Here is a 57,671-nt window from a genome sequence, read left to right as displayed (position 1 = left end):
CCTCATTAATAGCAGACCCGTTCAACAAAAAATATTTATTATTTGCCGTATCTGATAATTTATTTGTTAAAATCAGAGGTGACTCATTAACAAAAACTTTATACATTTGCGTCATGGTTTTAGACAAAGACACTGCCAAAAAAACTGCAGAGCTTCTGCTGCAAATTAATGCAATTAAGTTGAAACCTGAAAATCCTTTTACATGGGCTTCAGGTTGGAAATCTCCAATTTATTGCGATAATAGGATAATCCTCTCGTACCCAAGCATTAGAAATTATGTTCGGGAACAAATGGGAAAGCAAGTAGAAAGCCTGTACGGGAAGCCGGATGTGATAGCCGGAGTGGCCACAGGGGCCATAGGTATAGGGATGCTGGTAGCCGAGTATTTGGGACTTCCTTTTATTTATGTACGGCCCGAAGCCAAATCCCACGGTCGCCAAAACCAAATAGAAGGTCGTTTGGAGGCCAATCAGAGTGTAGTTGTTATTGAAGACCTTATAAGCACCGGAAAAAGCAGCCTAAATGCAGTGGACGCTTTAAAAAGCAATGGCGCAAATGTAAAGGGAATGCTGGCCATTTTTACCTATGGATTTGATGTAGCCAATGAAAACTTTAAGAAATACGGCTTGGATCTACATACTTTGAGCAATTACGATTATTTAATTCAACAGGCCTCGGATACCAATTATATAAAAGAAAATCAATTAAAAACTTTACTAGAGTGGAAAAGCAGCCCCTCTACCTGGCAATCTTAGATTATGTATTTAGAAACACCCAAGAAAAAAGTAAATAAAAGCAGTAAGGAAGTTTTTGATTTTCTGAACGATGTGAAGAATTTTCAGACCTTAATGCCCGAAAATATTAGTAAGTTCGAGCTTATAAATGAAAATAGATTTTTATTTGCTCTTAAAGGAATGCCGGAAATTGTATTGCAAAAAAAACAGCAAACACCTCATTCACAAGTGATTTTTGGTGCAGCTAGTGACAAATTGCCCTTTACCCTGACTGCCGATATTGCAACACTAAATGAGAATGAAAGTGAGGTAACCCTAAGTTTTGAAGGGGAATTCAATGCTATGATGGCCATGATGATAAAATCACCTATCAATAATTTTATAGGGACACTATCCGAGAACCTTTCCAAAATATAAGTTCAGGTACTTATTTTAGGACATAAGGCTCAATACAGTAGCTTCACCTCTTTTAGGTTGAATTCTTTCAGTATGTTGTCCTCCATTAAAATCTTTAGTTTTCCCGCATCGGAAACGCCCTTTATAAAACCCATAAACATTTCGTCGTCCTGATTTTTAAAGGTTGACGGCTTATCTTTTCTAAAAAGTGTAGTCTCGTAACGCTCAAAAAGATTTCCCCTATCCATTTTTCCGTACTGCGCAATCAACTTTTTTAAATTTTCAACAATATTCAACAATAGCTCATCAAGATCCAATGATCTTCCCAAAAGTAGCTTTAAGGAGGACACATTGGGCAGGCTATTGAAGCTTAATTGATTTACATTTAATCCAATTCCGACAATGGAGGCTTGAATATGTTGTCCGGATAAAATATTTTCAATAAGAATTCCACAAATTTTGGAATGTCCTGACATAATGTCGTTAGGCCATTTAATCTTTAAATCCGGTACTTGAAGTTGGGTTAGAGTGTCATAAATTGCCAAAGAAACATAAATATTCAAAAGAAACTGTTCGGAGACAGGACTGTTTAAAGACCTCACTAAAACACTAAAGGTCAGGTTTTTACCAGGTTCCGAGAGCCAACTTGTCCCCATTTGCCCACGTCCCTTCAATTGGGTATGGGCCATTACCACCGTAAAATCCTCTATCTTATTATGGAACAACAAATCCTTTAAATAGGCGTTTGTGGAGTCCGTGGCACTAAGTTTGATTAATTGCATTTACAATCTTATGATTATTATATAATGTATTGTTAAAAACAATAGTTAAAAAAACAAAAAAATAATAACTTTGTAAAAATTTAAAATTTTTGAATGCAGAAAAGGAAAAGTAGCGCAGATGAGTTAATTGCCTTAATTTTAAGTGGAATAGAAGAGGTTAAAGGACATGATATAAATTTACTTGATCTTAGAGATATTGAGAATACTGTTTGTGACTACTTTATTATTTGTAATGGTACTTCCAACACACATGTAAATGCCATAGTAGGCTCCATCCAAAAAACTGTCAGTAAAGCAATTCAAGACAAACCTTGGCATGTAGAAGGTTCAGACAATGCGGAATGGGTTTTAATGGACTACGTAAACGTAGTAGTACATGTATTTCAAAAACAAGTTAGAGAATATTATGATATAGAAGGACTTTGGGGAGACGCCAAAGTAACCTCAGTTGAAAGTAGCTTCAATCAGTAAAAAAAAATAATGGCAAAAGAAAATAATACAGGTCCCAAAAAACCCAAATTCAATACTTGGTGGATATATGGCGTAATAGCAATATTATTAATTGGTTTTCAATTTTTCGGCAGCGGAAACTTCGCGAACACAAAAAAAGCAAGTACCTCCGAACTTCAGGAGTATCTTAGAAATGGGGATATCAGAAAAATATTGGTTATTACCAATACTAGACAAGCTAAAATCTTCCTTACGGAAGAGGCCTTAAAAAAGGAGGTTCACAAGGATGTATCCGATCAGCCCTTTTCCTTGACAGCCACTGCTACGCCCCAGTATGTAGTAAACTATGGGGATCAGCAGAACTTTGAAAATGAGATCAATGACATTAAAAAGGAAAACAATTTAGAAACGGAGCTTACATACGACCAAGAATCGAATGTACTTACCGAACTCCTTTTAACCTTGCTGCCATTTGTGCTGATCATAGGTATTTGGATCTATTTAATGCGCCGTATGTCAGGTGGAGCCGGTGGTGGAGCTGGAGGTCAGATTTTCAACATTGGAAAATCCAAGGCCAAATTGTTCGACGAAAAAACAGATACAAGAACCTCGTTCAAGGACGTTGCGGGATTGGAAGGCGCCAAGGAAGAAGTAGAGGAGATTGTGGAATTCTTAAGAAATCCGGACAAATATACCTCTTTAGGGGGTAAAATTCCCAAAGGAGCCCTATTGGTAGGACCTCCAGGAACAGGTAAAACCTTATTGGCCAAAGCTGTTGCAGGAGAAGCCAAAGTTCCTTTCTTTTCGCTTTCAGGTTCAGATTTCGTAGAGATGTTCGTAGGGGTGGGTGCCTCTAGGGTAAGAGACTTGTTTAAACAAGCCAAGGATAAATCACCTGCCATTATTTTTATTGATGAGATCGATGCCATTGGTAGGGCCAGAGGCAAGAATAATTTCACAGGTTCCAATGACGAAAGGGAAAATACCTTGAACCAGTTATTGACCGAAATGGATGGTTTTGGTACCAACACCAACGTTATTGTTTTGGCAGCGACCAACCGTGCAGATGTTTTGGACAAGGCATTAATGAGAGCGGGCCGATTTGATAGACAGATATACGTAGACCTTCCGGACATTAGGGAGAGGAAAGAAATTTTCGAAGTACACTTAAGACCTATAAAAACGGCCGAAACATTGGATTTGGATTTTCTGGCCAAACAAACTCCTGGTTTTTCCGGTGCCGATATTGCCAATGTATGTAACGAAGCGGCATTGATCGCAGCACGTAAAGAGAAAAAAGCTGTCACCAAACAGGACTTCTTGGATGCTGTAGACAGAATTGTTGGGGGTCTGGAGAAAAAAAACAAAATAATTACTCCTGGGGAAAAGGAAACTATTGCGTATCACGAAGCCGGACATGCCACAGTAAGTTGGATGTTGGAACACGCAGCACCCTTGGTAAAAGTAACTATAGTGCCCAGAGGACAATCTTTAGGTGCAGCTTGGTATTTACCGGAAGAACGCTTAATTGTTCGCCCGGAACAAATGAAAGATGAAATGTGTGCTACCTTGGGTGGTAGGGCTGCCGAAAAAGTAATCTTCAACAAGATCTCAACGGGTGCACTTAGCGATTTGGAGAAGGTGACAAAACAGGCCAGGGCCATGGTAACCATTTATGGATTAAACGAAGAGATCGGCAATATTACCTATTACGACTCATCTGGCCAAAATGAATATGGTTTCTCCAAACCCTATAGCGAACAGACTGCATTGACCATAGACAAGGAGATTTCCAAGCTTATTGAGGAGCAGTATAAAAGAGCTGTTGAATTATTGTCCAACAACAAAGATAAACTTACCGAATTAGCGCAACGTTTATTGGAAAAAGAAGTTATATTTAAGGACGATTTGGAAAAGATTTTTGGTAAGCGCCCTTTTGAAAAAGATATAAGACTGGAAGCTGAGGAAGCAGCAGAAAAAGAAGAAAAAGCCAATAAGGATCTTCCAAAATCGGAAACAGAAAAATAAAACAATAAATAATTCGTTGTTCCTAAACAACTAGGGGGCTTAAAGCACCATTTAGATATTAATGGGATTATTTGATAAACTTTTCGGGGGAGGAAAAAGAAAGGTTTCCAAGGAAACTGTGGAAACGAGAGGGCAACATATGCCCGACTTAAACATTCCTGTCGACGAAAAGTTTACCATTAACTTTAAACATAACGGAGGTAAGTTCCTGTATTGTGATTCCATTAATGAGGTGTTCAGCAATTTGGACAACATTATCATTGAAAATAAATGGCAGGATCAAACCTTTTTTTCAATGGACAAAAGATTGGAGGAAAAGTTTTCCAAACAGGAAATAAATTTCACCAACCTCCCCAATAATAGCGAAATATTTTTCACTACCTGTGAGCATTTAATTGCCCAAAATGGTTCCATTTTGGTTTGCTCCAATCAGTTGAAGGAAAGAAAACTTCACGAATTACCATCAAATGTTATTGTTTTTGCCACTACTAGCCAAATGGTCGAATCTATTGGAGAGGGATTAAAGACCATTAAAAAGAAGTATAAAAATGTAATTCCGGCCAATATTACCACCATTAAACATTTCCAACCTACGGCTGAAAATTCAGACGATTTCTTAACTTACGGAAGTAGTTCTAAAAATCTTTATCTTTTACTTCTGGAAGACTTATAACATGAAAGAAATTTTAAGGCGCTTACTTACAGGTGCGGTCTATGTAATTCTGCTACTTTCCGCCGTATTTTTAAGCTCCGATGCATTCGATTTTTTATTTATGACCTTTGGACTCGCATGTCTTTACGAGTACAAACGCATGATAAAACTTCCAGGTTACCATATCTTTATAGCCTATTTGGCACTTTGGTGGGCATTTATTTATCTTATTGACGATAAGATTCTTGTCAATATTTTGATGTTCATTACTATATCGATTAATTTTATATTGTTGTACTACCTCTTTTCAGGAAAAGAAAAACTGTTCAACAATTTACAGAAGTTCATTATAGGCCTATTTTATATAGGAGGAGGCTGTATTTTCCTTACTATGATACCTTATAAGGACAATGAATTTGCCAAATTTCTGATCATGGGGGTATTTATCCTTATATGGGTAAATGATACCTTTGCCTATTTGGTAGGAAAAAGTATTGGACGTACTAAATTATTCCCATCTATTTCCCCCAAAAAAACAATAGAGGGAGCAATTGGAGGTTTTGTTTTTGCCTTGGCTGCATCATATTTTTTATCGAAATATGAGACCAACATTTCATTGGGGCAATGGTTGATCCTAGCAACTGTAATAGTAGTTACGGGAAGTTTGGGAGATCTTATAGAATCTAAATTTAAAAGGGCCGCTGGGGTCAAGGATAGTGGAGCCATTTTACCGGGACATGGTGGCATGTTGGACAGATTGGACAGTTTGGTTTTTTCAGCACCTTTCGCATATTTAACTTTAATTATTTTTTCACATGTTTCATAAAGAAGGACAAAAAATTATTACAACAACCTTTATTATAGTTTGTTCCATTATAGTATTGGCCAATTATTTTATAGATATAACTTGGCTAAAATTTGGACTTCAAATAATTTCCTTGGTTATCCTTGTTTTAATTCTACAGTTCTTTAGAAATCCCAAAAGGAACGTTTCCAAGAGTTTTGATGAAATATTGGCACCGGTAGATGGTAAGGTAGTTGTCATTGAAGAAGTGGAGGAAACGGAATATTTTAAGGCAAAGCGGATCCAAGTATCCATTTTTATGTCGCCAATAAATGTTCACGTAACCAGATACCCTGCAAGTGGACTTATTAAATTTTCAAAATATCATGCCGGTAAATATCTTGTGGCATGGCATCCCAAATCCAGCGAAGAGAATGAAAGAACCACTATAGTGATTAATACTCCCAAATTTGGGGATATCCTCTACCGCCAAATTGCCGGTGCCTTGGCACGTCGTATCGTTAATTACGCGGAAGTGGGAGAAAGCGTTCAACAAGGAGAGGATGCAGGATTTATTAAATTTGGCTCTAGAGTAGATTTGTTCTTACCTTTGGATAGTGCAATTACCGTAAAATTGCACCAAAAGGTGACCGGGGCAAAAACATGTATTGCAACTACAAGGGTTAAAAAAGAAAATGAAGACTGATAAACTAAATAAAGATTTTATAGCAGCGGTCGATTTCGTTAATGATTATACAGACCCCTTGCCTGCCGATCTTTTATTAAAACTATATGCCTATTTTAAAATTGCCAACCGCAATTTTAGCCATCCTGGCAGCAGGACGCCCCTAATAAATGCGTTTAAGGCCAACGCCCTGATCCAAGCAAAAAATGTAAGTATAGAACAAGCTATGGAGCGCTATATAGAATTGGTGGACAAAGAAATCAGGAATACCAAAAAATAGATAAAATACTAACCTTCCGTTTTCAACAAATACAAGTTCTGTCTAAGTTGACTTGAACAATGTTCTTAAGCAGCCATTCCCAATTCGGTTTCCTTATTTTCAAAATAGCTGAAATATATACCTGCAAAAATAGTGAGCAGAAAATAGGCCCCTATCCACATATTGGCCATAGGAAGGTAAGAATTTAGGCCAAACCAATCGCCAAAATAAACTATCCATAAAATACCGGCCACCCCCCTAACAATTTCAATCCCAACAGCATATTTTTTTCTATCCATCAGAGTAGTATATCCATATATCCCGATAAAAATGAAGCCGCTAAATATAAGTAGCCCCTCAAAACCAATTTCAGTGTAATTGTAGAACATAAACATCATTAGACCCAAACTTACCAACATTTGAAAAATGGCATATAGTTTCAGCCCATTGGTGGCCCCAGGTGCATATCTTTTAAAATTGTAAACATCCCCTATGATAGCAATGGGATACTTTTCCATAACATCATCGGGTCTCCAGCCGGTAGGCATAAACCAAATCCGCAATTTGTCCCGTAAACTCCTGGTTCGCCATGCATCTTGCAAAATCCTCCACAAATGCTGAAAATTGATAATTATAGGGTTCCAGGTCCCAGCAGGTTTCAATACACCAAATTGCGGAGGGACCTCATCCAGCTCCTCCTGAAACGTACCAAACATACGGTCCCAAACACACAAAATCTGTCCTAAGTTCTTATCAATGTATTCCGGGTTAATGGCATGGTGCACCCTATGTTGTGAAGGGGTGACCAAGACATATTCCAACCATCCCATTTTACCGATATGTCTGGTATGGTACCAGAATTGCGCAAACAAATGTATGGGAGCCAAAATGGCTATCACCATATGGGGAACGCCCAAAACCGCTGCTGGGATAAGGAACAGGGAAAAATACCCCACTAGGTTACTGATCGGCTGCCTAAGGGCACAGGCAAGATTAAACTCCTCACTACTATGATGAATTACATGCTGATTCCAAAAAATATTAATTTTATGGCTTAGCCTATGGTTCCAATAACCGGCAAAGTCCAGAACAACAAAAGCAATGGTCCATACCAACCAAGTGGCCTTAATTTCGGTTATGGCCAAATGCTCCAACAAAAAAGGATAGGAAACTACAATCAATGCCAGCCCTAAGGTATCCTTGATGATATTGGTCAACCCTGAACTTATACTGGAAACAGTATCCATTACCTTATGCATTTGTTTTTTTACAAAATAGCCGTAAGTTATCTCTATCGTTAAAAGGATTACAAAAAATGGGATGGCATATAAAAGCGCCGTTGCGTAGGTCTCCATAAAGCAAGGTAAATTCTGAAGTCTCTAACAAATATAGTGAAAATCGTTATTTTTTTTATAATATTTTACAAAAGGGCAAACAGAAATAAGTACCGGAAGTCCCCAAAATGGGGATACCGCCTACGCCGATTATCTAACAAATTATGCAGTGTCCTACCACTTCGCGGAAAGCAATACAATGGATATAAACCTTATTTGAGGGATAGCTTTAATTAAATACCGGATTACCAGTCTATGGGACGATAATCCTTTAGAAACTTACCGCACCAATGTTTACCAGTATTAATACCGTCTATCAACGGATCCAAGACCCTAGCGGCACCATCAACTATATCCAATGGAGGTTGAAAGTCATGGACTTCCTCCTTTCTTTTGGACAACTCTATAGGATCCTCGTCCGTTACCCAGCCAGTATCTACAGCGTTCATAAAAACACCATCTTTGGCAAAGTCCAGTGCGGAAGTATGTGTCATCATATTAAGCGCAGCCTTGGCCATATTGGTATGGGGGTGACGATCCTCCTTGTAAAACCTATGGAATTTCCCTTCCATGGCAGATACGTTGATAATATGTTTTTTACCTGTATTCTCCTGCCGCATAAGTTTTGACAATCGGTTACAGAGCACAAAGGGGGCAATAGCGTTCACCAATTGAACCTCTATCATTTCCGGGGTCTCTATCTCTCCCAACTTAAGTCGCCAACTATTGGTTTTCCTTAGATCTACTTGCTGCAGATCGGCATCCAATTCGCCTTCGGGAAAAACCTCTTTGGCAGAAAGGGAACTATCAAAACTGTATGGAATCTGGGATAGTTTTGCAGATGCCCTAATGCCAATACCAGGTTCCGGTGCATGCCAATTAACGGGTAATGCATTATTTTGATTACTCGCCGTGCCCTTGGTAAGGCTATTTAGTTCCTGCAGGCAAAAATCGTGGTCGGACAGTACTTCTTGCGCCCTTGGGGGCAAATCGCGAAAGCCTACCTCCTCATTTTTCATAAGGTGTTGGTAAAAGCCCGCTGGTCTTCTTACCGTTTGAGCGGCATTATTGATCAGGATATCCAATCGGTCGTATTGTTGTTCTATAAAATTGCAAAAGATTTCCACGCTCGGGATATGTCTTAAGTCCAGGCCATGTATTTTTAATCTGTGCCCCCATTCGTGAAAATCCTCCTCTTTGGAGAAACGCAATGCGGAATCCACTGGAAACCTTGTAGTGGCAACCACAGTTGCTCCAGCCCTTAACAATATTAAAGTGATATGATAGCCTATTTTTAATCTAGACCCGGTAACTATGGCAACCTGCCCACTTAGGTCGGCCGTCTGAAAGCGTTTTGCATAGTTAAAGTCGCCACATTCAGGACACATTGTATCATAAAAATGATGTAGCTTGGTATATACCGTTTTACAGACATAGCAATTCCTCGGGGATTCCAATTCCAGCTCTTCCAAAGTTTCCCTGACGGGAGCGGCCAACAATTTGGGAGCTACAAATACGGTAGCTTCCCTGGCACTTCTAATACCTGTTTCCTTACGCGCGTGCTTATCGCGCTCTATCATCTTGCGTTTGGCAGCCTTGGCCGCGTCTTTTTTGCGCTGTTTAAATTCATTCTTGGCTGGTCTAGACAACTGGCCCGCGGCCTTTAGCAAGGCCACTCTTTTGTCTTCTGGAAGTTCAAAAACCCTATGCCCATTACCTACCAACTTATTGAGTAGAAAAATACACTGATCTATCTCTTCCGAACTTATTGTCTCCGCTACATTCTCCTGCCTGTCCACCAGATTGTTACTGCCCATTTTTCAAATATTTTCTGAAAATTAAAAACGTGCAAATGTAAGGTTTAAATTAGATTGCACAAACAGAACCATTTAGCTAAAAACAAGACTAGTTCAAGATTGTTCTGAGTTGAAAAACCTAGTACAAACACATAGGGTTAATGGTAGTTTTATTAGACTACATTAAAAAAATATATCAGAAACAAGAGCATAGACCTGAAATGTTTTGAAAGAAGTACAACTTTAATCAAAAGGCCCAACCATAATATGCGCCCTATGCGTACCGGGATCCATTAACCAAGGCATTCCCGGAGCGTGAGGCTTGTCGGGCAAACCCGTAGATTCCGTGGTTGCAAAAGGTGTGTAAATAACGTATCTAAATTTTCCATTTTGTAACTCTCCAGTGGTAACATCATAATCCGCGGATTTTCCATAATATACGTACATCATACTAGGTTCCTTGGGCATTTTTAATTTTCCTGATGCTACTTCCTTGGCCCGGATTTTTTCCCGCTCTTCCCCAGAAAGATCCTGCGCTGAAAGTTCCCTGCCACGGGCCATAAAGGGTTCAAGTTTTTTGGAATAACACGCCACATTGATTCCGTCCTTATTCGGGTTATCACCTATGCAGACCAAATTATTGGTTCCCTTTCTCAGAACTACCAATTCTCCCGAGTTATCATAGCCATAAACCATAGCACCATCCTTATTTTCATCAGGAGCGGGCAAAACAGCAGTTTTAATTTGAATTTCCTTGGATGGAACTTCCTTTTTAATGTCCTGCGCCATGAAAGGATAAAATGACAATAGCAACATCCCTAAAATTAGTTTTTTCATGTGTAAATATTTTATATCTAGATTAATTATTAAAAATGAGCCCTTACTACAATTTCGGAATAACCAAATTGGATTTTATTCAATTTCCCTAAAGATAAAAAATATAGGCCTAACCTATTTGAGAAATGATGGAATAATTAACTTCCCATATCCTACTTAATTCTTGATGGGATAATCTAAATTTACGTACTGAACTAAAATCCCACTCAACTATGACAGTTTACGAATTTCTCGACAAACTTAGAAAGACTCCAGAAGAAATAACCTTTGGGGACACCATAGGTATTATTGACACTTATTATAATTTTTCACCATCAAAATTTACCAATGGGGAAGTGATAAATGAGGCTGGCCAAAATTCAGGTTCCTGTAAAGTATTTTCTTTTGCACAACATAACAAGTTGAGCAAGGAGGAAACTTTGGCCTGCTTTGGTTCCTATTACAGAAAAGATGTCCTAGAAAATCCAACGGGCACAGACCATCAAAACATTCGGAATTTTATGATCAGCGGTTGGGAAGGTATTTCATTCGACAATGAGGCCCTTAGCATAAAATAAGCAAGAGCAAAACCTTGATCGGTCCCTTATAACTGCGTGTTTTAGGGTATTGATCCATGACTAATTACTTGATCATGGATGCCGATCCTTTATCCAAAAACAGGACTGTTTCCGGATGGGTCCTAAGTATAGAGGCTGGACAGCTGGTACTGATATCCCCGTACAGGCTATTATAAACAGCCTGGGCCTTCCTTTCGTCGGGAACCACACAACTAATAGCCTTACAATTCATTATGGCGGTAATGGTCAGCGTAACGGCTTCCTTGGGCACATCGGCAAAAGTTGGAAACCAGCCCTCACCAAGTTGTTGATTTCTACAGGCCTCATCCAACTCCACCACCTTCACCAATTTTGGATCCTTAAAATCGGCAACTGCAGGATCATTAAAGGCTATATGTCCATTTTCTCCTATTCCTATGCAAGCAATGTCTATTGGATGCAATTGCAATGCCTCTTCATATTTATTGATTTCCAATTGCAAATTTTCGGCATCGCCATTAAGAAAATATATCTTTTTAGGTGCTACCCTATTTAAAATACGCTCTTTGAGATACTTTCTAAAACTAGCGGGATGGGATTCCGATAGCCCCTTATATTCATCCAAATGAAAAACGGTAATTTTTTTCCAGTCAATTTCCCTGGTCTGCAGCGCCTCTAAAAACGAAAACTGTGATGCACCAGTAGCCAATATGAGGTTGGCAGCACCTTTCTCGCTTATGGCAGTCTGTAATTTCCCGGCCACATAATCGGCCGCCGCTTCTCCCATGGCCTTTGTCTCCCCATAGGTTTTTACTGCCAAATTTTCGATTTGAAATGATTTTTCCATTGTTTCTTTTTTATATAAATTCTGCAATTGCAAACCATGTGGTAAGCAGTGAAAATAGAATTACGGCCACTAGGCCAAAATTAAGCTTAGCTCCAGCCTTATTATTCCCCATCAATTGTTTTCTGTTGATCAAAATAAACATAGGTACCGCTACGGCTGGCAGGATACAGGCCTGAAAAGCCTGGGAAAACACCATAAGTGCAGGAGGTCTTTCCTCCAAAAAAACGGTCCCGAAAGCAAATAACAAAGCTCCGAATATCAGAACTCTGGAAGTGGTGGAATGTATATTTCTTGGAGTCCCCCTATAATCGGCAAGTAACCAGGGAGCTATTAGCACAATTGGAAATATAGTGGAGAGTCCAGCCCCTGTAATCCCTATAATAAGTACAAAAGCAGCCAATTTACCACCCAAAGGCTCAAATAAGGATATCATCTCTACCGTATTGTCCAGTTTCATCCCTGAAATATGTAAGGTTCCTGCGGCAACGGCCATGATAACACCACTTAATAAAAGCATCATAAAGGCGGACACAAAGGCATCTGTCTTTTCTTTTTTTAAATCGTTGATGCCCCATCCCTTTTCCGCCACCACCGTACTTCTCATAACAAAAACAGCAGCCGAACAGGTGGTTCCAGTAATGGCCGCAATAAGCCCCAAGGCACCTGGTGTGTCCGGTATACTAGGAACCATACCGGACATGATATCCGCCATATCGGGACGGACCATAATAAAAACAACTACAAAGGAAAGCCCCATTAGGATAACCAAAACCGTCAATACTTTTTCAAAGGCCTTATAACGGCCAAACCACAAAAAGAATGCAAGTATTACAACAAAAAACAGGATGATCCACGCCCTTTGGACCACTACTCCATTATACGCCAAGCGTACCCCTTCCTGCACCAAATCGGCCACTATTCCCATTACGCCCATAAGCGCCAATAATTCTCCTATTATGAGCACTAGTATAATATAAAGGGAAAGTATCCAGCCCCATTTAAATTCCTGCTTAAAATTAAACAGGGCAGTCCTTCCTGTTACCAAGGTTACCTTGCCATAGGCTACCATTAAAATATAGGTAAAAACACAGGAAAGTACCAATGCCCAAAAAAGACTCATACCGTATTCCGCGCCTGTCTTGGCCATTGTGGTAACACTACCCGTTCCTATATTGTAGCCAATAAGAAAAAGCCCCGGACCTACCGCGCTTAGTCCCAATAGTATTTTTTTGATTATTGATTTATTGCCCATACCCCGTTTAAAACCTATTAATTTTTAACCCTATGCTTATTTTTCCCTTATTTAAGTTCTGAAGAAGCAGAAGCTACTCTTTAGAATATACCAATTGTCCGGACACAAATGTCTTGTGGATTATCACCTGATTATCTTCCAACTTAAAGAGAATTAGGTCGGCCCGTTTCCCCTGTCCTATTTCACCTAGTTCATTCAGGGAAAACATCTTTGCAGGATTGGTGCTTGCCATTTGTATGGCATCATTAAGTGTACATTGGGTATAATCCATAATTACCCCTACACAAGCACTTATTGGTGAAGCTGCTCCGGCCAGAACATTTTCCTTTGGTAATTTTACCACGTTGGGAGTCAGCAATAAGGTACGTTCCCCACGGGTATATTCTCCCGGTGGCAAGCCTGCCAAATCCAAGGCATCTGACACCAAAATAGTTTTATCCGGGCCTTTTACTTTATAAAAACTTCGGACCTCTTCCTTGGTCAAATGAAATCCGTCTGCGATTAGACTGGGAGTAATGCGATCATCGGCCAATTGTGGCCAGATAGGGTTATGGTGCCTATTTATCTCGTTAGCACAACCATTGCCCAAGTGGGTAGCCATTTTTGCACCTGCATCTATAGCACGTTCTATATCTTCTGCGCTACCATTGTGATGACCAAGTGCCACTATAATACCATTGGCCACACAATTACGGATAAAGGGGATGGCACCGTCCAATTCGGGAGCCACGGTAATTAATTTTATGCCATTGTTGGCTGCCCTCTGCAACTCCTGAAATTCCTCCCAGTCCGGATTTTTAATATATTTCTCCAAATGCGCACCCCTAAAGCCTGGTAACGGGGATATATAAGGACCTTCCAAATGGAATCCGGGAATGGATTTTCCAATTTCCGGATCTTTTTGTGCCTGAGCCAGAATAGCGAAATTCTTTTTCAATCTATTGAAATCGCTGGTAATAATGGTGGGGAAATAAGTAGTTACCCCTGCCTTCCACAAGGCTTTTGTAGCTTTCCTTATCCCTTCCACCGTAAGATCGGGACCTGAAAAATCGACCCCCATATAGCCGTTGATCTGGACGTCTATCAAGCCTGGAGCTACATATGTTTTCGAAACGTTATTCCCCGTGGCAAGGCGGTTTATTCCTGAAATTTTTCCGTTTGTGGTGGAAAGGGAGACCCGTCCCTCATCGGAATACAAAATACCCTCTATTCCGTCAGTATTATTGGACTGTGATGTTGCCATATTACAAAAAAAGAATAGTGCTATAATTGATGTACATTTTAATATCATAACGATTTATTGATTTTACATTTAGCTGACCAGAATCAATTTAATCAAAAAACTAATCACCCAATTTAATTCTACGAATCTTAATATTCCTAAACCAGGCATCATCCTTATGGTTTTGCAGAACTATATGGCCATTTCTCTTTTCTAAAAATCCTGGAATATCCACATATTTGCTCTTTTTAAACAGGGAATCCAAATGCTGGGAACCAAATTCGTACGTAACTACCTTTTTGCCGTTAAGCCAATGCTCCACGTGTTTATCATTTATCAAAATGCGACTTGAGTTAAACATCCCAATTGGCCTAACGGTTGCATTTTCAGCCGCAATCATGTCATAAAGACTCCCGGTATACTGGGATGGTTTTAATTTGCCCGCATAAAGGGTATCGGAATCATCCAACAACTGGTATTCAAATCCCAATGCCGAATATTTTGATCCGAACTTTTGGGAGATTTCCTCGGACACATTGTACTTCAACCCTGTATTGCCCGCCTTTAATATTTTCCATTCAAAATACAATTCATAATTATCAAAAGTATCTATGGTGATTAAATCGCCACCCTCCATGGGTTGCCCATCGGGCATGGATGGCACCTCGCCACTATTCAGTTTCCGTATGTTTCCGTCCTCAATTTTCCACAGTTCGTTTTGAACATCTGTTCTGCCCAAACCTCGCCATCCCTTGAAGGACACTCCGTCAAAAAGTAGTTCCCAACCTTGCTCCTTCTCCAGATCGGTCAGACTATTATTCAATTCTAACGTGGCCTTCAATTCTTGCACTTTCTTTTCCTCTATATTCTTGCACCCATGAGATACCAGAACAATCATAAAGGCAATGGCCCAAAACCAAGGATTCAGCTTCTTATTACACTTCAAGATCATGATACAACATATTCCCAATTACCTGAAATTATCGATTTTTGAATTGCTTCCAAGACGGCAATACCATGAATGATGCTCTCATGGCTGCGGGGTTCCTTTCCGGTACTGAACATCGTTACCATATCCACATAATTTTTATCAGGACCTACCGTTTCCACTCTGGACTTTAATTCAACTACTCCTTCGTCCGTTTCAACAAAGGTCTGCCACCCGTACTTTTTAGTGGTTATAACCAAGGTAGCCATCCTGCCGTTTTCAAATATTAAACTGGCAGTACTGTTTAGGTTTTCCTTTTCATTCTTGTTGAACCTCGCAGAAATAATTTTCTCCTTAAAAAGATAAATAAGGGGTTCTACCATATGCACCCCATAAAAGAAAAAGCCTCCATAAATAGAATTGATATCGGCCTTGCCGTAACAGGTAACTTGATTTATTTCCTTCATTTCCGCCAATTGCTCCCTCATATCTTCGGTGGCATTGCTATGGGCAATGGAGCTGTAGGAAGTAACTGGAGTACCGACCGCTCTTGCCATTTCCAGAAATATTTTTGCCGCCTGACTACTATAACAAAATGGTTTGTCCACAAAGGTGGGTATACCCGCCTTTACAAACGGTAATGCGGCATCCAAATGAAGGTCTCCATGCCTATGATCAACGATCAATGCATCAATCTTGCCCATCATTTCCAAAGGATCTTTTACAATAACGGGTATGCCGCCTTCGTCCTTCGCCAATTGGGCAAACTCTTCTTTTTCGCCCCAAATGTATTTAACTTCCCAACCTGGAAACTTCTTATCTATATTGAACATTTTCCCAAAACCTCTGCTGTGGGAGTTTTCAGCACCAATAATTCCAATGATTTTTGTTTTCTTTTTCGGATTTTCTCCAGATTTTGGTTGTGAAAACACAGTGGATGGTAAGGACAGTGCCAATGTTGAAAAGGCAGCCCCTTTGCCTAGCTTTTCCAAGAACGATCTTCTATTTGCCATATTTTTATATTATAATTTCATTTCCCATCCTTTTTCATAAGAACGGCTCCATAATTTTTGAGCTTCATTATCCCCTATAATATGTCCGTTTTGGGGGTCAATATTCAATGACCTACCGCTGCGCTGTGCAATATTCCCCAGTTGCACCAACAAGGTACTTTTATGTCCCGAGTCTATGTCTGCATTTAGGGCTGTGCCGTTTAAAATGGCATCGAACATATTCTGTATATGTAAGGCGTCCAGAAGTTCGGCCGGATTGGATTTATTTCTGGGGTCTATTTCTTGGGTGTTTTTCACCTCCTTCACAATTTTACCCTCCAAATCGAAGATGGTATAGCTATTTCCACTAGGTATAAGCATACTGCCGCTTTCCCCATAGAACATTACACCTACAGCACTCCCCTCAATGGGCTTGCCATTACAGCTCCTTCCTTCCCACGACATGGACAATCCTTCAGCAAAATCCAAATTGATCACCTGGGTATCCGGCGTCTCCCAATCGTCCTGATATCTGTATCTGCCACCGTTTGAGCTCACCTTTACAGGATAGTCCACCTGCATACCCCAGCGCAGTAAATCGATCATATGGGTGCCGTTATTTAAGGCTTCTCCTGTACCCCAATGCCATAACCAGTGCCAATTATAGTGTACAATATTGTCCTTATAATTTTTTCTTGGTGCCGGACCTTGCCATAGGTCCCAATCCAACCACTTAGGAACCTCGACTTCCTTACCTATTCCAATAGATTGCCGATTGTTGGTATACCATCCCTTACCAAAATATACCCGTCCAATGGCACCAGACTTCAAAGCTTTTATACCTTCAACTACATTGGGCCATGAGCGGCGCTGGTTCCCCATTTGTATTACCTTTCCATATTTTTTAGCAGCCTGCACCAAAATTTCTCCCTCATTCGGGTTGTGACTACAAGGTTTTTCCACATATACATGTTTTCCGGCTTCCATGGCCAGGAGCGATGCCGGAGCATGCCAATGATCTGGCGCTGCTATCACCATTGCATCCACATCCTTGCTTTCCAAAGACTTGCGGAAATCGGTATAAGATTTTGGCACCCTGCCTTGACGCTCTTTTACGACAGACAGACAATTCGCTATTGCCCTACTATCCACATCACAGACATGGATTACCTCAGAGTTCTTCTGGCTTGCAAAATTTTGGGCCAAGGCCTTTCCCCTACTATTTACCCCCATCATAGATACATTAATTCGGTCGTTGGCACCTAGAATTCGTGCATAACTTTTGGCACTAAATTGGGGGAGGATTCCAGCGGTAGCTATAAAGGCCGAACTAGCCGCAGTTTTTTTAATAAAACTTCTTCTTGAACTTGAATTTGATTTCATGATATCCAGGTTTGATCGTTAATAACTTTGTTTATCTTGTATGTCATTGAAATTGGGCTAGTAAAGTCCAGAAAACTCCAGTCCCAAGGCATTGATCTCCTCATCGGAGATTTCTCCCGAGCATATTAGGGTACGAAAAGCAAAACGAACCGAATCTCCCTTTTTTAAGCTCAAGTTCATTGATTCCTTTCCTTCCGAAAATACATTCTGTCCTAATGGATTTACTGCAAAAAGGCCATAGCCCCTAGCGTGCCAATAAGCCGGATATCCCGGATTCTTCTTATGATCAAGAATCACTACCGCTACATTCCCTTCCTTGTATTTTCCGAAAAGTTTCATCCATTTGGCTCGGGTACCCCAAACATCCTCACCTGTAATCCCTTCACTGCTCAAGTAATCTCCTGAAACCACGTCATTATTAATTACTTTTATCGTTTCAGGATTTCCGTGTGCATCCGTTAGTGTTAGTGGATCATCTGATGGTAATTCCAGTTCTCGACTCACCCTAATGGCAAACATACCTTCCTTGGTATCCTTGAATAGAATATCCTCTTGGGCCGTTAAAGTACTTATCCAATCTATGATCCTTACCTTCCCCTTGTCCATAAAATGAAGTTCAATTTCTTCCTTTATCTGGGTACGGCCCTGAGCTTCCCAATTGGTTCGCACCCGAATCGTTCCTTGGGAATTATCCGCATCTGCCTCGACAACCTCTTGATGCCTGATAACACCACTAAATGGTTTACGATCTTCGGGAGTAGCCTCTGAATGCCCCCAATAGTCAATACCGTTAACATCGCCATAATTCATCCACATTCCTATATGGTGCGGATGATCTGCACGCTCACCGGCCACAGCCTTCAATGGGTATTTACGTGTAATCTCCGTGCCTTCAGCTGTCACTATAGGCCATAAACAGGGCTTCATAATATTATCCGGGTAGATATATGACGTGAATAATTCATCCCCGAAGTAGACATCCACTTTTTGTTCAGACACTTTATTTTCCACCCTAATACCAGGCTTTACCATTTCATCCGAAGGATTTACATCGTTCTTTTTTGACTTGCTTTCACCACAAGAACTAAGAATTAGTAGCAAAAGAGTGCAAACCGGTAATCCTAAATTAATTCCTTTTTTCATTTATTACGCTTATTGAAAATTAATATAATAATCTACGTTTTCCTTAATGATTATATCCAATGGCACATACTGCACTATGGCCGGCGATTTTTTATAAACAAAAAAGTCGAACAAAGTCTTTACCGCAGTAACTCCTTGAAAAACCGGTCTTTGGGAAATAATATAATCGATATTACCATTCTTCAATTCAGCCACATTTCCGGGAACAATATCGAACCCCACCACCTTAATGTCCAGTTCGTGCAAGGCGTGATACCTAGAAATTAAATGTGCCCTGGAATTAGTGACAAACACCCCTTTTGTACCCGGATTTTTAATATAGTATTTGGTCAGCTCCCTGCTTACCTCTGTCTCGAGGGTAGAGGGTATGGTAATGGAATCTATTTTCCTATTTGACAATGCTGCGTTGCTTTTAAAAAATTCCCTAAATCCCTTTTCCACAACGGCTGTATGGGCGCTATTCTCAAATCCTTTTACCATGTTTACAATAAGAATGTCATCTGAAGGCTCCAAGACCGAATTCAACAATTTCCCGGCTATATAACCACTACCTTTTAAGTCAGGCCCAATATAACTGAGATTTTCCTTGTTCTTGATATTGGCATCTATAAAGACATAAGGAATACTCCTTTCTTGCAGCTTCGTAATGAATTCTAGACTTTCCTTTTCAAATAGGGGCGCCAAGATTACGCCACTTGGATTCTTACCGAGGATGGCATCGGCATTTTTAATAAAACTGGATTCATCAAACAAACTGTACTCATAGGCATGGAGATCCATACCAAAATCCCTATAAACCTCCACTCCCTGATCCACCCCTATTTTCGGTAAAGCCCAATAACTTTGAGAGGTGGTAGCTTCCGGAAACAGGCTACAAACCGTGAACTGTCTTCCCAAGGCCAATGTTCTTGCCAGGAGATTGGGGTTAAAATCCAATTTCTCTATGGCCTCTTCCACCTTTTTCCTTTTGGCTGGAGACACCTTCCCCCTATTGTGCAAAACTCTATCAATGGTCCCTATGGAAACATTGGCATAGTTTGCCAAATCTTGAATGGTGGTCTTTTTATTCTTTGCCATCGAAAATCAACTTATATAATTATATGACCTTTAATGAATTAAAAAAGTGTGTAGGTACACAAATATAAAAATTATCAGGACATACGCGGCATATTTTGGAAATATTACAGTACATATTACGTATGGATCAACAAAAATGTGTAAGCACACACTGATTTTCCAAAACCCTCAATACCCTATTGGAATGCCTAAATCAACAACTTTGACCTCATAGATAATATGATAAAGAAAAACCAGAATGTATGTTGCCCTACAATGATTTTCTTATAGCGATAAACAAAAAAATGAATACAGAGTAGATCATAAAAAAAGGAATTATGTAGTCTGCCCATTCCAAAACCAGCATCACACTTATTATCAAGAGCTGAAACCCAAGACCAAAGGTAGATACGGCCGTCATAAGCCAATTGGGAAGATGCCTGCCGTTGGCAGCCCCTCCATCCAACTTATAAATAATTTGGTCAAAACTGCCATAAAGAGTCCTATACCACCAAAAAAGCACATTCACATTACGCTGATGCTCCCCAACCATTGCCACCGGAGTCCCAGATTCAAAAATTCGGCTTGTAACATCTCCATTAAACTTATTCCTCAATATTACATAATAATAGTTGTAAAGGGTACCCTGAAGTTGAAGTCCTAAAAACGCCAGTACCGTTAAACCAAAATCAGCTGTAGTTATCTGCCAGAGGACTAAAAATATAAGGATATTCAATACAAAATCCGAAAGGGAATCAAAATACCTGCCAGTGTAGGAGGGCGTATCCTTGATCCGAGCCAATTCACCATCGGCGGCATCCAAGATAGATTTTAAAATAAAAAAAAAGGCAGCGTACCAATTATAGCCATAATACATGCAAGCCACTGCTATAACACCCGAACAAAGGAATCCAAACGTAACTTGAATAGGTGTAATAGTGGTTTTCTTTAATCCGTTCGCGATAACCCTAGCTATTGGCCTCCCGTAGTCCGATAGGTCCAAAAACTTATGGTCGTCCGGTAATTTAGACATTTTCAGCTTTTTTACGGAGCATTTTTAATGACTTAGCTACCTAAATTTTAAAACAGCACACTTATTTATCCATTCTAAATATACGACTAAATAAAACGGGAATTAATTAGGCCTCCAAAAAACAAAGGGATGGTCTTAAAGATTTTGGGAGAAAATAGGAAGGTTCGCAAAAAAAGGCAACAACCAAAAAGGAAACTTACGCTATCTACCCTTCTAAAATCTCAATTTGCCTTATGATATCTTTTTCGGAAATAGGATATGATATTCCATCCGCAAGGGACTTATAAACATCTTCAAATAAATTAAGATAGGAGGATTTTACCGATTCTATTTCTTCCGTATGCCTTTCACCATCCTCTGCAATCGTAGTGAGCACACCAAATTTATCGGATTCCTCGATTCCAAACAAAGGATTTCCAGGACTCATTCCGGCCAACAATTGCTGCTCCTGAATATCCGTTCGCTGTTTCACAAAGGTACCCTTGGTACCATTAAGAACAAATGAAGCTTGGGGTTGCACCACCAACATACTCATAGTTATAAACACCTGCACCCCCATGGGATACAACAAATGTATATGCGCGTAGTCGTCCACTTGGGTTTTTGGTCTAAATTGACCCGTATGCTTACTCCATTCCAATGGATATCCAAAAAGCGCTATGGCCGCGTCCAATAAATGGGGCCCAAGATCATACAAGAGGCCGCTACCAGGCACTGGGGTTTCCTTGGCAATCTTAGGACCTATATGATGTCGGTACCGATCGTACCGCATATGGGCCTCTACCAAGGATCCAAGCTTACCGGACTCCAATACACTTTTAACGGAAAGAAAATCACTGTCATACCTTCTATTCTGATATGGCAGAATACTACGATCAACCTTTTTTGCCACTGCAAAAAGTTCCTTTGCCTCAGAGCTGGTAACGCAAAATGGTTTTTCTACCAAAACATGCTTTTTTGCTTTGAGCGCCTTAAGGGCAAATTCGAAATGCGTAAGATTAGGCGTATTTACCACCACCAGATCTATGTCCTTATCCGCTATAAGCTGGTCAATGGTATCGTAACTTTTGATATTGGGATAACTCTTGTGAGCTAATTTTTTACTTCTCTCAACAACTGACGTTAACTGGAATCCAGGATGCTCATTTAAAAAAGGGGCATGAAATAATGTGCCCGACATTCCAAAAGAAAGAATCCCCGTTTTTATTATCTTTTTCACCATAATCAAGATGCTTTCATTAAATCATGCGTATTTTCCTTAAACTGGGTGCATCTTAATTACAGGGATTGCAAACAGTTACCCCAAACTAGCCAAGCTTTTCTCCAATGTATCTATCTTGGCAAGCGCATCTGCTTCCTTTTGCCTTTCCAAGGCAATTACTTGCGCAGGCGCATTGCTCACAAAACGTTCGTTGGAAAGCTTCTTTCTTACCGAAACCAAAAAGCCCTTGGTATATTCCAATTCTTCCTCCAATTTTTTAATTTCCGCCTCAATGTCAATAGCGCCGATCATTGGTACAAAATATTCGTTGGACTTTACCCTAAACGTCAAAGCCCCATCCACTGCGCTATCAACATAATCAATGGCCGATAAATTGGTGAGCTTGGCAATAACCACATCCCAATCCTTGGAAATATCCCCATCATTTAAAACCGCCAATTGTAGCGCATCTTTCATAGGAATATTTTTTTCTTTTCTAATGGTACGTATTCCAGCAATAATATCCGCAGCAAAATTAAAACCTTCTATTAGGTCCTCGTTTATAGCCTGTGGGCTTGGCCATTTAGCAATTACCAATGCCTGTTCCGGGGTACGTTCGGCAATGTGCTGCCAGACTTCCTCCGTAAGAAAGGGCATAAACGGATGCAATAATTTTAAGTTTTCCTCAAAAATATGGATTACGACATCAAATGTAATCCGATCTATAGGCTGCTGGTAGGCGGGTTTAATGATTTCCAACAACCAGGAACTATAATCGTCCCAAACCAATTTATAAATGGCCATCAAAGCATCCGAGATACGATACTTACTGAAATGATCCTCTATCTCTTCAAGGGTTTTGTTGAATTTTGCGGTATACCACTCAATTCCCAACTTGGAAGCCTCTGGCTGTGGCAGGTCGGCAACCTCCCATCCTTTAATCAAACGGAATCCGTTCCAGATTTTATTGGCAAAGTTTTTCCCTTGTTGGCACAAAGCCTCATCGAACATTAAATCATTACCTGCTGCAGAACTCAATAAAAGCCCTACACGAACACCGTCGGCCCCGTAATCTTCAATCAATTTCAGCGCATCCGGTGAATTTCCGAGCGACTTGGACATTTTTCGTCTTTGCTTATCGCGCACCAATCCGGTAAGATATACGTTCTCAAAAGGTCTTTCATTGCGGTATTCATATCCTGAAACAATCATTCTGGCGACCCAAAAGAATAAGATATCCGGCCCGGTCACCAAATCATTGGTAGGATAATAGTACTCTATTTCCTTATTATCGGGCTCCAAAATCCCGTTAAAAACACTTATAGGCCATAACCAGGAAGAAAACCATGTATCCAAGGCATCTGCATCTTGCTTTAGGTCCTTCAATGTTAAATTGGAATTCCCAGATTTTTTCCTGGCCAGATCCAAAGCCTCTTCCTTGCTTTCGGCCACTACAAAATCGTCCTGCCCATCTCCAAAATAATAGGCTGGAATTTGTTGTCCCCACCACAATTGTCGGGAAATATTCCAATCGCGGATATTTTCCATCCAATGGCGATAGGTATTTTCGAATTTTTTAGGGAACAACTTAATATCGTCATCCTCCAAAACCGCCTTTATAGCCGGTTTGGCCAGTTCTTCCATACTTAAGAACCACTGATCGGACAATCTTGGCTCAATAACCGCTTTTGTTCTTTCCGAAGTACCAATTTTATTAATATGCTGCTCCGTCTTTACCAAAAAGCCTTTTTCCTCCAATTCCTTGGAAATGGCCTTCCTGACCTCAAAACGGTCCTTACCTTCATAATGCAGTCCAAAACTATTTAAACTGGCATCCTCATTAAAGATATCAATGGTCTCCAGATTGTGTTTCTCCCCCAGAGCCTTGTCATTAATGTCGTGTGCCGGGGTCACTTTTAGACAACCCGTTCCAAATTCAACATCTACATATTCGTCCTCAATTATAGGGATTACCCTATTGCATATTGGTACAATTGCATTTTTACCCCTCAAATGGGCATAACGTTCATCATTGGGATTAATACAGATTGCAGTATCCCCTAGAATAGTCTCAGGTCTGGTGGTAGCAATAGTTACGGTTTCGTCAGAACCTTCTATTTTGTAGGCTAAATAATATAGAAGACCTTGTCTTTCCTCATAAATTACTTCTTCATCGGACAAGGTAGTCTTTGCCTCGGGATCCCAATTCACCATACGGTAACCCCTATATATCAATCCTTTATTGAACAGATCAACAAAGACCTTGATAACAGAGGCGGACATATTGTCATCCATGGTAAACTTAGTGCGCTCCCAATCGCAGGAACAGCCCAATTTCTTTAACTGTTCCAAGATAACCCCACCATATTCATGGGTCCAATCCCAAGCATGCTTCAAAAATTCTTCACGGGTGATATCCTTTTTATCTATACCCTGCTCCTTTAGTTTGGCAACCACTTTGGCCTCCGTAGCTATTGAAGCGTGGTCGGTTCCTGGTACCCAGCAGGCATTTTTCCCCATTAAACGAGCCCTACGGATCAAAACATCCTGCAGGGTATTGTTCAACATATGCCCCATATGCAATACACCAGTAACATTGGGTGGTGGTATTACTATGGTATAAGGCTCCCTATCATCTGGTGTGGAATGAAAATAATTATGTTTGGTCCAATAGTCGTACCATTGGCCCTCTACCCTGTGAGGTTCATATTTTGAAGGAATTTCCATTATTTGGAACAGTTTTTGATAACCCTATACGGGCGATTACTAAATGAGTGCAATATTAAGGTTAAACTTGAAGTAATTCTAAGGTTTTTGTCCATTTTGAAATACGAAACAAAAATAAGTAACGTTATTACATAACAAAAGAATTTTGGAGGTTCATTAAAAACATTTACTTTTGAAATTCACCAAAAACTAAAAATAATGAAAAAAATAGTACTAATTCTATTTGTTGGTCTCTTAGGTTTTGGCCTAACCGCTCAAGAAAATGTAGCGAAAATTAAATTCAAAACAGAAACCGTTGATTATGGTGAAATCGCTAAAGGGAGTGATGGTGTAAGGATATTTGAGTTTACAAATACAGGGGATGCTCCACTTGTTATAAGCAAAGTTAGCTCTAGCTGTGGATGTACCATTCCAAAAAAACCGGAAGGTCCAGTTTTACCAGGTAAAACCGGCCAGATACAAGTAAAATATGACACTAACAGAGTTGGACCTATTGCAAAGGCGATTACTGTAATTTCCAATGCTGACACCCCAACGAAGGTGTTAAAAATTAAAGGAAAGGTATTGCCGGCAGAAGGCAAATAAATTCCATTCATAATTACAAAAGCTTGTTAAGTACCGAATTAGGTATTTAACAAGCTTTTTTTATTCATGAGACCCGTATAAAAAGGCACAGTTACATTATAAGCTAAGACCCCGGCCCAAGGATAGGTTCCTTAAAGTGGCCACCATCAACCTTGGGGATCAATGTCAGTTATTTGAACATGTCTTTAAGCACATAGGTTATAAGCATATCCTTTTGATATCGTTCTATTAGAACCTTTACCCTCTTTCCTTCCTTTTCATTGAGCATATGCAGGATTTGTTGAAGTTTGTAGTGGTGCACCTTTTTCCCATTTACTGCCAGAATAACATCGCCTTCCCGTAAACCGGCCTTATGTCCAGGACTTCCTGCACGTATACCGGACACTATAATTTCCGGGACCATACTTAGCCTGGTCATATTCTCGAAGAGAATTTGCACATCCCCGAACGATTTGCCACTATCCACCAACACCAACCCACTTGCATCGGCTATACTTTCGGAAATATAACGCATCCCGTTATGCTGGATATCTATCCCGCTCAAATTAAAATCAAAAGGGTGATTAAAAAGAGCATTTTTGCGCAAACTCAAGGTACGAGCACCATAGTTGAACACCAGGGTAAATCTTTTTAGGACCTCTCCGCCCAAACTGCCGTTTCTATTCCCCAAAGAGGTGATGGAATTAAAATATTGCAGATCAGGAAATGCAGTTTTGGCATCCCTTAATTGAAAGCCACCCAAGCTGATTCCATCTATTTTGGTCCTTTTCCCATAAATGCCCCCACTTAGCCCTTGACCCAGAAAATCCACATAATTCTTCTCAGGAACCCCCAATCCCTTATCCAGGTCTTCAAAAAGCCATACCGCATCGGAACTACCCGAATCTATTAAAAGTTCCACAGGAATACTGCTTTTATTTTCCATAAACACATGACCTTGAACATAAGCTTTGTTCTGAACAATGCGCAAAGGAATTGTACGGATCTTGGAGCTTTTTTTGTGCCTGTACAGGTCAGGGTCATGAAGCTTTAAATATTTTGATGAATAATTTACCTCCACAACAAAATCCCTAAAGAGGTCATAACCAATGATTCCATGAACCGGCAGACCAAGCCTGGGGGAAAGGTTCAGCTCCTTGTCCATGACCACATAAAGCAATTGATCATTATTGACAACTTTTCCAATTTTAAAAATATTGGAATCGGAACTCAAGGCCTCAATTGGCTCTCCTTCACCAAGGCCTTTAATAACAATTTCCGATACATTGTTTATCTGAATGGAATCCTTATCCGATAAATTAAAAAGAATAGGCTTATTTACCCCAGAATCCAAAATAAATGAAAGTTCCGCCCCGTTTACCTCTATTGGAATTACAATGAGATTGTTTACCAATTCAAACTTCACCTTTTGAAACTTTTCTCCAACAGGCAATTTGAAATTTTGCGATAACAACAAAACGGGCCAGCACCAAATAAGGAAAACCATATGTCTTAAGAAAGCCATCCTATTCCCATTTTTAAGTAACCTAACCCTCTAATTTACACACAAATCCCTTGACAATAGAATCATTTAACATATTAATATGGAATCAAATAAGGTTGTTTTATTGTTTTGTCCGTATTGATTTCTCATTTTTGCTTAAAATTAAAATCCATATGCCATCAATTTCACGGAGAGGCGAAACAATGCCGGAATCTCCAATAAGAAAACTAGTACCTTTTGCTGAAGCTGCCATAAAAAGAGGAATCAAGATTATCCACCTAAATATTGGTCAGCCCGACATAAAAACGCCTAAAGTTGCCTTGGATGCCGTTAAAAACAATACTTTGGAGGTCTTGGCCTACAGTAGAACAGAAGGCTCCGAATCCTATAGGGAAAAGATTGCCGGATATTACGCCAAGAATGACATTCATGTTGGTGCGGACAATATTATAGTGACTACAGGTGGTTCTGAAGCATTGTCCTTTGCATTGGGAAGTATAGCGGATAATGACGACGAAATTATTATCCCCGAGCCCTTTTATGCCAATTACAACGGATTTGCCAACGCCAGTGGAATAAAGGTAGTACCGGTTGTTTCCAACATTGAAAATAATTTTGCACTGCCGCCCATTGATGAATTTGAAAAACTAATTACACCCAAGACAAAGGCCATCCTTATTTGCAATCCAGGGAACCCAACAGGCTATTTATATACAAGGGAAGAAATAAAAAAACTTGCCTCTATAGTAAAAAAACACAACTTGTTCCTGGTGGCCGATGAGGTATACCGCGAATTTATCTATGATGGCAGGGAGCATTATTCCATTCTTCAGGAAATAGGCCTGGAAGATCATGCCATTATAATAGACTCGGTTTCCAAAAGGTATAGTATGTGCGGGGCACGAATTGGATATTTGGTCTCCAAAAATAAGGAAGTGATCCGGACCGCCCTTAAATTTGCCCAGGCCCGTCTTTCCCCTCCTACCTATGCTCAGATTGCAAGTGAAGCTGCCTTGGAAACTCCACAGTCTTATTTTGATGATGTAAAAAAGGAGTACGAGGAGCGTAGAAACATACTTATAACCGAATTAAACAAACTTGAAGGTGTGGTAGTGGCCCAACCACAGGGAGCATTCTACTGTATTGCCCAACTGCCTATTGACAATGCCGACACTTTTGCCCAATGGTTACTGGAGGATTTCAATTTGAACGGGGAAACCGTAATGGTAGCACCCGCAGCAGGGTTCTATGCTACTGAAGGTTTGGGAACAAACCAGATCAGAATTGCCTATGTACTGGAAAAGGAAGACCTAAAAAGAGCGGTTCACATTTTAAAGGAAGCCTTAAAGGTATATGCACATTAATGGATATACAAAAAGACATATCCCTTAAAAAGTACAATACTTTTGGAATTGACGCCAAGGCCCAATTCTTTTGCGAAATAAATTCGATCGCCGAACTAAAACAAGCACTAGAACTGAAGGGATATCCCAATTTATTTGTTCTTGGGGGCGGTAGCAATATGCTCATCACAAAAGATTTGGAAAACCTGGTACTGCACATTAACCTAAAGGGAATTGAGGTAGTATCCGAAAATAATGATGAGGCTATAATAAAGGTCAATGCCGGTGAGAATTGGCACAATATGGTATTGTGGACCTTGGACCACGATTATGGTGGATTGGAGAATTTATCCCTCATTCCAGGAAATACCGGTACCGCGCCAATTCAGAACATAGGGGCCTATGGTGTTGAACTTAAGGACACCTTTGTAAGTTGCGAAGCCATGGAAATCACCACCAGGGAACTTAAAACCTTTACCAAGGACGAGTGTCAGTTTGGCTATCGCGATTCCTATTTTAAAAATGAAGGGCTTGGAAAATACATAATTACTTCGGTAAGTTTTAAATTGACCAAAAGAAATCACAAACTCAATGTAGACTACGGGGCCATTATTTCCGAATTACAGAATAGCGGTATTACCGATCCCAACATTAGGGATGTCTCCAATGCGGTAATTTCCATTAGACAAAGTAAGTTGCCAGACCCAAAGGAATTGGGCAATAGTGGAAGTTTCTTTAAAAACCCGGTCATAGATAGGCAGCAATTCGACAAGTTCTCCAATTTAAACCCCTCTGCACCTTTTTATAAGGTTTCCGAAAATGAATTCAAGATTCCAGCAGGTTGGCTAATTGAACAATGTGGATATAAAGGAAAGCGATTTGGAGATGCCGGAGTACACAAAAACCAAGCCTTGGTGTTGGTGAATTACGGTGATGCCTCGGGAGCGGATATTATTGAACTGGCCCAAAATATAATTGAAAGTGTATTGCAAAGGTTCGGAATTATGATTAGTCCGGAAGTCAATATCATAAAATAACCCCTGACAAAGAATGCCAGGGGCTATACCAAACCAAACTAACCAAAAATTAAATGCACAGTTACCAGCTGTCCATTTATCCAATTAAAACGCTAAGCATAACAATCAATTTTATAATTTAGCGTTTGTGTATATACGAGGAAAACTAAGGTATTGGATGATTGCCTAGCAACTTTTTTTTGAGAACACACTAATTATATGAGCATATTACTGGAAAATCATATTGTTGAGCTTCTTCAAGAGCGAAATGACAAGGCCATTTCCCTTCTTTATGAACACTACGGCGATACCTTATATGGGGTTGCCTATAAGGTAGTGCGCGATGAGGAATTGGCTCAGGATGTTGTACAGGAAAGCTTTATCAAAATCTGGAAGAAATCGGATTCTTACGACCCCACAAAAGCCAAATTGTTTACATGGCTCTTTAGGATTACACGCAATACGGCCATAGACAAATTAAGAAGTGTAAACAACAAATCCGACAAGGAAATCCAAATGGACGTTTCGGACGTATATAAACTAGGAACTGAAGGTATAATCCCTGACTTGATGGACGTTCAGGATAATTTGGATAAAATAGATTCAAAATATCAAATTGTATTGGACGCCTTATTTTTTCAAGGAATGACCCAACAGGAGGCAAGTGACGAATTGGACATACCACTAGGTACCATTAAATCTAGATTAAAAATTGGACTTAGGGAGCTAAAGAAGATTTATGGTTCAACAATGGTATTTGCCTGTTTACTAAGTTTATTTATGAATTAAAGCACAACCTTGACAAGACTAGGACCTAACTATTAAGCTGACGTTACAGCATAGCCGACCAAATTGTGCTAGAAATAATAAAGCCATGAAAGAAAAGATCAGAATATTTTTAGAAACAGACCTACTAGAGAAATATCTATTAGGCACAACTTCCCAAGAGGAAGCATTACAAGTGGAAAGATATATTGCCATGTATCCCGAAGTTAGGAACACCTACATTGAGCTTCAGGAAAATCTTGAAATATTTGCCAAGTTACATGCCATAAAAACTCCGGAAGGCCTCAAAGAAAGAATTCAAACTAGGATCAAAAAGGAAAATTCCGTACGATCAAAATTCTATAGGTACGCCATTGCAGCCAGTTTTGCTGCCCTGCTCTTTGCAGGTGCCTCCTATTTCTTTTGGAACCAAAACCAAAACTTACAAGAGGAAAATGTTATTGTCAACAATAAGATCCAGAACCTGGAAGAGAATATGCGCCTACAATTAGAGGATGTTAGAAATCAATTTATTGTACTTAACAATCCCAAAACGAAGCGACTTACGGTAAAAGGCAATAACAAGGCGAAGGAACTTAAGGCTGTGGCCTATGTTAATCCTGTAAAAAAGCTTTCCTATATCAATGTAAGCAAATTACCTAACCTACCGGAAAACCAATGCTACCAAATGTGGGCAGAGGTCAACGGACAAATGCTCAACCTAGGAGTAATACAGGAGGCCAGCAATAGTGAAAAACTAATGGCCCTGCCCTATGGTGAAAATGCCGTTGGTTATATCACCATTGAGCCAACAGGAGGTAATTCCAAGCCTACCATAGAGAATATAGTGGCCAATATTTCCTATTAAATAAAGGACTTAAAGTAATCTTAATCCTTCTTGGGAAGGTTATAAATTTCATATCTTTGCATTAAATAATGCAGGGATATGAAATTATTATTTTTAACAATAGGTCTACTAGCACTTGCTTTTGCTGGTATTGCAATAAAAATATGGTCTAAAAAGGATGGTAAATTTGCGGGAACATGCGCCAGTCAGAGCCCGTTTTTAAATAAGGACGGTGAAGCATGTGGATACTGCGGAAAACTCCCTACCGAGCAGGACTGCAGAAAAGATTCCGTTACACAATAGAAATCTGCCTATTATCACCCTTTACATTTTCTTATCTTGGACAAAACCGAAGAACCTCTTCCCAATCTTATTGAAAAAGCCAAATTAGGCAATCAAATAGCCTTCAGTGCATTATTAAATAATTTCTGGAACGACGTCTACGGCTTTCAATTGGTCAGGACCAGAAATGAGAACGATGCCGAAGACATTACTATCCAGACATTTTCGAAGGCCTTTGACAAGATACATACCTTTAACGAGGACTATGAGTTTAAGACATGGCTGATCGCCATTTCCAAAAATTTGCACATCGACCTCATCCGCAAAAGCAAAAGAAATGTTCTACAAGGTAACCCAGAAAGTAGCAGCGAAGCCATTAAGAAGGTTTTGGATGACGCCCCTTCCCCCGAAGACAGTTTAATTACAGAACAAAATTTAGCTGCTTTATTGGAGTACATAAAAAGGCTAAAACCGCATTACCAAGAAGTAATAAACCTAAGGTATTTTCAGGAACTGCCCTATGCTGAAATTGCCGAAAAACTTGGGGAACCTATCAATAATGTAAAAGTTAAACTACTAAGGGCAAAAAGGCTTCTTGCTGAAATTATTAAAAATAATAATTAGTACTGCTAGGTCACTCTTGTTTTGGCAGAAGCAAAGTTCAATTGAACAAAGGTGCCAGGACGTTGGAAGATGAAAAGAATAAACCTTCAATTCCCAACTAATACAGCTAACCTTCTTCAGGCAGACTTCCGCCCCTTATATATTGTCCCGTGTACCAGGTCCAATATCTTTTACTGCCTTCCCTGCCCCTTATAAAAAACCCATTAAATTTACGCTGACACCAGATAGACTTTGGCATTCCCATACTTTGCCGTCATTTGGTATTTTAACTATAACCCATTTCGTATATTTGCACAAAATCATAGTATGAGTATCGAAACTATAGACAGTGTCATCCCCCCAAAAGGCAAACCCAAATGGTTACGGGTAAAACTTCCAACAGGCAAAAAATACACCCAGTTAAGGGGCTTGGTGGACAAGTATAACCTTCATACCATATGTACCTCGGGCAGTTGTCCAAATATGGGCGAATGTTGGGGAGAAGGTACCGCCACTTTTATGATTTTAGGAAATGTTTGCACCCGTTCCTGTGGATTTTGCGGTGTAAAAACAGGGCGACCTGAAGATGTAGATTGGGCAGAGCCGGAAAAAGTGGCCAGATCCATTAAAATAATGGACATAAAACATGCCGTTATCACTTCTGTGGATCGTGACGACCTAAAGGATATGGGTTCCATTATATGGGCCGAAACAGTGAAAGCCATACGAAGAATGAACCCCAATACTACATTGGAGACATTGATTCCAGATTTTCAAGGTATCCATACCCATTTAGATCGAATCCTTGCTGTTGGGCCCGAAGTAATCTCCCACAATATGGAAACCGTAAAACGATTAACAAGGGAGGTCCGCATACAGGCAAAATATGAAAGAAGTCTTGGCGTCCTTTCCTATTTAAAAGAGCACGGTGCCAACCGCACCAAGTCGGGAATAATGTTGGGACTTGGCGAATTGGAGGAAGAAGTAATCCAAACCATGGAGGACCTTAGGGCGGCCAATGTAGATGTGGTCACTATAGGCCAATATCTGCAGCCTTCCAAAAAACATTTACCGGTAAAGGAGTTTATTTTACCGGACCAGTTCAAGAAATATGAAGAAATAGGTCTAAAATTAGGCTTTAGGCATGTAGAAAGCGGGGCTTTGGTCCGTTCATCGTACAAGGCACACAAACATATAAAGTAAGTACCCCTTACACCCCATATCTAGAATATCAATCCGTAATTATGCGGATAAATTGGCTTGACCCTTTTTATGAAACAAATTAATATTGGTATTAACGGCTTCGGTAGAATTGGCCGTACCCTATTTAGACTTCTTAGCGAGCAAGCTCATTTAAGAGTGGTGGCCATAAACGATTTGGCAGATGCACCTACACTATCCCATTTACTAAAATACGATAGCATCCACGGGGTATTTCAAAAAGAAGTATCCCACAGGGGCGAAAACATAATCGTAGAAAATAAAAAGGTCGCCCTATTAAATCACAGTTCACCCAAAGACATTCCTTGGTCCGATCATAAAGTTGATATTGTTGTTGAGGCCACTGGGAAGTTCAAGGATAGGGCTATCTTGGAATATCACATAAAAAATGGGGCGAAAAAGGTTATTCTTAGTGTACCTCCAAACGAAGATGACATAAAGATGGTGGTATTTGGAATAAACCATAAAACCCTGGTCCAATCAGATGACATTATTTCCAACGCCTCCTGTACCACAAACAATGCCGCGCCAATGATCAAGGTAATTCAAGATCTTTGCGGAATAGAGCAGGCCTATATAACCACTATCCATTCTTACACCACGGACCAAAGTCTGCACGACCAACCGCATAAGGATTTAAGAAGGGCCAGGGCAGCTGCACAATCCATTGTCCCTACCACAACCGGAGCGGCCAAAGCCTTAACCAGAATATTTCCGGAACTATCCGATGTTATTGGAGGTTGTGGCATAAGGGTTCCAGTACCCAATGGCTCTTTGACCGACATCACTTTTAATGTTAAAAGGCAGACCACCATAGAAGAAATTAATGATGCTTTTCTGAAAATATCGCAAAAAGAACTTAAAAACATTCTATATTACACAAAAGACCCCATAGTTTCTATTGATATAAACAATACTTACTACTCTTGTACGTTTGATTCTCTGATGACTTCTGTAATCGGCAAAATGGTTAAAATCATTGGATGGTATGATAACGAAACCGGGTACAGTAGCAGAATTGTAGATTTAATTAACTATATTATAAGTAAACGATACGTTTGAGACCTATATTCTTACATATAAATTTAGGTAGAAAATTGTGGCTCCTAACGGTTCTATTGTTTTTTTACTTTAGCCATTCCTATACCCAGGAAAACAAAGCTGCGGGGAAGGATATAGAATATCATTTTGATAAAGCGAGGGAATTGGGCAATAAGAATAAAATAGAACCTGCCCTTGAGGAGCTGAATACCGCAATGGAAATTGCCTTTAAGAACAATGACCAAAAGGCCCTGATAGACACCTATCACAAATTCGCCATTTTATATTTACGCCTGCAGAAGGATGATAGTGCGGAATATTATGCGGACAGATCAAAATCACTTTTAAAAGATATTTCCTATCCTTATGGGGAGGCCACCCATAAATACATAGATGCCATTATTTCCTATAGGGACGGTAAAAATTTCTTGGCCATCTCTATGCTGAACGAAGCAAAACAGATCAACAACGACAGAAATTTACTGAACAATATTCTTTTTGTAGAGGGAATTATTTTTTTAAACCTGGAAAAATACGAAAGTGCCACAAAGAATTTCAATGCCCTGGCCGTAAATACGGACATCTACGAGAAGGACTACCTGGCCGCCAAGGCACATATAAAATTGGCAGAGATCCACAACAGAACGGAAAATTACGAGGAGAGCATTAAAAATGCCCAAGACGCTTTAAAATTGGCCAAGGCGAACAATTTTTATCTAGAAGTACTGGAGGCCAATAGGCTACTAACAGAGACCAATGAAAAACTTGGGCTTTTTGAATCCGCCCTGTCCTACAACAGAAATATAGTGAACATCAAGGACTCTATATTTACCCTAGAGAAAAGTTTAGCGGAAACCAAAACGGCAGATAACATCCAAACAAAATTTATGAAGGATGAAATTGGTCGACAGGAAGCCAAGATAGAAGAACTTAACCAATCCAAAAATAGAACGGAAATAACGGCAATCTTAACTGCTGCCTTTTTAATAGTAATTTCCATACTGGCCATTTCGCTTTACCGGAACAACCAGATCAAGTTAAAGACAAACGATCTATTACACACCAAGAACAATGAACTTCAGGCTGCAAGGGATGCTGCGGTAATGGCTATGGAGGCCAAAACCAATTTCCTTTCCACGGTAAGCCACGAATTGCGAACACCACTTTATGCGGTCACCGGTCTAACACATTTATTACTGGAAGAAAACCCTAGTGAAAATCAAAAAGAACATCTAAAATCGTTGAAGTTTTCTGGGGACTACCTATTAAATTTCATTAATGACATTCTTCAGATCAACAAAATTGACGCTGACAAGTTGGAAGCCCTTCAAATAGATTTCAATCTTAAAAAGGTACTTTCGGAAGTCATAAATTCCTTGCATCAAAGTGCCAAGGCCAACAAAACAAAAATTGTACTGGAATTTGACGAGGATATTCCGTCCCACCTTTTGGGCGACCCCCTTAAACTTTCCCAAATTTTTATAAACCTTATCGGCAACGGTATAAAATTCACCAAGGGAGGTGAAGTTACGGTCATAGCCAAGCTTGCCAAAAAAGTAGAAGAAAATCTGACCATTTATTTTGAAGTAAAGGATAATGGTATTGGTATTGATAAAGAAAGACAGCTTACCATTTTTGACAGTTTTGAACAGGGCTCTATCCAAATTAACAGGGAATACGGAGGTACCGGTCTAGGTTTGACCATTGTAAAAAGCTTGTTGGGCCTATTTGGTAGTAAAATTGGGCTTAAGAGTGAAATAGGCAAAGGGAGTTCCTTTTTCTTTGAGCTGGATCTAAAAAGCAAGGATGATCTTATTGATGATATCCCCTTCGAAATAACTGAGGTGGAATACGATTTTACAGGGCTCCATATATTGATTGTGGAGGATAACAAAATCAACCAGGTGATTACGAAGAAAATGCTGAACAAGAAGGAAATAACCTGTGATATTGCCAACAACGGACTGGAAGCCGTGGCCATGGTGAGAAAAACGGATTACGACTGTATCCTTATGGATATCCATATGCCCGGAATTAGTGGTGAAGAGGCTACTATTGAAATTAGAAAGTTCAATAGATTGGTACCTATTATAGCCCTTACGGCAATTTCCTTGGATGACAGTTTGGAAAGTTTTTATGCTGCAGGTTGTAACGACGTAGTTACTAAACCCTTTAAACCAGAGGTATTCTATTCAAAAATTGGAGAGAACATCTTTGATGTGAAAAAAAAAATTGAAGCCTAAGGAGCCTTAATGCTTTCACCCATCAAATTCAACAGTACCTTTTCGCCCCCATTCATGAATTTGTGCCGTATCCCTATATAGTGTAGGTCTTTTATTTTGCCTTCCAACCGTACATAATCCTTTTCCGTGGTAAGTACCATTTCCTTGGTATTGAACAAAGCTATTTCCTTTTCCGTAAAAAAATGGTGGTCAGGGTAGGCCAAATGCTCAAACTCAATTTCTTGACTACTTAGGAAGCTTAGCAACTGTTTTGGATTTGCTATCCCTGTCACCAAAGTCACTTTTCTATTTTTAAGTTCGGCCAAGTCTATTTCCCCTGAGCTACCTTTTAATGTTGTTTCATACTCCAAAAAGCTAAAAACTACCCTCTGACTTGGGCCGGGATTTAATTTTTTCCGGATTCTCTGTTGCTCGGATTCGCTCAAATTTGATGGGCACTTGGTAACAACAATTATATTGGCTCTCTTTGCTTCCCGTTTGCTATCCCTCAAATTCCCGCTAGGTAAATACCAATCATCTACATATAAATTGGAATAGGAAGTTAATAGCACATATTGGTTACACCTTACTTTTCTATGTTGAAAGGCATCATCCAACAAAATTATATCGGGCCCTACGGTTTCCTCCAATATGGAAATACCATTCTGCCTGTCCGCATCTACCGCTACAAAGGCTTTGGGGAATTTCTTATAGATCTGAAAGGGTTCGTCCCCTAAATCCTCTACCCCTATACCAGGTTTGGCCAACAAATAGCCTTTGGATTTTCGACCATAACCCCTACTTAAAACCGCTATTCTACCCTGCTCTTTAGCATTGGCAACAAAAAACTCTATCATTGGGGTTTTACCGGTACCCCCTACACTCAGGTTCCCGACACAAATGGTCTTGGTCCCAAAGGCTTTGGAAGGCAATAGCCCTAGGTCATAAAGATAATTGCGCAGATATACCACCAGGGCGTATATCAATGAAATGGGAAAGCCTAATTTTCTTAGTAGCTGCATTAGAACGAAAATATAATATTTTATCTTTGGAAGACCATAAATTTTAAAAATGATCATAAAACAAGTTATAGATACCCTAGAGGAGTTGGCGCCACTGAATTATGCCGAAGATTTTGACAATGTAGGACTTTTGGTGGGGAGTGCCAAGAACGAGCTAAGCGGTATCCTTGTAACACTGGACACTTTAGAAAATGTAGTGGAGGAAGCTATTGCAAAAAAATGCAATCTAATAGTTAGTTTCCACCCTATTATTTTTGGAGGGTTAAAAAAAATAACCGGCTCCAACTACGTACAAAGGGTAGTAATAAAGGCTATTAAACACGACATAGCCATATACAGTATGCACACTGCCCTGGACAACAGCAATAAAGGAGTTAACGCCAAAATCTGCGAGGTTTTGGGACTACAGGATACAAGCATTCTAATCCCACAGAAGGGCACCATTAGAAAATTGACCACCTATGTTCCCAAAGTGAATGCCGACGCCCTTAAAACCGCTCTATTCCAAGCTGAAGCAGGTAATATTGGGAATTATAGCAATTGCAGTTTTACGGTAGATGGCATTGGGAGCTACCAGGCCAATGCGGGAGCCAATCCCTATTTGGGAAAAATTGGGGAAACCCATTATGAGGACGAATCCCAGATAAGCATTACTTATGGCAGGGCAAATGAACAGAAAATTTTGAAAGCCCTTTTTAACAACCATCCCTATGAAGAGGTTGCCTACGAGATACAAACTTTGGAAAATAAAAACCAAAATATTGGCATGGGCATGGTAGGAAATCTGGAAAAATCGATGGGCGAAGAGGAATTTTTTGAATTTTTGAAGAAAAAAATGAATGTTTCCTGCATAAGACACTCAGATTTTCTAGGAAAAAAAATAAAGAAAGTTGCACTTTTGGGAGGAAGCGGATCCTTTGCCATATCTGCCGCAATAGCCGCCAATGCTGATATTTTTGTGACATCGGACTTAAAATATCATCAATTCTACGAAGCAGAAGGCAAAATACTTTTAGCAGATATTGGGCACTATGAAACAGAGCAGTTTACAAAAAATCTCTTAGTTGATTATCTTACGAAAAAAATTCCTAATTTTGCAGTCTCTTTATCGGAGAGCAAAACAAATCCCATCAAGTATTTTTAAATATGGCAACAAAGACAGAAACAACAGTAGAAGAAAAGTTAAGAGCACTATATGATTTGCAATTAATTGATTCTAGAGTTGATGAGATAAGAAATGTTAGAGGAGAACTTCCTCTAGAAGTAGAAGATTTGGAAGACGAGGTACTTGGCCTTAAAACAAGAATGGATAAGCTTAAAACCGATGTTGAAACTATTAACTACGAGATAGGCGCCAAGAAAAATCTTATTGATGAAGCCAAAGTCTTGATCAAAAAATATGCGGAACAACAAAAGAACGTCCGCAATAGCAGGGAATTTAATTCTTTGACCAAAGAAGTAGAATTTCAGGAACTTGAAATTCAATTGGCCGATAAGAATATTAAAGAATTTAAAGCCCAAATAGAGCAGAAAAAAGAGGTTATAGCCACTACCAAAGAACGATTAACCGAAAGGGAATTGCACCTTAAGCACAAAAAAAGTGAATTGAACGCTATTTTGGCAGAAACCGAAAAGGAAGAAAAAGCCCTTTTGAAAAAATCGGAAGAGTACCAATCCCAAATTGAGGAGCGCTTGGTAAAGGCTTACAATAGAATCCGAAATAACGTAAAAAACGGTTTGGCAGTAGTTCCTATTGAAAGAGGTGCTTCAGGAGGATCTTTCTTTACCATTCCACCGCAGGTTCAGGTTGAGATTGCATCACGCAAAAAAATCATTAGCGACGAACACAGTGGAAGAATTTTGGTAGACCCAGTTTTGGCTGAAGAGGAACAAGAAAAAATGCAAAAGCTTTTTTCTAAATTATAGAAAAAACGACCAATAAAAAACAAAAGCCATCTTAAAAAGATGGCTTTTGTTTTTCCTATACTTCGTACTTTTCTTTCTCGCTCAATAGACTTAGAATCTTTTGGTCTATCTCCTCACTTTCCCAAATCTCTTCTATATTGGGAATTTGCATTATTTGCTTCATTATTTCTTCCTGTGCATCCCCATTGGCCAAAGCTTCCACATAGGGCTTATTTGAAAAGGTAACCCTCGAATAGGCTGGAACCCATTTGTCCGGATATTTTTTGGCAAAACGCTTTTCAATCTTCTTCTGCAATATAAAATTGGGGTCGGCAGTCATACTGCTCATTTCTACAAAATTCCGATAACTAAGCTCTGCTATTGCGTCGGCATTGGGCTTACGTTCTGTTTGATAGGTACTAAAAATTTGTTCCCAATCGTCTCCATATTTGGCAATAATCTTGTTAAGGGCATATATATCCTCAAAACCGGCATTCATGCCCTGCCCATAAAATGGCACAATAGCATGGGCGGAATCGCCAACCAAAGCCACTTTGTCCCAATACGTCCAAGGATAGCATTTAATCGTCACCAAAGCGCTGGTGGGGTTATTGAAAAAATCTGTGGTCAGGTCTTCAATAACCGGGGTAACATCTGGAAAATAGGTGTTAAAGAAGCGTTTGGCCTCTTCCTTGGTGTTTATCTTCTCAAAAGAAACCTCCCCTTCAAAGGGCAGGAACAGGGTACATGTAAAACTACCATCCATGTTGGGCATGGCTATAAACATGAACTTCCCTCTTGGCCAAATATGAAAAGAATGTTTGTCCAATTTATGGGTGCCATCCTCATTGGCCGGTATGGTGAGCTCTTTGTAGCCAACATCTATAAACTCCTGAAAGTAATTAAATCTACTTCTACGTTGCATTTTGTGCCTAACTCGGGAAAATGCCCCATCACAGCCAAAAACAATATCGTAAAGATATTCCTTCCACTTCCCTTTCTCCGTTGCGCCGGTATATATTTTTCCTTCGGGAAGGTTTACATCCCACACCTTTTCCTCAAAACGAAAAACGACCCCTGCCTCTTCGGCCAGATCGATCATTCTCCGATTCAATATGCCCCGAGAAATAGACCAGATGGCCTCTCCTTCCTTTCCATATTTTTGGTAATACTCTGGTTGGCCCTCAACATGAATGGCGCGTTTATCCAATGGAATGGCAATTTCCTTTACTTCATTTTCAATACCCACCTCCCTCAAAGCCGTCCAACCCCTATTGCTCATCGCTAAATTGATAGATCTTCCGGAAAACTCAACATTTCGGATATCTGGTCTCCGATCGTAAACCGTTATCTGGTGGCCTAACTTCCGAAGGTAAATTGCCAATAGGGATCCTACCAATCCTGAACCGATAATAGCAATCTTTTTAGGAGTTTGTGTCATACTGATGTATATAGGGAAAAGTAAATGTTAAAGTAATAAATGTAATAAAATAAAGTAACTTCTATAAAAAAGGGGCAATAACATCACAAAATGCCATTAATGCCTACATATAGGTAAAGAACCGAACCTTGGATCTACAAAACATCTCTTTTTTTAAAAAAATTTCTTTCCTGAACATCCAAACACTAGGTTCCTCTCGTATATAAAACACATACCGCTTAGGCGTCCATATATAAAAAAGTCCTTCACATTAAGTTTGCGAAGGACTTTTCCTTTTCTGTATAATTCGTACTAAAATATAATTTAAACAAACTAAGAGCGGTTATTCCAATATTCCGTCTACAATTCCATAGGCAATGGACTCTTCAGCGTTCATCCAATAATCCCTGTCAAAATCCTTCATTACCTTTTCAAAATCCTGACCGCAATTCTCTGCCAATATTTTAGCACTGAGTTCACGTGTCTTAATTATCTCCTTTGCCTGAATCTCTATATTGGAAGCCTGTCCCCTGGCACCACCGCTTGGTTGATGTATCATCACTTGCGCATGTGGCTGTATAAATCGTCTACCCTTCTCCCCTACCGATAATAAAATGGACCCCATAGAGGCTGCCAAACCGGAGCAAATGGTAGATACCGGACTCTTTAACGCTTTAATGGTATCGTACATGGCAAAACCAGAAGTAACATAACCTCCAGGACTATTTATGTACAATTGAATTTCTTTGTTGTTTTGCATATCCAAATACAACAAACGATCGATTACATGCTTAGCGGTATCATCATCTACCATTCCCCATAGAAATACTTTTCTTTCGCCAAGCAATTTTTCGTCTATTGCCTCTTGTATCTTTCCTTTTTTTGAACTCATTTTTTGATTTCTTATTAAGTTTCAAAAATAATGAATTTATTGGGAATTATGGCAGCTAAATTATTTGATAGGTCTTTCAATTCAATTGGCACAAAAACAACACCCCTCATATTTCCAAATTACAATTTTAAAGCACCCAATGATCGCTAATGGGCGAACCTGTTATAATTGGTAAAACAAAACCATAAGCACCCTTATTTCAAGTTGTACCCATAATGTATTTGGGCAAGAATAAGAATTTTGCCAAAAACCTATTATCTTTGATAAAAACCAAACATGAAAAAATCAGTACTAGCCGTTTTTTGCTTCTCGCTAATCCTAACTGGTTGTAAAACGGATAAAAAAACAGAAGTAGCCGCTCCAAAAATGGAACTTTCCATTTTGGACAAGGTAGCCAATGCACATGGATTCGATCAATTCCGAAATGTAAAGGAAATTGCTTTTACATTCAATGTGGATCGTCCTGACAGCCATTCCGAGCGCAGCTGGGTGTGGAATACCATGACCAACGATATTGTATCCATCAACAAAGGAGATACCATTTCTTATAATCGTAAAACAATGGACAGTACGGCCACAAAAATAAACGGTGGATTTATTAACGACAAATATTGGTTGATGGCTCCATTTAATCTGGCTTGGGACAAAAACAATATCACCTACGACCACAAAAGTGACGTGCCTGCCCCTATCAGCAAAAACCCAATGCAAAAACTGACCATTGTTTATGGAAACGAAGGAGGCTATACTCCGGGTGATGCCTATGATTTTTATTTTGGCAACGATTATATGATAAAGGAATGGGTATTTAGAAGATCAAATCAACCAGAGCCTTCCCTAATCACCACTTGGGAAAATTATGCGGATATCAACGGCCTAAAAATTGCCGAGATGCACCAAAATGAAGACGGCAGTTTTAAGTTATATTTTACCAACATTAAAGTCACTTCAAAAACCCCATAAGATTTGGTCCGGCAATTATCTGCCCCTCCTATGCAACCCTAAAGTGGCTGCAAGCACTATAATAGTACATACCATTAGAATTACAAAGGTGTACTTGAGGGAATAACTTTCAGCTACAAATCCCAGCACTACCGGACCAATTAAGAAACCGGAATAGCCCGTACCGGCTATAAAGGACACCCCTTGGGAAGAATCCACACCCTTGACCGTTCCCCCTATCCTAAAGAGCTCCGGAACAATTACCGAAAAGCCAAGTCCTATAAATGCAAATCCTACAATGGCCATATAGGTATAAGTGGTAAGAACAAAGACAAAACCTACAATGGCTATAGATGCTCCCAAGGCCACTATTTTAATAGGACCTATGGCAGCACTAATACTGTCTCCCAAGAACCTTCCCAAGGTCATCATTACGGAAAATGCCAAAAAACCGGTACCTATCAATGTTTCAGGGGCCATACTTATTTCCTGCAGAAACAATCCGCTCCAATCCACAATAGCCCCTTCACCCCCCATTACTACAAAGGAAATAATTCCAAGAACCAAGAGCGGTTTAAATAATTTGAGGCTAAAAGGCTCCTTTTCAACCGGGGCCGCTACAATATGGCTATAGTGCTTATGGAATATAAAATTTACCACGAGTACCAAAATAACGGCATAGAGCATATGTAATGCCGGATTATTGATCGTAAATATCAGAAAACTGCCCAGTCCGGCAATTACCCCGCCCAAGCTAAAAAAGCCATGGGAAGCCGACATAAAATTTTGCCGGTCTTCCTTTTCAATTTCGGTAACCAAGGTATTCATGGCTATATCGGTAAATCCGTTGCCGGCCCCCAATAAAAAAAGCCCGCCCATTAAAGAATAGTAATTGGGCGCCAACAAAGGAAACAAAGCCGCTACACTACTGAAAATTATTCCGTACCAGGTAGCCTTGCCTACCCCTAATTTATCAATGATTTTGGCAGCCACGGGAAAGACGATAAACACCCCCAAAGACAGGAAAAATAGCGCGATTCCCAAATCGGCCTTATTGATACCCAATTTTTCCTTGACCGAGGGGATGTAAATGGCCCAGGTACCAAACAATATATTTATACTTGCAAATACCCAGGAAGGACCAAAATATCTAGGGTTGGAAAGAATAAGACGAAGTGACTTCATAAAGGGTTCGGCAGTTATAACACATTTAGGTTTGAGGCCGGAAATTTAGCAATTAAAAAGAAAAATATCAGGGATAGTGCATGCTTAGATTAGCCCTTTGCCCGGATTCCCGACTTAAGGATTTGACCAAAGTTGTACATATCCGCAAATGAACAATAAAAAGGTGCAGGTGCCAATCGAATTACGTTGGGCTCCCGCCAATCCGTTATAACTCCATTTTCCATTAGATAGTTGAACAAATCCTTCCCCTGACCGTGCAAAAACACGGAAAGTTGACAGCCCCTGTCCTTTGGGGTAATAATTTCAAAAGATCCATCGGTCTCCTTATCTATCTCTTGGAGAATAAATTCCAAATAGGCCACAATGAGCTTTCTTTTGGAAATCAGGGTCTCCATACCCACCTCATCGAACATTTCCAAAGAGGCCAGGTAAGGAGCTAGGGACAGCACTGGAGGATTACTTACCTGCCATGCATCCGCATTTTCCATAGGTTCAAACTCTGGCTTCATTAAAAACCTGGTTTCCTTCTTTGTTCCCCACCAGCCTTCAAATCTAGGGATCTCGTTGTTATTTAGATATTTCTCATGTACAAAAATCCCGGAAGCGTTCCCAGGACCACTGTTCATATATTTATAACTGCACCAAGCGGCAAAATCCACCCCCCAATCGTGCAGATTTAGACCAACATTTCCCACTGCATGGGCCAAATCCCATCCTACGAATGCTCCTTGGGCCTTAGCCACCTTGGTTATGGCCTCCATATTAAAGACCTGACCATTGTAGTAATTAACGCCTCCAATGAGGACAAGAGCCAGTTCATCTCCCACTTCATTAATTTTATCAATAACATCCTGGGTATGCCAAAAATTTTCGCCCGTTCTTTTCTTAACTTCAACAATGGCCATTTTGGGATCAAAACCATGAAATTCAACCTGACTGTTCAACATATATTGATCTGAAGGAAATGCCTTTTCCTCACAAATAATCTTAAATCTTTTTTGGGTAGGCCTGTAAAAAGAGACCATGAGCATGTGAAGGTTAACGGTCAGGGTATTCATTACAGATACTTCCGGAGTTTTGGCACCTACCACTTTCGCCAAGGGCGCTGCCAACCTCTCATGATAATCCCACCAAGGCTTTTCGGCATGGAAATGACCTTCCACGGCCAAGTCCTTCCAATCCTTCATTATGTCGTCTACAAACTTTTGGCTGCGTTTAGGCTGTAATCCTAGGGAATTTCCGGTGAAATAAATAACATCCTTGCCCTTTACCTTGGGAAAATGGAATTCGTCACGGTATTTCCGAAGGGGATCAACCGCGTCCAATTGTTGGGCAAACACTAACGAATTTTTAAATTCCATATCCTAATTTTTATGTAAAAATACAATTTACGGCTAGAAGTGGTAATTGGTACATCTATAATTTGATCAGTCAACATGTACCCTCATTTCCAAAATATGCTTTTTAAAGCCCACTTTCTCATAGGCCCTAATGGCAGGGGCATTTTCATTGTACACCGTAAGCCTAATTTCATGGATACCCTTAGATTTTGACCAATGCACCAAAGCATCCACGATTGCCTTATTAACTCCCTTGCCACGTTGATCCCCATCGGTATACATAAAGCCAAGATAGGTGTATTTTTTATGGTCCAAATAGGGTTTTGCATCCCGTATTAATGCATAACCGGAACCTACTATCCTTGAATCCAGCTCTGCCACCATCACCTCGGCCTCATCGGACAATAGCAGTTGCCTAAGGTCATAATAACTGATCGGATCCTTATCCAAGGTTTCGTCAAAAGGTCTTTCTGCACGTATAATTTCCTGTTCAAAGGACAACAGTATTTTTAAATCGTCCAATGTGGCCGTTCTTACGGTAAATTCCTGCATGATTATTATATTTGAAGGTTTAAATATACAAAGTAAAACTCATGCATTTTTTATCTTCCATATTGGAACAATATATTGCCGACCACTCACAATCGGAACCCGAATTGCTCCAAAGGCTGACGCGGGAGACCCATTTAAAGGTAATTCAACCCAGGATGATTACCGGGCATTTTCAAGGTAGGGTATTGAGCCTTTTATCCAAGATATGCGCTCCGAAAAATATTTTGGAAATAGGTACCTACACCGGCTACTCCGCCATATGCCTTGCCGAAGGCCTGCAAAAGGAGGGTACATTGCACACTATTGATATCAATGAAGAACTCCACGCCATGCAAAGACGGTATTTTAACGAAAGTGGTTATGGGCCTCAAATTGTGCAGCATACAGGTGATGCACTGGAGATAATACCTCAGCTGGACGTAGTTTTTGATATGGTTTTTATTGATGCCGAAAAGGTAAGTTACGACCACTACTATGAGGCTACCTTAAAAAAATGTCGTCCCGGTAGCGTAATTCTATCGGATAATGTACTGTGGTCCGGGAAGGTTATGGAACCTTTGGACCCAAAGGACAAGGCTACCAAAATTTTGATGGATTACAATAAAAAGTTGAGGGACGATCCTAGGGTAGAAACGGTATTATTGCCAATTAGGGACGGACTAACACTTAGTAGGGTGTTATGATAGTTGCCACCTCCCCCTAACCCTCCCGCTCAAAAGGCGGGACAGGCTCTCCCAAGGAGGGGGAAATAGGTTTGAAACTACAAAAAAGCGGCACAAGCAATGAGGGGGAATAATTTTTAAACCAACAAATCTTAAGGTATAACTAATAACATCCTCTCCCCTTGGGGGAGGGGTCCAAACACTTTACTTTGCCCTTCCAACCTTATTGTACAAGCGGTAGAAAAAAATCGCAAAAAGAATTCCAACCAAGGCACCTACGATCAAATCCAAAGGATAATGTACGCCAACATAAATGCGACTTAAAGCAAATAATAGGGGCCATATAAAAAAGAGCCAGCTCCATTTAAATTTATCCTTAAGAAATAGGAAGAAGGCGGTGGTAATACTAAATGAACTTGAGGCATGGCCCGAAAAAAAACTATAGCCTGAGGGGCTTTTAAGTATTCGGATCAAAGTGTTGATTTCCTCTGTATTGCTTGGGCGAAGACGTGCCACCAATTCTTTGGTGATTCCTGTAAGTGCCGCTACGACGGTCAAGGTAACAAGTGTAGTACCAAGAACCCAAAACGCTTCTTTTTTAGGGTAGGACCTAAAAACAAGAACTATAAACAAAATAAATAAGGGAATCCAAGTAGAGAAATTAGTTATGGTAGACCAAAAGACATCATGGTTTTCGATGCCCAAACTGTTTAGATAAATAAAAGCATCCCGGTCCCACTGTAACAGTTGGTCCAGCATACTACTTTCTTTTGACAACGCCGGTTACCTCATCAACGTTCTTCTTCACTTTATTGATTTCGCTCTTGATGTCGTCTGCAAAGCTGGTATCTATACCCTGCTTCTCGGCACTCTTCTGAATCTCTTGCTTGATATCCTCCGTGGCATCTTTCAGTTGTCGCATGCCCTTTCCCAATCCCTTGGCTATACCAGGAATTTTGTCGGCGCCAAAAACCATTACCACGATAAACATGATAAAAAAGATTTCTCCTCCGCTAATAAATAGAATTATCGTACTTAACATAACACAAATATAATGAGAAGTTTGACAGCTGCATAAAAAATATGGTTAACTTTTTTCAGGGCACCTGAACCTTATAAAATAAAGCTAAAATTAGTTTTAAATCATTGATAACAAGCCCTATACCCGTTAATTCCGAGATAATAAGGCACTTTCTGAGGATAGGTCCGCAGAAGAATAACGCACAAAAACAAAACCCCGATACCTGTTAGGCCGTTAGGCAATCCGGTATCGGGGCTTTAATTAGATTCAAGCAACGGTATTAAATATGATGCTAATTCTATATTAGGTCTGCGATTCGCAAAAAAATTATTTCCCTTTTAAATTCTCTTTAAAAAGCTCGAAGTCGGATTTAACCTCTTTGGTAGGCCACGAATTATTGGTGGTATCTATATCCGCCGTTTCGGCTTTTGGATCCACTTCAATTCCTACTAACTCCTTGCCCGAAGCAACGACCCTTTTTACTTCCTGGTCATTTTTTCTCCATATTTCCGGCGGGTAGGTAACATTTTCCTTGGAACCATCCGCGTAGGTATACTCTACTATCAAAGGCATAGGAATACCTCCGGGCTTATTAAAAGTAACCTCGTAAAAGTATTTGGGCTCCTTGATGGCATTTCTCTCGGCCACGGACATATTGTCCATCATAAACTCTTTTAAAGTTTTGGAATTTTCTGATGGCGCCTTTCCTTTTAATTTGGCGTCGGCATCTTCCGATTCTTCCTCCTCCAAATAAACCAAGGGAGGCAGATCCTCTTCCTTAATATTCCTTGCCGCCATTATTTCCCTCATTTGTTTGGAAGGCTTGTCGGAAACATAATATTTTTTCACTCCCTTTACCCCAATATCCACATAATCGGTAGTATAGAACCAACTTCTCCAATACCAATCCAAATCTACGGCCGAAGCATCTTCCATGGTCCTAAAGAAATCTTCCGGGGACGGATGTTTAAACATCCATCGTTGGGCATAGGTCTTAAAGGCATGATCGAAGAGCTCCCTTCCCATTACCGTTTCCCTAAGAATATTTAATGCGGTAGCAGGTTTTGCATAGGCATTATTGCCCAATTGATATACATTCTCCGGATTGGACATAATAGGTGCTATGGTACTTTGATCCCCGGACATATAGGGTATTATCTTGGTAGGCTCCCCCCTCCCGGATGGGTATTTGCTATTAGGGGCAATGGCCTCGGGATAGGCTACCCCAAATTCCTGCTCGGCCATATATTGCATAAAGGTATCCAGACCTTCATCCATCCAACCCCATTGGCGCTCATCGGAATTAACGATCATAGGGAAAAAGTTGTGTCCCACTTCATGGATAATTACGGATATCATGCCGTATTTCACCCTATCAGAGTAGGTACCATCTTCGTTGGGCCTCCCGTAGTTCCAGCAGATCATAGGGTATTCCATTCCCTGATTCTTGGCGTGGACAGATATTGCCTTAGGGTAGGGATAATCAAAAGTATGAGCGGAATAGGAGCGCAAGGTATGGGCTACCGCTTTAGTGGAATACTCTTCCCATAACGGATTGCCTTCTTTTGGATACATGGAAATGGCCATAACATCCCTATTACCTATTTTCACTGCCTGCATATCGTAAATAAATTTACGCGAAGTAGCAAAACCAAAATCCCTTACATTTTCTGCCTTTAGCTTCCAAGTTTTCTTCTTTTCAGAAAATCCTTTTTCGGCCTCTTCGGCTTCGGCCTGACTCACAATGATAACAGGTTTGTCATAAGATTTCTTTGCCTTTTCATATCTACTTATCATTTCCTTGGAAAATACCTCCTTCATATTCTGAAGCTCTCCGGTACCATCCAAAATATGATCTGCAGGAACGGTAATATTAACCTCGTAATTCCCAAACGGAAGGGCAAATTCCCCACTGCCCCAGAACTGATGGTTCTGCCATCCTTCTATATCACTATAGACGGCCATTCTTGGAAAGAATTGAGCTATAACATAAGCCCTATTACCATCCTTTGGAAAATATTCATATCCAGAACGAGCCCTATTTACGGTATGGTCTGGAATATTGTACCACCATTTTATGGAAAAAGAAACCTGTCCCTTACTTTTTAAAACTTGGGGAAGGTCTATTCGCATCATGGTCTGGTTTATAGCGTAGGGCAAGGCTTTACCGTTGGCATCCCTAACATATTCTATATTGAATCCACCATCAAAAGGCTCCGTCATATATTTAGCAGCAAACTTGGCCACGGGCTCCGCCACTGGCACACCCTCATCATCGCGCAAGGGCGATTTGGAAGTTTTGGAACGTACGTTCTGATCCAATTGTACCCATAAAAAAGTAAGGTCATCCGGTGAGTTATTGGTATAGGTTATAGTTTCGGAACCATAAATTTTGGCATTTTTATCATCAAGCTCAATATCCATCTTATAATCTGCCTGTTGCTGATAATAATCCGGTCCCGGTGCCCCTGAGGCCGACCTATAGGTGTTTGGGGTAGCAAACTCTTCATAAAGCTGCTTAAATTTATTCTGATTAATGTGTCCGGGCTCCCGTTCGGTCCTTACTTCTTCCTGGGCTACAGCAAGTGCCGCAATCAGGAACAATAGTGAAGCAAAAACATGTTTCATTCTCCTCATATTTGAATTATTTTTTTAGCGCGGGAATTTAACAATTATATGATACATTGTTATTAATTACTTTAAGTTTAACATTCCTTTATTATTCTCGCGGATAAGAACAAAGCTCTTTTTTTGGTTCCCGAGTTTAAAATGCACCACATTCTTTTGTTCCTCAAAAATATCCATCAACACCTCGTTCTGCACGCCAATGGATGTGGAAGCGCTAATATCGATTTTCTGAACTTCCAGATAACAGATCATAATATCGTTATCATATTCTTTTCCCAAAAAATTAAAGTCTACCTGCTTACCGTTGATTTCAATAATAAATTTTGTCCTCAAATATTTCTCTATATAGGTATCTGCCATGGCAGACTCCTCTTTGGTGGCCAAATTGCCCTTAACGCCATACCTCTCCTGTAACACCTTTTCAAAATCATCTATAAATACCCTGGTCGTAATCTGCAGTGCCATGTCCTTTTCAGAGTATTCAACACTGGTTACACTTATGTAAAATTTATGGGCCACCGTGAAAGCCAGCAACGGCAACAACAGTATTAAAAGGGTCTTTTTTATTGATTGCATGTCTTTCTTTATCCGTCAAAAATAAGCAATGACTGTGCCATTTATGCGACTATTAATGTGAAATTTTAGATGTTGGTTTGAGATGATAGATGCTAGATGTTAGGTTCTAGACTGTAGATGCTTGACGTTAGATTCTAGATATTAGACTATAAACATTCAACTTTGAACCTGCCACTAGGCAGATAAATGGTTTTATGAAGTATTGCAAAATAAAATTATATAGAGAAGTAGACTTTTAGGGCACGAGCGTGACGCACGCGCCAGCGAGGGTTATGTTTTAGATTTTAGATGCTTGACGCTAGATGCTAGATATTAAACCTTCCTACCATTTAATAATACTCAGATCCACGGCTTCCAACCCCCTCCGGCGAAGCCACCTTCTCGTCATTCGGTGGCTGAGCGTAGCCGAAGCCAGCTTTCACCGCTTACTGATAACTGTTCACTGACTACTGTTCACTCTCCATCAAAAGTTCTCGATACAAAATGCCTGCCGGCATTTCACTCGAACTGACGCTCGAACGGACACAGCAGTCACTTCGACATGAGCCTTTTTTTCGGGGCGATTGAGAAGTTGCACATATTTGGTTATAGCCACTTGTGTGATTTAGCTCATGACGTTTCTATTTTACAGATATTCGTGAACCTTCGGTTTCTCAATTCCGTTTGAAATGACTTGTTTGGGCACGAGCGTGACGCTCGCGCCAGCGAGGGGGACCTTGCAAAAAAACCTTGAACTTTAAACTTTGAACATTCAACATTCAACATTCAACATTCAACATTCAACTTTCAACTTTCAACTTTCAACATTCAACCTTAAACCTTCAACTGTTCACTTTTCACTGCTCACTGCCTACTGATAACTGTTCACTGACTACTGTTCACTCTCCATCAAAAGTTCTCGATACAAAATGCCTGCCGGCATTTCACTCGAACTGACGCTCGAACGGACACAGCAGTCACTTCGACATGAGCCTTTTTTTCGGGGCGATTGAGAAGTCGCACATATTTGATTATAGCCACTTGTGTGATTTAGCTCATGACGTTTCTATTTTACAGATATTCGTGAACCTTCGGTTTCTCACTTCCTTTTGAAATGACTTGTTAGGGCACGAGCGTGACGCTTGCGACAGCGAGGAGGACCTTGCAAAAAAACCTTGAACTTTAAACTTTGAACATTCAACTTTCAACATTCAACATTCAACCTTAAACCTTAAACTGTTCACTTTTCACTGCTCACTGTTCACTGTTTATTGTTCACTATTAATTGTTAATTGACCACTATTACTCACTCCATCCCATTATTCTTCCTGTAAATGACACTTTTTTGTTTAATAAACTCCCAAATGGCGAATAAATCCTGACTATCCACAATAGTGTTGAAATTGGCATCGACCTCACAGTAATACAAAAAATCGTCTATTTTTTCCAAGGGAATTTTAAGTTGCAGCACAAAAAGACTATCGGCAAATTGGGTGCGCAATTGTTGGGATTTGTTGTACTTAATATCCCGTGCCACGCGTTTCTTCAACATTTTGGTGCGTCCGGTAATGGCATTGATCATCGGATTGAACGGAATACTCGTCAGCATACCTATAGAAAAAGGACCCATAGATGCTTCCCTGAGTAATCTTTCACTCTGCATCAAGGGCTTTACATGGGCATTGGGCAGCCCCAAACTGGTGGCAGAAATTACCGGTCCCACGTCCATGTTTTTCATATCCCTGCCCAACTCCCCCGTTAGGTTATAAGGCATAACGATAACCTCATCCAAAGCAATATTGGATTCTTCCAGGGGAACGGATAAAAATTTACTCTCCAAGATACTGGCATTGACCACAATTTCCTTGCGTTTATACTGTACGGCAGAAAAAACCAGGGTATCGTTAAGACTTACTACAATGGAGAAAAATCCGTTAATATCGGTAATGGCAGCTTTTTTGGTGGTGGTATTAAGTACGTGGGTAGCAGCAACATCCCCATCGTCACTATACACTTTTCCTTCCAAGGTCTTGGAAAAATCCTGTGCCATTAGCGCTTGTGCAAATACACTGTAGAATATAAAAACCAAATATATTGGGACAATGCGCACTACGTTCTATTTATTGAGGATTATTTGCCCTGTTCAAGTCTTGAAAGCAATTTATTATAGACTTGATACACTGGGCATATTAGACAATAGATGTTAAATACTAGACTTTAGATACTAGATGTTAGACATTAGATACTAGACATTAGATTTTAGATGTTAGATACGAAACTTTCAACTGATTACTGCCAACTGTTCACTCTCCTTCAAGAGGTCTCGACTCCGCTCGACCGGACAAAATGGATCTGAACATTGAACTTTCAACATTCAACTTTGAACAATAAACTAATTACTGTTTACTGCCCACTGGCAAACACCAACTACTTCTCCGCTTGCAAACCCTCCAAATAGGTCTTGCTATGGGTGACCAGGAAATCTATCAGCTGAAATTCATTGCGCTTTTGCAACAATGACCTTTCTGGCAATTGGGTATCGCAATACAACAAAAAATCGTCTATTTTATCTTGTGGAAGCTTAAGGTCCAGCACAAAAAATTCATCATCATATACCTGACGCAAAACCTCGCTTACCTTTAAAGGCTCCCGCTCAACATCTGTATCACTGCCTTTGGTAGCCAGCATTAGCGCTTTAAAAATATTCACAAAATTAAGTCCGTCCTTCATACCCTTGTCGGCATTGGACATGGCAATGTTTTCCACCTCCGTTAAACGGTCAGTTTCATAATCATATTCCCTATTCAGGAATTCCTTGTTTTGGGCCTGAAGAAATTTTTCCTGATTTTCCGGTGTTACCACTACCTCGTCCAATTCGGTCACCTTTTCGGTCACCTCTACTACCAGCCTGTTATTTTGCAAAATTTCATCGGTAATATCTACCACCTTCAACTGGTAATTAATAGCCGTAAACACCAATTGGTCGCCCGCTTTCACCATAATCCCAAACTCCCCTTTATCATTGGTAATCGTGGCCATTTCAGTAGTAACATTAATGACATTCTCATTGGGAACATTCACATTTCTATACAGTACCTGCCCTCTTAAATATTGGCGATCATCATCCTGAGAATAAGACATAGCGACACATAAGAAGAAAAGTAGGAAGAGTATTCTATTTTGCATTTTTTATTTAAAATTAGATAAATTAAGCGTCAAATATCCTATTTTTCTCAAAGAAGTGTTTTTAACTTTTACAAATTGGCTAAAAAATCGCCGTTTTTCGTCCTTGCGCCAGCCGGCCCGTTCGCTAAAATAACCCACCGGGTTATTTTTATACGCTCCGTCCTGTCTTTTTTTTGCTCCGTAGCCCAGCTATGCAGCTCAAAAAAGCCTTCATATGGGCCCAAAACCATCAAATCCCGCCCGTACCGGATCGGGCGGGTTCGCCTCAATCCATAAAGTTTAAATCACTTTAAAGAAATAAAAGGTATTAAACCTCAGGGCAAGCCCTGAACCCAATAATAGGAATCGACCCTAGGGTCGAGGTATTGAACCTAGATCCCGCCGAAAAAGGCGGGATTAGTTCAACTTGCAATTTTAAGTGCATCTTACTGACTTCTCCAAATTGAGTTTCACTAATAAACTTAAGTGCTGCTTTTATTCCAATACGGGATAAAGAAAAAGCAAGTTGGGTTCATAAAAAAGATAAAGACCTTTAAACTTTTGTTAATTTGTATCTTGCCTATCCGTACCCAAATAGTAGAACACATGAAAAAAATAGTATTGGCCAGTACCTCTACCCTATTCGGACAAGAGTATTTGGAATATCTGTTGGAAGAATTACAGTCGTTTTTTAAAGGCTGTTCCACCATTACCTTCATTCCTTACGCCAGGCCTGGTGGTATATCCCATGATGCCTATACCGCCTTGGCGGCCACTGCCTTTTCCAAAATAAATATAAAAGTGAGAGGACTCCATACCTTTAAAGATCCGCTAGAAGGCCTCGCCCAGGCGGAAGGCATTTTTACAGGTGGGGGAAACACGTTTCTCTTGGTACAGCAATTGCACCAATTGCAGCTTATAAATCCTTTGAAGGCAAAAATAGAGTCGGGCACCCCTTATCTAGGCACCAGCGCGGGCAGCAATATTGCGGGCCCTAGCATGAAGACCACCAATGATATGCCCATAGTATACCCACCCAGTTTTGACACTTTGGGAGTGGTGAATTTTAATCTCAACCCCCATTATTTGGATCCGGACCCCAATAGCCAACATAAAGGGGAAACCAGGGAGACCAGGATCCGTGAATTTCATATCTTTAATAACACCCCCGTAATAGGCCTCCGCGAAGGCAACTATATTTTGGTGAGCGGAGACCATAAAATTCTTAAGGGCGAGGGTACCGCACGCATCTTTGAAGCTGGAAAAAAACCTTATGAAAGCAAGATTATTCCCTTTTAACGGGGATACATTTCAGTTCACCTAGTAGTAACGTATTTTACCCGATAAAACTGTGAATATCTTACGATAATTTTACTTTTGATAGCCCTTGTTTTAAAAGTATAAGTGCCCTAGTTTAAAGGTAGTATGGATTTAAGTACAAATCCATCGGCTGTGGGCGCAAAAAACTTGAACCTTGAACGAAAATAAAGTAGGAGAAAACTAAAAAAATTGAAAATGAAATATATCCACTTCTTTTTTTGCCTGCTATTGGGAATGGCCGTGCAGGCCCAGATTAAGATCGGGGACAACCCGCAAAATATAGACCCTAGTTCTGTGCTGGAGCTGGAAAGTAGTTCCAGGGTATTGGTAATCACCCGTGTAAACACTGCACAAATGAATGCCATAATACCTTCTGCGGGTGCCATGGTGTACAATACGGACATACAATGTATCCATTACTATACGGGTACGGAGTGGAAAGACATCTGCGATGCCGTGGCCGGCTCCATTACCTTTACTTCGGACGACGGCACCGTTGTAATTACTTCCACCGGTGGCAATAACTATGACCTTAAGGTAGGGCAAATTACAGGGATGAACATAGTTAACGAAACCGTTTTTGGCGCCGATATTGCAACGGCCACCATTGGGGAAAGACAATTGGCCCCCAACTCCGTTGGCGCCTCCGAGTTGCAGGACAACACCGTAGGAAAAGACGAAATACAGGAGGCCGCTGTTGGCACCCTTGAAATTATTGATGGCACCATTCAGCCCAGCGACATGCAGCCCGGGGCCTTCGATCAGATATTGACAACCGATGCTGGCGGTAATGTGGTATGGCTAAACAAGAACGAGCTCGGTGCCACCCAGACGGACCAGACTACGATTACTGGGGCAGGTACGGCGGCGGACCCCATTAAGGTGGCCGATACGGTGATTGGAGACATCTTGGCCAATGCCAATAACATTAGCCAAAACAGTGCGGATATTGCGGCCAACACTGCAGCACTTGGCACCAAAGAAGATGTAGCCAATAAATCCGATGATACGAACCTAGGCAATTCCACCACCCTCTACCCGACCCAAAATGCGGTTAAAACGTATGTAGATCTGGCGGCAGGGGCAGTAAGCAGCTTGAACAGCGCTAACATCTTTGTGGGCAATGCCGGGAATGTAGCCACAGGAGTGGCTATGAGTGGGGATGCTACCATTAATAATACTGGCGTGGTTACCATAGCCAACAATGCAGTTACTAATGATAAATTGGACAAAGCCAACATTCCTTTAAGTGGGTTTGGAGCTGCTGCTGCCCCTGTAAGTCTTGGCACTAACAGATTAACAAATGTTGCAAACCCAACTGCGACCGATGATGCGGCCACTAAAGCTTATGTAGATGCCCAGGTGGGTGGTGTTGGAGGCACAGGAGACATAACATCCAATGATCTTACCATAACTAATGGTATTAATGCGGCCTTTAATGATGTAAATCTTGAAATTACTGCAGGGGCTGTGGGTACTGCTGAACTTGCAGACAACTCCGTTAGCTCCGCAAAAATATTGAACGCGAATGTTACGCCTATAAAAATACAACCAGGAGCGGCGAATCAGATAATGACAACAAATGGAGCGGGAGTAGTAACTTGGGCTCCCGTAGGATCTGTAGGAGGAAATCAAGACTTGACCAGTGTTTTGGGCAATGGTACTAGTGCTGGAAGCAATAGAATTAACGATTTATTAGATCCGGTAGCGGCCCAAGATGCAGCCACCATGGCCTACGTTGATAGTAGGACAGATGGTTCTGAAACAGAAATAAATGCTGGAACCAATATTACTATAAGCGGGAATGGAACCAATGGAAGCCCATACGTAATCAATGCTACCGGCGGTGCTGTTGCTGATGATCAACAATTAACATTGGCAGGAAATACATTGACACTTGAAGATGGTGGCACTCCGATAAATCTCGCTCCTTATTTGGATAATACGGATAACCAACAATTAACCCTAGCGGGTAACACTTTAACTTTGGAAGATGGCGGTGCTCCAATTAGTTTGGTTCCGTATTTGGACAATACCGACGAACAAACAATATCTGATTTTACATTCGATAATTTAACTAATATTCTAACACTAACCATTACAGGGGGTAATACGGACACAGCCGATTTATCGGCTCTTGCTGGCGGTGGAAATCCAGCAGCCGCAGATGTCACTTTTTCTTCCACACCAAATACAACCAGCAACAATGTACAAGATGCTATTGAAGAATTACAAACCGAAATTGACGGCATTACAGCAACCGGCACCAATCCCAACGATGAATTAATAACGAGTTTTACATTATCCGGAACCTCTTTAAATATAATTGAAAATGCTAATATCGTACCTTCCGTCGATTTAGACCCCACATTTGTAACAGAGGCTGAGCTATCTAGTTTTATTCCAGATTGGACTAGTTTAGCCAACATTCCAGCCGATATTGCCGATGGGGACGATGACACCACCTATACCGCCGGGGCAGGACTGACACTTACGGGAACCACATTTGCTTTCGATAATTCAACTGTGACCCACGATTGGGCCGACATTACAAACATTCCGGTAAACCTGGATCTGGACTCGACAAACGATTTCGA

Annotated in this window: 54 protein-coding genes (1 of these 54 running past the window's edge); 25 read left to right on the top strand and 29 right to left on the bottom strand. The window is 40.3% G+C overall.

From position 1 onward, the window contains the following. Nucleotides 1-106, bottom strand: the 5' end (the start) of a protein-coding gene (locus tag KO529_RS15125; protein ID WP_215948718.1) for an NUDIX hydrolase. Its footprint begins 482 nt before the window's first position; only the first 106 of its 588 coding nucleotides appear in the window; its start codon is at nt 104-106; its stop codon lies off the left edge, out of view. A 7-nt stretch (nt 107-113) separates the two neighbouring features. Between KO529_RS15125 and pyrE the strand changes: the two genes are divergently transcribed. After that, on the top strand, nt 114-755 hold the full coding sequence (gene pyrE, locus KO529_RS15120; protein ID WP_111625419.1) for an orotate phosphoribosyltransferase: 642 nt from the start codon (nt 114-116) through the stop codon (nt 753-755). Between the two features lie 3 nt (nt 756-758). Continuing rightward, nucleotides 759-1,151 carry an SRPBCC family protein gene (locus KO529_RS15115; protein WP_215948717.1) on the top strand — a complete coding sequence of 131 codons (393 nt, stop codon included), beginning with the start codon at nt 759-761 and terminating at the stop codon, nt 1,149-1,151. A 29-nt stretch (nt 1,152-1,180) separates the two neighbouring features. On the opposite strand, the gene KO529_RS15110 is transcribed toward KO529_RS15115, so the two are convergent. Then, nucleotides 1,181-1,912, bottom strand: coding sequence for a biotin--[acetyl-CoA-carboxylase] ligase (locus KO529_RS15110; RefSeq protein WP_215948716.1), 732 nt, complete (start codon nt 1,910-1,912; stop codon nt 1,181-1,183). Between the two features lie 93 nt (nt 1,913-2,005). Between KO529_RS15110 and rsfS the strand changes: the two genes are divergently transcribed. The 6 genes from rsfS to KO529_RS15080 all read left to right on the top strand — a co-directional run bounded on the left by rsfS (nt 2,006) and on the right by KO529_RS15080 (nt 6,791). Continuing rightward, the gene (gene rsfS, locus KO529_RS15105) at nt 2,006-2,383 is read left to right on the top strand and encodes a ribosome silencing factor (RefSeq protein WP_072863361.1); all 378 of its coding nucleotides are present in this window, start codon (nt 2,006-2,008) and stop codon (nt 2,381-2,383) included. Between the two features lie 9 nt (nt 2,384-2,392). After that, nucleotides 2,393-4,390: an ATP-dependent zinc metalloprotease FtsH gene (gene ftsH / locus KO529_RS15100; protein ID WP_215948715.1), complete on the top strand. Its 1,998-nt coding sequence runs from the start codon at nt 2,393-2,395 to the stop codon at nt 4,388-4,390. A 61-nt stretch (nt 4,391-4,451) separates the two neighbouring features. After that, on the top strand, nt 4,452-5,063 hold the full coding sequence (locus KO529_RS15095; protein ID WP_215948714.1) for an LUD domain-containing protein: 612 nt from the start codon (nt 4,452-4,454) through the stop codon (nt 5,061-5,063). A 1-nt stretch (nt 5,064) separates the two neighbouring features. Next, nucleotides 5,065-5,868, top strand: a complete 804-nt coding sequence (locus KO529_RS15090; protein WP_215948713.1) for a phosphatidate cytidylyltransferase — start codon at nt 5,065-5,067, stop codon at nt 5,866-5,868. Further along, nucleotides 5,858-6,532 (top strand): phosphatidylserine decarboxylase family protein, encoded by a 675-nt coding sequence (locus tag KO529_RS15085; RefSeq protein ID WP_215948712.1) that lies wholly within the window; start codon nt 5,858-5,860, stop codon nt 6,530-6,532. Before KO529_RS15090 ends, KO529_RS15085 begins: the two co-directional genes overlap by 11 nt. Next, on the top strand, nt 6,522-6,791 hold the full coding sequence (locus tag KO529_RS15080; RefSeq protein WP_215948711.1) for an acyl-CoA-binding protein: 270 nt from the start codon (nt 6,522-6,524) through the stop codon (nt 6,789-6,791). Before KO529_RS15085 ends, KO529_RS15080 begins: the two co-directional genes overlap by 11 nt. A 65-nt stretch (nt 6,792-6,856) precedes the next feature. Here the strand turns inward: KO529_RS15080 and KO529_RS15075 are convergent, their stop codons facing one another. The 3 genes from KO529_RS15075 to KO529_RS15065 all read right to left on the bottom strand — a co-directional run bounded on the left by KO529_RS15075 (nt 6,857) and on the right by KO529_RS15065 (nt 10,737). Next, nucleotides 6,857-8,125, bottom strand: a complete 1,269-nt coding sequence (locus KO529_RS15075) for a sterol desaturase family protein (protein ID WP_215948710.1) — start codon at nt 8,123-8,125, stop codon at nt 6,857-6,859. 224 nt (nt 8,126-8,349) lie between these two features. After that, the gene (locus KO529_RS15070) at nt 8,350-9,921 is read right to left on the bottom strand and encodes an SDR family NAD(P)-dependent oxidoreductase (protein WP_215948709.1); all 1,572 of its coding nucleotides are present in this window, start codon (nt 9,919-9,921) and stop codon (nt 8,350-8,352) included. Nucleotides 9,922-10,143: 222 nt separating this feature from the next. Then, a complete protein-coding gene (locus tag KO529_RS15065; protein WP_215948708.1) occupies nt 10,144-10,737 on the bottom strand; it encodes a hypothetical protein in 594 nt (197 codons plus the stop codon). A gap of 212 nt (nt 10,738-10,949) precedes the next feature. Between KO529_RS15065 and KO529_RS15060 the strand changes: the two genes are divergently transcribed. Further along, nucleotides 10,950-11,294, top strand: coding sequence for a HopJ type III effector protein (locus KO529_RS15060; protein ID WP_215948707.1), 345 nt, complete (start codon nt 10,950-10,952; stop codon nt 11,292-11,294). 64 nt (nt 11,295-11,358) lie between these two features. On the opposite strand, the gene KO529_RS15055 is transcribed toward KO529_RS15060, so the two are convergent. From KO529_RS15055 to KO529_RS15005, 11 genes are all read right to left on the bottom strand, one after another. After that, a complete protein-coding gene (locus KO529_RS15055; protein WP_215948706.1) occupies nt 11,359-12,120 on the bottom strand; it encodes a glucosamine-6-phosphate deaminase in 762 nt (253 codons plus the stop codon). A gap of 10 nt (nt 12,121-12,130) precedes the next feature. Beyond that, the gene (locus KO529_RS15050) at nt 12,131-13,372 is read right to left on the bottom strand and encodes an Nramp family divalent metal transporter (protein ID WP_215948705.1); all 1,242 of its coding nucleotides are present in this window, start codon (nt 13,370-13,372) and stop codon (nt 12,131-12,133) included. 73 nt (nt 13,373-13,445) lie between these two features. Beyond that, nucleotides 13,446-14,615 (bottom strand): N-acetylglucosamine-6-phosphate deacetylase, encoded by a 1,170-nt coding sequence (locus KO529_RS15045; RefSeq protein ID WP_215948704.1) that lies wholly within the window; start codon nt 14,613-14,615, stop codon nt 13,446-13,448. Nucleotides 14,616-14,715: 100 nt separating this feature from the next. Beyond that, a complete protein-coding gene (locus KO529_RS15040; protein WP_215948703.1) occupies nt 14,716-15,546 on the bottom strand; it encodes a 3-keto-disaccharide hydrolase in 831 nt (276 codons plus the stop codon). After that, the gene (locus KO529_RS15035; RefSeq protein WP_215948702.1) at nt 15,543-16,535 is read right to left on the bottom strand and encodes a Gfo/Idh/MocA family protein; all 993 of its coding nucleotides are present in this window, start codon (nt 16,533-16,535) and stop codon (nt 15,543-15,545) included. The genes KO529_RS15040 and KO529_RS15035 overlap by 4 nt, the downstream gene beginning before the upstream one ends. Nucleotides 16,536-16,544: 9 nt before the next feature. Continuing rightward, on the bottom strand, nt 16,545-17,897 hold the full coding sequence (locus KO529_RS15030; RefSeq protein WP_215948701.1) for a Gfo/Idh/MocA family protein: 1,353 nt from the start codon (nt 17,895-17,897) through the stop codon (nt 16,545-16,547). 57 nt (nt 17,898-17,954) lie between these two features. Then, nucleotides 17,955-19,040, bottom strand: coding sequence for a PmoA family protein (locus tag KO529_RS15025; RefSeq protein ID WP_215948700.1), 1,086 nt, complete (start codon nt 19,038-19,040; stop codon nt 17,955-17,957). 9 nt (nt 19,041-19,049) lie between these two features. After that, complete coding sequence (locus KO529_RS15020; RefSeq protein WP_215948699.1) at nt 19,050-20,117, bottom strand: LacI family DNA-binding transcriptional regulator; 1,068 nt, start codon at nt 20,115-20,117, stop codon at nt 19,050-19,052. 250 nt (nt 20,118-20,367) lie between these two features. Beyond that, nucleotides 20,368-21,129 (bottom strand): CDP-alcohol phosphatidyltransferase family protein, encoded by a 762-nt coding sequence (locus KO529_RS15015; RefSeq protein ID WP_215948698.1) that lies wholly within the window; start codon nt 21,127-21,129, stop codon nt 20,368-20,370. Nucleotides 21,130-21,334: 205 nt separating this feature from the next. Continuing rightward, the gene (locus KO529_RS15010; RefSeq protein ID WP_215948697.1) at nt 21,335-22,351 is read right to left on the bottom strand and encodes a Gfo/Idh/MocA family oxidoreductase; all 1,017 of its coding nucleotides are present in this window, start codon (nt 22,349-22,351) and stop codon (nt 21,335-21,337) included. A gap of 75 nt (nt 22,352-22,426) precedes the next feature. Further along, entirely contained in the window at nt 22,427-25,057 is a 2,631-nt protein-coding gene (locus tag KO529_RS15005) for a valine--tRNA ligase (RefSeq protein WP_215948696.1), read from the bottom strand. Between the two features lie 198 nt (nt 25,058-25,255). On the opposite strand from KO529_RS15005, the gene KO529_RS15000 reads away from it, so the two are divergent. Next, nucleotides 25,256-25,642, top strand: a complete 387-nt coding sequence (locus KO529_RS15000) for a DUF1573 domain-containing protein (RefSeq protein ID WP_215948695.1) — start codon at nt 25,256-25,258, stop codon at nt 25,640-25,642. A 169-nt stretch (nt 25,643-25,811) separates the two neighbouring features. Here the strand turns inward: KO529_RS15000 and KO529_RS14995 are convergent, their stop codons facing one another. Further along, on the bottom strand, nt 25,812-27,146 hold the full coding sequence (locus KO529_RS14995) for an aspartyl protease family protein (RefSeq protein WP_215948694.1): 1,335 nt from the start codon (nt 27,144-27,146) through the stop codon (nt 25,812-25,814). 152 nt (nt 27,147-27,298) lie between these two features. Between KO529_RS14995 and KO529_RS14990 the strand changes: the two genes are divergently transcribed. From KO529_RS14990 to KO529_RS14950, 9 genes are all read left to right on the top strand, one after another. After that, nucleotides 27,299-28,489 (top strand): pyridoxal phosphate-dependent aminotransferase, encoded by a 1,191-nt coding sequence (locus KO529_RS14990; RefSeq protein ID WP_215948693.1) that lies wholly within the window; start codon nt 27,299-27,301, stop codon nt 28,487-28,489. Continuing rightward, a complete protein-coding gene (murB, locus tag KO529_RS14985; RefSeq protein WP_215948692.1) occupies nt 28,489-29,505 on the top strand; it encodes a UDP-N-acetylmuramate dehydrogenase in 1,017 nt (338 codons plus the stop codon). Before KO529_RS14990 ends, murB begins: the two co-directional genes overlap by 1 nt. 198 nt (nt 29,506-29,703) lie before the next feature. Then, nucleotides 29,704-30,273, top strand: a complete 570-nt coding sequence (locus KO529_RS14980; RefSeq protein ID WP_215948691.1) for an RNA polymerase sigma factor — start codon at nt 29,704-29,706, stop codon at nt 30,271-30,273. Nucleotides 30,274-30,358: 85 nt separating this feature from the next. Then, the gene (locus tag KO529_RS14975; RefSeq protein WP_215948690.1) at nt 30,359-31,117 is read left to right on the top strand and encodes an anti-sigma factor domain-containing protein; all 759 of its coding nucleotides are present in this window, start codon (nt 30,359-30,361) and stop codon (nt 31,115-31,117) included. A gap of 78 nt (nt 31,118-31,195) precedes the next feature. Beyond that, entirely contained in the window at nt 31,196-31,399 is a 204-nt protein-coding gene (locus KO529_RS14970) for a hypothetical protein (RefSeq protein WP_031444904.1), read from the top strand. Between the two features lie 36 nt (nt 31,400-31,435). After that, on the top strand, nt 31,436-32,002 hold the full coding sequence (locus tag KO529_RS14965; protein ID WP_215948689.1) for an RNA polymerase sigma factor: 567 nt from the start codon (nt 31,436-31,438) through the stop codon (nt 32,000-32,002). 306 nt (nt 32,003-32,308) lie between these two features. Next, nucleotides 32,309-33,184 (top strand): lipoyl synthase, encoded by an 876-nt coding sequence (gene lipA, locus KO529_RS14960; protein ID WP_215948688.1) that lies wholly within the window; start codon nt 32,309-32,311, stop codon nt 33,182-33,184. 69 nt (nt 33,185-33,253) lie between these two features. Then, nucleotides 33,254-34,264 carry a type I glyceraldehyde-3-phosphate dehydrogenase gene (gene gap / locus KO529_RS14955; protein WP_215948687.1) on the top strand — a complete coding sequence of 337 codons (1,011 nt, stop codon included), beginning with the start codon at nt 33,254-33,256 and terminating at the stop codon, nt 34,262-34,264. A gap of 56 nt (nt 34,265-34,320) precedes the next feature. Continuing rightward, nucleotides 34,321-36,486, top strand: a complete 2,166-nt coding sequence (locus KO529_RS14950; RefSeq protein ID WP_252734431.1) for a response regulator — start codon at nt 34,321-34,323, stop codon at nt 36,484-36,486. On the opposite strand, the gene lpxK is transcribed toward KO529_RS14950, so the two are convergent. Next, nucleotides 36,483-37,487 carry a tetraacyldisaccharide 4'-kinase gene (lpxK, locus tag KO529_RS14945; protein ID WP_215948685.1) on the bottom strand — a complete coding sequence of 335 codons (1,005 nt, stop codon included), beginning with the start codon at nt 37,485-37,487 and terminating at the stop codon, nt 36,483-36,485. The two genes, KO529_RS14950 and lpxK, sit on opposite strands and share 4 nt — an antisense overlap. Before the next feature lie 49 nt (nt 37,488-37,536). On the opposite strand from lpxK, the gene KO529_RS14940 reads away from it, so the two are divergent. Both KO529_RS14940 and KO529_RS14935 read left to right on the top strand, forming a co-directional pair. Next, the gene (locus KO529_RS14940) at nt 37,537-38,631 is read left to right on the top strand and encodes a Nif3-like dinuclear metal center hexameric protein (protein WP_215948684.1); all 1,095 of its coding nucleotides are present in this window, start codon (nt 37,537-37,539) and stop codon (nt 38,629-38,631) included. A 2-nt stretch (nt 38,632-38,633) separates the two neighbouring features. Further along, nucleotides 38,634-39,413 carry a zinc ribbon domain-containing protein gene (locus KO529_RS14935; RefSeq protein WP_031444911.1) on the top strand — a complete coding sequence of 260 codons (780 nt, stop codon included), beginning with the start codon at nt 38,634-38,636 and terminating at the stop codon, nt 39,411-39,413. Nucleotides 39,414-39,468: 55 nt separating this feature from the next. Here the strand turns inward: KO529_RS14935 and KO529_RS14930 are convergent, their stop codons facing one another. Both KO529_RS14930 and KO529_RS14925 read right to left on the bottom strand, forming a co-directional pair. After that, entirely contained in the window at nt 39,469-40,833 is a 1,365-nt protein-coding gene (locus tag KO529_RS14930) for an FAD-dependent oxidoreductase (protein WP_215948683.1), read from the bottom strand. A gap of 322 nt (nt 40,834-41,155) precedes the next feature. Beyond that, a complete protein-coding gene (locus tag KO529_RS14925) occupies nt 41,156-41,704 on the bottom strand; it encodes a ClpP family protease (RefSeq protein WP_215948682.1) in 549 nt (182 codons plus the stop codon). A gap of 276 nt (nt 41,705-41,980) precedes the next feature. Between KO529_RS14925 and KO529_RS14920 the strand changes: the two genes are divergently transcribed. Continuing rightward, nucleotides 41,981-42,667 (top strand): hypothetical protein, encoded by a 687-nt coding sequence (locus KO529_RS14920; RefSeq protein ID WP_215948681.1) that lies wholly within the window; start codon nt 41,981-41,983, stop codon nt 42,665-42,667. A gap of 15 nt (nt 42,668-42,682) precedes the next feature. Here KO529_RS14920 and KO529_RS14915 read toward each other — a convergent pair whose 3' ends face one another. The 3 genes from KO529_RS14915 to KO529_RS14905 all read right to left on the bottom strand — a co-directional run bounded on the left by KO529_RS14915 (nt 42,683) and on the right by KO529_RS14905 (nt 45,723). Beyond that, entirely contained in the window at nt 42,683-43,831 is a 1,149-nt protein-coding gene (locus tag KO529_RS14915; protein ID WP_215948680.1) for an MFS transporter, read from the bottom strand. Between the two features lie 89 nt (nt 43,832-43,920). Next, nucleotides 43,921-45,192, bottom strand: a complete 1,272-nt coding sequence (gene kynU / locus KO529_RS14910; RefSeq protein WP_215948679.1) for a kynureninase — start codon at nt 45,190-45,192, stop codon at nt 43,921-43,923. 66 nt (nt 45,193-45,258) lie between these two features. Next, nucleotides 45,259-45,723, bottom strand: a complete 465-nt coding sequence (locus tag KO529_RS14905; RefSeq protein ID WP_215948678.1) for a GNAT family N-acetyltransferase — start codon at nt 45,721-45,723, stop codon at nt 45,259-45,261. Between the two features lie 41 nt (nt 45,724-45,764). On the opposite strand from KO529_RS14905, the gene KO529_RS14900 reads away from it, so the two are divergent. Next, nucleotides 45,765-46,406 (top strand): O-methyltransferase, encoded by a 642-nt coding sequence (locus KO529_RS14900; protein ID WP_215948677.1) that lies wholly within the window; start codon nt 45,765-45,767, stop codon nt 46,404-46,406. 183 nt (nt 46,407-46,589) lie between these two features. Here KO529_RS14900 and KO529_RS14895 read toward each other — a convergent pair whose 3' ends face one another. The 6 genes from KO529_RS14895 to KO529_RS14870 form a co-directional block, all read right to left on the bottom strand. Then, nucleotides 46,590-47,144 (bottom strand): phosphatase PAP2 family protein, encoded by a 555-nt coding sequence (locus tag KO529_RS14895; RefSeq protein WP_215948676.1) that lies wholly within the window; start codon nt 47,142-47,144, stop codon nt 46,590-46,592. A gap of 1 nt (nt 47,145) precedes the next feature. Further along, entirely contained in the window at nt 47,146-47,427 is a 282-nt protein-coding gene (locus KO529_RS14890; RefSeq protein WP_215948675.1) for a Sec-independent protein translocase subunit TatA/TatB, read from the bottom strand. A 306-nt stretch (nt 47,428-47,733) separates the two neighbouring features. After that, entirely contained in the window at nt 47,734-50,043 is a 2,310-nt protein-coding gene (locus KO529_RS14885; protein WP_215948674.1) for a M1 family metallopeptidase, read from the bottom strand. Between the two features lie 57 nt (nt 50,044-50,100). After that, nucleotides 50,101-50,610 carry a DUF6702 family protein gene (locus KO529_RS14880; protein ID WP_215948673.1) on the bottom strand — a complete coding sequence of 170 codons (510 nt, stop codon included), beginning with the start codon at nt 50,608-50,610 and terminating at the stop codon, nt 50,101-50,103. 1,285 nt (nt 50,611-51,895) lie between these two features. Further along, nucleotides 51,896-52,639 (bottom strand): carboxypeptidase-like regulatory domain-containing protein, encoded by a 744-nt coding sequence (locus tag KO529_RS14875; protein WP_215948672.1) that lies wholly within the window; start codon nt 52,637-52,639, stop codon nt 51,896-51,898. A gap of 377 nt (nt 52,640-53,016) precedes the next feature. Further along, the gene (locus KO529_RS14870) at nt 53,017-53,775 is read right to left on the bottom strand and encodes a hypothetical protein (protein WP_215948671.1); all 759 of its coding nucleotides are present in this window, start codon (nt 53,773-53,775) and stop codon (nt 53,017-53,019) included. A 585-nt stretch (nt 53,776-54,360) separates the two neighbouring features. Here KO529_RS14870 and pepE point away from each other — a divergent pair. Beyond that, nucleotides 54,361-55,053: a dipeptidase PepE gene (pepE, locus tag KO529_RS14865; protein WP_215948670.1), complete on the top strand. Its 693-nt coding sequence runs from the start codon at nt 54,361-54,363 to the stop codon at nt 55,051-55,053. A 216-nt stretch (nt 55,054-55,269) separates the two neighbouring features. After that, the coding region (locus KO529_RS14860) for a beta strand repeat-containing protein (protein ID WP_215948669.1) at nt 55,270-57,671 on the top strand (2,402 nt) is incomplete at its 3' end.

This window comes from Arenibacter algicola (assembly GCF_018860365.1).
Lineage (GTDB): Bacteria > Bacteroidota > Bacteroidia > Flavobacteriales > Flavobacteriaceae > Arenibacter > Arenibacter algicola_B.
This window is presented reverse-complemented; position numbering and strand designations above follow the sequence as displayed.

Coding starts and splice junctions, on each gene's coding strand:
- pyrE (WP_111625419.1), top strand. CDS start 114: ATGGTTTTAGACAAAGACACTGCCAAAAAAACTGCAGAGCTTCTGCTG.
- KO529_RS15115 (WP_215948717.1), top strand. CDS start 759: ATGTATTTAGAAACACCCAAGAAAAAAGTAAATAAAAGCAGTAAGGAA.
- KO529_RS15110 (WP_215948716.1), bottom strand. CDS start 1,912: ATGCAATTAATCAAACTTAGTGCCACGGACTCCACAAACGCCTATTTA.
- rsfS (WP_072863361.1), top strand. CDS start 2,006: ATGCAGAAAAGGAAAAGTAGCGCAGATGAGTTAATTGCCTTAATTTTA.
- ftsH (WP_215948715.1), top strand. CDS start 2,393: ATGGCAAAAGAAAATAATACAGGTCCCAAAAAACCCAAATTCAATACT.
- KO529_RS15095 (WP_215948714.1), top strand. CDS start 4,452: ATGGGATTATTTGATAAACTTTTCGGGGGAGGAAAAAGAAAGGTTTCC.
- KO529_RS15090 (WP_215948713.1), top strand. CDS start 5,065: ATGAAAGAAATTTTAAGGCGCTTACTTACAGGTGCGGTCTATGTAATT.
- KO529_RS15085 (WP_215948712.1), top strand. CDS start 5,858: ATGTTTCATAAAGAAGGACAAAAAATTATTACAACAACCTTTATTATA.
- KO529_RS15080 (WP_215948711.1), top strand. CDS start 6,522: ATGAAGACTGATAAACTAAATAAAGATTTTATAGCAGCGGTCGATTTC.
- KO529_RS15075 (WP_215948710.1), bottom strand. CDS start 8,125: ATGGAGACCTACGCAACGGCGCTTTTATATGCCATCCCATTTTTTGTA.
- KO529_RS15070 (WP_215948709.1), bottom strand. CDS start 9,921: ATGGGCAGTAACAATCTGGTGGACAGGCAGGAGAATGTAGCGGAGACA.
- KO529_RS15065 (WP_215948708.1), bottom strand. CDS start 10,737: ATGAAAAAACTAATTTTAGGGATGTTGCTATTGTCATTTTATCCTTTC.
- KO529_RS15060 (WP_215948707.1), top strand. CDS start 10,950: ATGACAGTTTACGAATTTCTCGACAAACTTAGAAAGACTCCAGAAGAA.
- KO529_RS15055 (WP_215948706.1), bottom strand. CDS start 12,120: ATGGAAAAATCATTTCAAATCGAAAATTTGGCAGTAAAAACCTATGGG.
- KO529_RS15050 (WP_215948705.1), bottom strand. CDS start 13,372: ATGGGCAATAAATCAATAATCAAAAAAATACTATTGGGACTAAGCGCG.
- KO529_RS15045 (WP_215948704.1), bottom strand. CDS start 14,615: ATGGCAACATCACAGTCCAATAATACTGACGGAATAGAGGGTATTTTG.
- KO529_RS15040 (WP_215948703.1), bottom strand. CDS start 15,546: ATGATCTTGAAGTGTAATAAGAAGCTGAATCCTTGGTTTTGGGCCATT.
- KO529_RS15035 (WP_215948702.1), bottom strand. CDS start 16,535: ATGGCAAATAGAAGATCGTTCTTGGAAAAGCTAGGCAAAGGGGCTGCC.
- KO529_RS15030 (WP_215948701.1), bottom strand. CDS start 17,897: ATGAAATCAAATTCAAGTTCAAGAAGAAGTTTTATTAAAAAAACTGCG.
- KO529_RS15025 (WP_215948700.1), bottom strand. CDS start 19,040: ATGAAAAAAGGAATTAATTTAGGATTACCGGTTTGCACTCTTTTGCTA.
- KO529_RS15020 (WP_215948699.1), bottom strand. CDS start 20,117: ATGGCAAAGAATAAAAAGACCACCATTCAAGATTTGGCAAACTATGCC.
- KO529_RS15015 (WP_215948698.1), bottom strand. CDS start 21,129: ATGTCTAAATTACCGGACGACCATAAGTTTTTGGACCTATCGGACTAC.
- KO529_RS15010 (WP_215948697.1), bottom strand. CDS start 22,351: ATGGTGAAAAAGATAATAAAAACGGGGATTCTTTCTTTTGGAATGTCG.
- KO529_RS15005 (WP_215948696.1), bottom strand. CDS start 25,057: ATGGAAATTCCTTCAAAATATGAACCTCACAGGGTAGAGGGCCAATGG.
- KO529_RS15000 (WP_215948695.1), top strand. CDS start 25,256: ATGAAAAAAATAGTACTAATTCTATTTGTTGGTCTCTTAGGTTTTGGC.
- KO529_RS14995 (WP_215948694.1), bottom strand. CDS start 27,146: ATGGCTTTCTTAAGACATATGGTTTTCCTTATTTGGTGCTGGCCCGTT.
- KO529_RS14990 (WP_215948693.1), top strand. CDS start 27,299: ATGCCATCAATTTCACGGAGAGGCGAAACAATGCCGGAATCTCCAATA.
- murB (WP_215948692.1), top strand. CDS start 28,489: ATGGATATACAAAAAGACATATCCCTTAAAAAGTACAATACTTTTGGA.
- KO529_RS14980 (WP_215948691.1), top strand. CDS start 29,704: ATGAGCATATTACTGGAAAATCATATTGTTGAGCTTCTTCAAGAGCGA.
- KO529_RS14975 (WP_215948690.1), top strand. CDS start 30,359: ATGAAAGAAAAGATCAGAATATTTTTAGAAACAGACCTACTAGAGAAA.
- KO529_RS14970 (WP_031444904.1), top strand. CDS start 31,196: ATGAAATTATTATTTTTAACAATAGGTCTACTAGCACTTGCTTTTGCT.
- lipA (WP_215948688.1), top strand. CDS start 32,309: ATGAGTATCGAAACTATAGACAGTGTCATCCCCCCAAAAGGCAAACCC.
- gap (WP_215948687.1), top strand. CDS start 33,254: ATGAAACAAATTAATATTGGTATTAACGGCTTCGGTAGAATTGGCCGT.
- lpxK (WP_215948685.1), bottom strand. CDS start 37,487: ATGCAGCTACTAAGAAAATTAGGCTTTCCCATTTCATTGATATACGCC.
- KO529_RS14940 (WP_215948684.1), top strand. CDS start 37,537: ATGATCATAAAACAAGTTATAGATACCCTAGAGGAGTTGGCGCCACTG.
- KO529_RS14935 (WP_031444911.1), top strand. CDS start 38,634: ATGGCAACAAAGACAGAAACAACAGTAGAAGAAAAGTTAAGAGCACTA.
- KO529_RS14930 (WP_215948683.1), bottom strand. CDS start 40,833: ATGACACAAACTCCTAAAAAGATTGCTATTATCGGTTCAGGATTGGTA.
- KO529_RS14925 (WP_215948682.1), bottom strand. CDS start 41,704: ATGAGTTCAAAAAAAGGAAAGATACAAGAGGCAATAGACGAAAAATTG.
- KO529_RS14920 (WP_215948681.1), top strand. CDS start 41,981: ATGAAAAAATCAGTACTAGCCGTTTTTTGCTTCTCGCTAATCCTAACT.
- KO529_RS14915 (WP_215948680.1), bottom strand. CDS start 43,831: ATGAAGTCACTTCGTCTTATTCTTTCCAACCCTAGATATTTTGGTCCT.
- kynU (WP_215948679.1), bottom strand. CDS start 45,192: ATGGAATTTAAAAATTCGTTAGTGTTTGCCCAACAATTGGACGCGGTT.
- KO529_RS14905 (WP_215948678.1), bottom strand. CDS start 45,723: ATGCAGGAATTTACCGTAAGAACGGCCACATTGGACGATTTAAAAATA.
- KO529_RS14900 (WP_215948677.1), top strand. CDS start 45,765: ATGCATTTTTTATCTTCCATATTGGAACAATATATTGCCGACCACTCA.
- KO529_RS14895 (WP_215948676.1), bottom strand. CDS start 47,144: ATGCTGGACCAACTGTTACAGTGGGACCGGGATGCTTTTATTTATCTA.
- KO529_RS14890 (WP_215948675.1), bottom strand. CDS start 47,427: ATGTTAAGTACGATAATTCTATTTATTAGCGGAGGAGAAATCTTTTTT.
- KO529_RS14885 (WP_215948674.1), bottom strand. CDS start 50,043: ATGAGGAGAATGAAACATGTTTTTGCTTCACTATTGTTCCTGATTGCG.
- KO529_RS14880 (WP_215948673.1), bottom strand. CDS start 50,610: ATGCAATCAATAAAAAAGACCCTTTTAATACTGTTGTTGCCGTTGCTG.
- KO529_RS14875 (WP_215948672.1), bottom strand. CDS start 52,639: ATGGCACAGGATTTTTCCAAGACCTTGGAAGGAAAAGTGTATAGTGAC.
- KO529_RS14870 (WP_215948671.1), bottom strand. CDS start 53,775: ATGCAAAATAGAATACTCTTCCTACTTTTCTTCTTATGTGTCGCTATG.
- pepE (WP_215948670.1), top strand. CDS start 54,361: ATGAAAAAAATAGTATTGGCCAGTACCTCTACCCTATTCGGACAAGAG.